Origin of the sequence: Paracoccus sp. Arc7-R13, from assembly GCF_004010775.1 — a bacterium.
In the GTDB taxonomy this organism is placed as follows: domain Bacteria; phylum Pseudomonadota; class Alphaproteobacteria; order Rhodobacterales; family Rhodobacteraceae; genus Paracoccus; species Paracoccus marcusii.
This window is the reverse complement of record NZ_CP034810.1, coordinates 1,737,638-1,793,139: the sequence shown is the minus strand read 5'-3', so window position 1 is coordinate 1,793,139 and position 55,502 is coordinate 1,737,638. Positions and strand designations below refer to the sequence as shown.

The following is a 55,502-nucleotide window of genomic DNA, read 5'->3' as shown; positions in this document are numbered from 1 at the left end:
ACAGGTTCAGCGCCAGCCCCGCCGCGCAGGACAGCACCATTGGGTTGCGGCCGATCTCGGCGCCGATGCGGGCCGTGGCCCCCGCGGGGCGCGGCCCGTCCGACAGCAGCGTCAGCGCCACGATGGCCGAGATGTTGAACGCCGGGATCAGGAACGCAAAGGCCACTGCCAGGTCGCCAAGCGCCTGCCCGCCCAGGCCCTGGGCCGCGACCGCCAGGATCAGCAGCGAATTGACCCGCAACGCGCCCTGGAACAGCGAACTGCTGCGCGGCCCGGTCTGATCCCGGCGCGCGGCCCAGATCAGAGCCAGCGCCCCGGTCGCCGCAAAGGCCAGCGCCATCGCGCCCAGATAGGGGCCAAGCCGCCCCAGGGACAGCTCTGACCGATAGATCGACGTCAGCAGGATCGCCGGGAACAGCACGCGGTATCCCAACTGCTCGATTCCCGGCCAGCTGGCGGCGGGAATCAGCCCGCCCCGCCGCGCCAGATGGCCCAGCAGGACAAGGGCTATGACGGGGATGACGGCCAGGGCTGCTTGCATGGGGACCTTTCGGCCGTGCGTCTTGCGGCCTTTCGCGCGGGGTTGTAGACCCGCGGCCAACGAAAGGAAACGTCATGTCGATCTCCGAGGATCAGGCCCGCAAGGTCGCCCATCTGGCGCGCATCGCGGTCGATGATGCCGCCCTGCCCGCCCTGGCGCGCGATCTGTCCGGCATCCTGCATTTCATGGACCAGCTGAACGAGGTCGATGTCGAGGGCGTGGAACCCATGACCGGCGTCACCCCCATGCGCCTGAAGCGGCGCGAGGATGTTGTGACCTCGGGCGGCATGGCCGACAAGATCCTGTCCAACGCCCCCGACGCCCGCGAGGGGTTCTTTGCCGTGCCGAAGGTGGTGGAATGACGAACGCGAACCGACTGACCATTGCCGACGCGCGCGACGCGCTGCGCGCAGGCGATCTGACCTCGGTCGAGCTGACCGATGCCTGCCTAGGCGCCATCGACGCCGCGGGCGCGCTGAACGCCTTCGTGCATCACACCCCCGACATGGCGCGCGACATGGCCCGCGCTGCCGATCAGCGCATCAAGGCGGGCGACGCCGCGCCGATGACCGGCATCCCGGTGGGCGTCAAGGACGTCTTCTGCGTCAAGGGCGTGCCGTCGCAGGCCGGCAGCCGCATCCTGCAGGGCTTCACCCCGGAATACGAATCGACCGTGACGCAGAACCTGTGGAACGCGGGCGCGGTGATGCTGGGCAAGCTGAACCAGGACGAATTCGCCATGGGTTCGACCAACGAATCCAGCTGCTATGGCCCGGCGGTGAACCCTTGGCGCGGGCCGGACGGCGCGCAGCTGACCCCGGGCGGCAGTTCCGGCGGTTCGGCCGCAGCCGTCGCGGCCGATCTGTGCCTGGGCGCGACCGGCACCGATACGGGCGGATCGATCCGCCAGCCCGCGGCCTTCACCGGCACGGTGGGGCTGAAGCCGACCTATGGCCGGGTCAGCCGGTGGGGCGTCATCGCCTACGCCTCCAGCCTGGACCAGGCGGGGCCGATGACGCGCACGGTGCGGGACGCCGCGATCATGCTGGGCGCGATGGCATCCGCCGATCCCCAGGACAGCACCTGCGCCGACCTGCCCGTCCCCGATTTCGAGGCCGCGCTGACCGGCGACATCCGTGGCAAGCGCATCGGCATCCCGCGTGAATACCGCGTGGATGGCATGCCCGACGCCATCGACGCCCTGTGGCGTCAGGGGGCCGAGATGCTGCGCGATGCGGGCGCCGAGGTCGTTGACATCAGCCTGCCGCACACGAAATACGCCCTGCCCGCCTATTACGTGATCGCGCCCGCCGAGGCATCGTCGAACCTGGCCCGCTATGACGGCGTGCGGTATGGCCACCGCGCCACCTTGGGCAAGGGCGACGGCATCACCGAGATGTACGAGAAGACCCGCGCCCAGGGCTTCGGCCCCGAGGTTCAGCGCCGGGTGATGATCGGCACCTATGTGCTGTCGGCGGGCTTCTATGACGCCTATTACAACCGCGCCCGCCGCGTGCGCGCGTTGATCAAGCGCGATTTCGACCAAGCCTTTGCGGCAGGCGTCGATTCGATCCTGGCGCCCGCGACGCCCTCGGCGGCCTTCCCGCTTGGCTCGGGCGACAAGGGCGATCCGGTGCAGATGTATCTGAACGACGTCTTCACGGTGACGCTGAACCTGGCGGGCCTGCCCGGCATCGCGGTGCCGGTGGGACAGGACGCGCAGGGCCTGCCCCTGGGCCTGCAGCTGATCGGTCGCCCCTTCGAGGAGGGCGGTCTGCTGAACCAGGCGCAGGTGCTGGAACGCGCTGCGGGATTTGTGGCCAAGCCGGATCGCTGGTGGTAACGTCCGCGAAACGGACCGATGGAGGCGTCATGCGCGGCTGGTGGATGATCGGGGTGCTGGCGCTGGCCGGATGCGGGGAACATCGGGGCTGGAACCCGAACTATCAGTTCGAGGCCGACCGGTACGGCCAGTACCGCACCGCACGCGAGGCGGCGCTGGTCACCGGCACGACCCCGGCCGCGACGATCCCCATCGCCCTTCCGGTCCAGGCGCCCACCGGCGCGCAGATCGCGGGCTCGGACCCCGTGCCGATCCCGCCCACGATGGGCCTGCGCATCCGCCGACCCGCGCCATAGGGCGACCGTGACAGCCTTTCCCAGCCCGAATCACGGCGACCGCCGCGGGCAGGTGCCGTCCCTGATCGTGATCCACTATACCGGCATGGCGGACAGCCCATCGGCACGAGCGCGGCTGTGCGATGCCGCGGCCGAGGTCAGCGCGCATTGGCTGATCGATGCGGACGGCACAACCGAACAACTGGTCTGCGAAACCCGCCGGGCATGGCATGCGGGGGCTGGACGGTGGCAGGAGCTGGACGACGTCAACAGCCGGTCCATCGGGATCGAGCTGGCCAATCCCGGCGACCGCCCCTATCCTGCGCCGCAGATGGCCGCGCTGCGCCGCCTGCTGCGCGACATCATGGACCGCTGGTCCATCGGGCCCGCTGGCGTGATCGGCCATTCCGACCTGGCGCCGGGCCGCAAGATCGACCCCGGCCCCCGCTTTGACTGGGAGGCCCTGGCGGCCGAGGGTCTGGCGACGTTCGCCCGCCCCGCGCCGACCGACCCTGACCCCGCTCTGGCGGAGGGCCTGTCCGCCCTGGGCTATCCCGACGTGCCAGCGCGTCTGGATGCGTTCCGCCTGCGCCACCGTCCCTGGGCCGCGGGCCCTGAGACGGCCGACGACCGCCGCACCGTCGCGCGGCTTCTTGGGGCGGCAGCCCCTTGACGCCCCGCGCGCCGCGTCCCATACGGGCGGCGCGCGGAGGGCTGGATGACCGCGGCAGGGCGACCTGTCGAGGAAAGTCCGGACTCCATGAGGCGATGGTGCCGGGTAACGCCCGGCGGGGGCAACCCCAGGGATAGCGCCACAGAGAACAGACCGCCCATCCCCGGATGGGTAAGGGTGAAACGGTGGGGTAAGAGCCCACCGGGGGGCTGGCAACAGCGCCCGCATGGCAAGCCCCACCAGGAGCAATGCCGAATAGGGATCGCGCGCGGAGCAATCCGCAGGGCCGCCTTGCCCCAGCAGATCCGGGTAGGCAGCTAGATCCGTCCGGTAACGGACGGACCAGAGGAATGGTCATCCAGCCGCGCAAGCGGTGGACAAAATCCGGCTTACAGGCCCTCCGCGCAACTCAGGCCTTCTTGCCGCCCTTGCCCCGCGCCTCGGTCGCGGTGGCGATCGCCTTGGCGGATTCGCCCTGCATCTTCTGGGTGAAGGCGACCATCTGCGCGGCATACGTCTCGGCCCAATCGGCGAATGCGCTGCCGCCGGTGCCGCCCGCGGCGGACATGGCCTTGGCGCGCATCTCCTCGCCCTGCTTCTGCATGGTGGCGAACTGGTCCTCCCAGGCCTTCTGCATCTGCTGCCACTGGCTCTGCATGGCCTCGCTGGCGCCTTCCATCTGGGCCATGACGCGGGCGTTGACCTCCTGCTGCTGCTGCATGGCCTGGGCCTGCCACTGGCGGGCCTGCTCCATCGCCTCCTCCTGGCCCTTGGCCATCGCGGCCTGCCATTCGGTCAGGCGTTCCTGAAACTGGCGGGCATTGTCGGTCAGCGTTTTCAGCATGTCGGGCAGTATCATCACGGCTCCTCCCAAGGCTATGGGGCCATGAGAAAGGCCCCCGGATGCAAGCCTGCGTCCGGGGGCCGTGTTTGTCAAACCTGCGCGATCAATCCGCGGTCTGGACCGGGCTGTCCGCGGGCAGGCCCTGCTGCCGTTCGATCTCGCGCCAGCGGGCGACGGCGGCGTTGTGTTCCTCCAGCGTGCGGCTGAAGGCGTGCCCGCCGGTGCCGTCCGCGACAAAGTACAGATAGTCCGTCTCGTCGGGGTTCAGCGCCGCGCGGATCGCAGCCCGGCCCGGATTGGCGATGGGCGTGGGCGGCAGTCCGTCGATCCGGTAGGTGTTGAAGGGCGTGGGCGTGTCCAGCTCCGACCGGCGCAGGCCGCGGTCCAGCACCGCCTGCCCGTTCGTGACGCCATAGATCACCGTGGGGTCGGTCTGCAGGCGCATCCCCTGGCGCAGGCGGTTCACGAAGACGCTCGCGACCTGCGGGCGTTCGTCCGCCTGCCCCGTCTCCTTCTCGACGATCGAGGCCATGATCAGCGCCTCCTCGGGCGTCTCATAGGGCATGCCGAAGGGACGCGCCTCCCATTCCTGCGCCAGGATGGCGGCCTGGCGGCTGGCCATCTGGGCCAGGATCGCGTTCCGGTCGCCGCCCTTCTCCAGCAGGTAGGTGTCGGGCGCCAGGCTTCCCTCGGCCGGGATCTCGGCCACCTCTCCGGTCAGGAAATCGGCGGCGCGCAGCGCCTCGACCACCTGCCAGCTGGTGACGCCCTCGGCCATGACCAGCGACAGGCGCACGTCGGCGCGGTCCTGGGCCTGGACCAGGGGCGCCGGACGGTCGCCGCTGCCGGGGGTCCAGCGCGCCATTTCCTCATAGGCGCCGGTTTCGGGGTTGGTGTCGCGCAGCAGGACAGTGTTCTCGCGCACGCCGACGCGCACCACGACCTCGGTCCCGCAGGTCGAGGGGCCGCCCGCCGTCACCGTCTCGACGATCTGCTCCATGCTGGCCTGCGGCGGCATCAGGAAGCTGCCGAACTTCAGGTCGCGCGCCTTGTCCATGTAGTCGGCCCCGGCGCGAAAGATGTAGGCGTTCGAGATCGCCCCCTGCGCCGCCAGCTGGTTGCTGACCGCGTTCAGGCTGGCGCCCGGAGAGATCTGGACGCATTGCGCGATGGCGCTCGGGCCCGGCCCGCTGAATTCGCGCTTGGCCCAGGCCACGGCCGCCGCCGCCGCGATCAGCAGCACGATGGCCAGCGTCAGGAAGTTCGAGGCGATGTTGCGCCAGATCATCCGGCGACCTTCCCCAGCACGAGGCTGGCGTTGGTCCCGCCAAAGCCGAAGCTGTTGGACAGCGCCACGTCAACCTTGCGGCGCACCGCGGCATTGGCCGCCAGATCCAGCTTCGGCGTCACGGCGGGGTTGTCCAGGTTGATCGTCGGCGGGCAGATCTGGTCGCGGATCGCCAGCACGCAGAAGATCGCCTCGACCGCGCCGGCCGCGCCCAGCAGGTGACCGATGCTGGATTTCGTCGACGACATGACCGCACCAGACGCGGCATCGCCCATCAGCCGTTCGACCGCGCCCAGTTCGATCGTGTCGGCCATGGTCGAGGTGCCGTGCGCGTTGATGTAATCGATGCGGTCCGGCGTCAGGTTCGCGCTGCGCAGCGCCGCCTCCATCGCGCGGTATCCGCCATCGCCGTCCTCGCTTGGCGCGGTGATATGATAGGCATCGCCCGACATGCCATAGCCCAGCACCTCGGCATAGATCTTGGCGCCCCGCGCCTTGGCGTGCTCGTATTCCTCCAGCACGACGACGCCCGCGCCCTCGCCCATCACAAACCCGTCGCGATCCGCGTCATAGGGGCGGCTGGCCGCCTGCGGGTCGTCCTCGCGCTTGGTCGACAGCGCCTTGCAGGCGTTGAAGCCCGCGATGCCGATCTCGCTGATCGGGCTTTCCGCGCCACCCGCGATCATCACGTCGGCATCGCCATAGCGGATCATCCGCGACGCATCGCCGATGGCGTGGGCGCCGGTCGAACAGGCCGTGACCACCGCGTGGTTCGGCCCCTTGAAGCCGTAGCGGATCGACACCTGCCCCGAGATCAGGTTGATCAGCGCGCCGGGAATGAAGAAGGGCGACACCCGCTTGGGCCCGCGCTCCTTGATCAGCACCGCCGTGTCCGCGATGGACGACAGCCCGCCGATCCCCGAGCCGATCATCACGCCCGTGCGCAGGCGGCTTTCCTCGTCCTCGGGCATCCAGCCCGCGTCGGTCACCGCCTGATGCGCGGCGGCGATGCCGTACAGGATGAAGTCGTCCACCTTGCGGCGGTCCTTGGGCTCCATCCAGTCGTTCGCGTTGAAGGTGCCGTCGCTGCCGTCGCCCAGGGGGATCTCGCAGGCGTATTTCGTCACCACGTCGGACGCGTCAAAGCGCGTGATCGGTCCCGCGCCGGATTTCCCGGCCAGCAGACGTTCCCACGTCGCCTCGACGCCGGACGCCAGTGGCGTGACCATCCCAAGCCCGGTGACAACAACCCTGCGCATCGGCAATTCCTTCAGCTGCTCGTAATTTCAGCCCTGATACACGCGCCCCCCCTGCCGCGCAACGCCACGAAATTGCGATGGGCGGGCCATGGCGGCGCGCCGCCGGGGGGTCCGGGGGGCTGGCCCCCCGGCACCTCGCGGGACGCAGATCAGCCCAGGCCCGCGGCCCGGAACCGGGCCCGGATGTCGGATTGCGGGCGCGCGCCCACATGGCCGATCACCTCGGAGGCCGCGATGATGCCCATGCGTCCCGCGACCTCCAGCGGATGCCCCGAGGCAAGGCCATAGATCAGCCCCGCCGCGAACTGATCGCCCGCCCCCGTCGCGTCCACCGGCACGACGCGCCGGACCGGCACCGTAACGCGCTCGCCACTCCGGATCAGGATCGCGTCGTCGCCCGACCGCGTGCAGATCACCGTGCCGCAATCCGCCTGTGCCAGGCGCAGCGCCTCTTCCAGATCCTCGACCTGGTACAGCGACTGCCATTCGTGGACGTTGCCGATCACGTAATCCATCGGACCCGCGACCAGGCGGCGGAAATCATCGCGGTGACGGTCCACGCAGAACGGGTCCGACAGCGCGATGCCCGCCTGTCCCCCCGCCGCGTGACAGCAGTCGGCGGCCTTCAGGAACGCGGCCTTCCCCTTGTCCTTGTCGAACAGATAGCCCTCCAGGAACAGCCAGCCCGCGCCGTCGAACACCTCGGGCGCGACATCCTCCGGCCCCAGCTCGGCCGAGATGCCCAGATAGGTGTTCATCGACCGCTCTCCGTCGGGCGTGACGAAGATGATCGTGCGCGAACTGGGAAGCCCCGCCCCCGCCACCGGCGCGTTCACAAAGCGCGTGCCCGCGGCCTCGGTCTGGCGGGCATAAAGCCGCCCGATCTCGTCATCGGCGACACTGCCGATGAAGGCCGTGCGCAAGCCCAGCCCGCCGATGCCCGCCAGCGTGTTCGCCACGCTGCCGCCCGCGACCATGCGCGCCTGGTCGCGGCGCGCCGAATGGTCGTCGGCCTGGGCGGCCATCAGGTATTCCGACCGCTCTCGGTCGACCAGCTGCATGATGCCCTTGGTGATGCCCAGGGCCTCCAGCCGCGCTTCCTCGGTCGGCGCGATGATGTCCATCACGGCATTGCCGATGCCGATGATATAGGGCCCAGTCCGGTCCGGGGTGGTCATGCGGTCTTCTCCTCATAGGGGCACAGGTCGCGGATCGGGCAGATGCCGCAGCGGGGTTTGCGCGCCTGGCAGACATAGCGCCCGTGCAGGATCAGCCAGTGATGCGCGTGCGTCTGGAACCGGACGGGGACGTTGTCCTCGATCGCGCGCTCGACCTCGTCGACGTCGCGGCCCGGGGCGATGCGGGTGCGGTTGCCCACCCGAAAGATATGCGTGTCGACCGCCTGCGCCGGATGGCCGAAGGCACAGGACAGCACGACATTGGCCGTCTTGCGCCCGACACCCGGCAGGCTGGTCAGGGCGGCGCGGCTGTCGGGCACCTGCCCGGCGTAATCGTCGACCAGGATGCGCGACAGGGCGATGACGTTCTTGGCCTTCTGACGATAAAGCCCGATGGTCCTGATATGCTCGGTCACGCCCTCGATGCCCAGTTCCAGCATCTTCTCGGGCGTGTCGGCCACCGCGAACAGGCCCCGCGTCGCGCGGTTCACGCTTACATCCGTCGCTTGCGCCGACAGCGCGACCGCCACGACCAGGGTGAAGGGGTTCACGAACAGCAGTTCGGTCTCGGGCGCCGGGTTCGCCTCGGCCAGGCGCGAAAAGATCGCAACCTGATCGGCAAAGGGCAACGGGGGCGGAATGCGACGCTGGATGGCCATGCCTGCTTGTGACCGCCGCCGCGCCCGTTTGCAAGCGCGCCCCGTCCCGGCGGGACACGGGCGGGTTTCTGCCGCGTTTCCAGTGGCCTCCACGAAACAGTGACTTTCCTTTGGCGCGGAACTGCGACAGCTTGCCACGCGTTGACGGCAGATCCCGGAATCGGTTCCACCAACCGCCGGGGCAGCCACGAACGCACCGGGTGCGGCACCAAGGCCCGCCCGCGACCCAAGGAAAGGGAGCCCGATGAACCTCCGCAAGACTTCGATCCTGGCCGTTTGTGGCCTGACCCTACTGGGCGCCTGCGCGCCCGCGATGACCGATACCGGCACCGGTGCCACCGGCCTCAGCCGCACCCAGCAGGGCGCGCTGGCCGGCGCCGCCGTGGGCGCGCTTTATGGCGGCACGCGTGACAGCGACAGCAACAACCAAGGCCGCGACGCCGCACGCGCCGCGATCATCGGTGCCGCCGCAGGTGCCGTGGCCGGCAACATCCTGGACCGCCAGGCAGCGGCGCTGGAACAGTCGATCAGCAACCCCAACGTGCAGATCGTCAACCGCGGCAGCTACCTGCAGGTCATCCTGCCGGAAGGCATCCTGTTCGCCACCGGATCGGCCGCCGTGTCCGGCCCGGCGCAGACCGACCTCTATGCCGTCGCGCGCAACCTGAACCAGTACCCGAACAGCCGGGTCGAGGTCGTGGGCCACACCGACAACACCGGCAGCGCCGCCCTGAACCAGGACCTGTCGCAGCGCCGCGCGCAATCGGTCGCGGGCATCCTGGCCGCCGCCGGCGTGGCATCGGGTCGCCTGTCGGCGCTTGGCGCCAGCTACAACCAGCCGATCGCATCGAACGATACCGCCGCGGGCCGCGCGCAGAACCGTCGCGTCGAGATCCTGATCCGCCCGACGCAGTAATCCTGCCGCATCGCGACCAGAGGCCGGGCCATTGCCCGGCCTCTTTGCATTGGCAGGGTCCGGTTCTAGGATGGCCTTCCAGAACCCCGGGATACCGCCATGTCCGACGCCGACAGCCCCTTCCAGCCCATCGACGCCGCCCGCCTGTCCGACGCCGTCGTGGCCCAGATCGAGGCCCTGATCCTGCAGGGCGTGCTGCGCCCCGGCGAACGCCTGCCGGGCGAACGCGAACTGGCCGAACGCATGGGCGTCAGCCGCCCTTCCCTGCGCGAGGCGCTGGCCACAATGCAGGCCGACGGGCTGCTGGTCACCCGACCGGGCGCGGGCGTCTTCGTGGCCGACGTGCTGGGCAGCGCGTTCTCTCCTGCCCTGGTCCGCCTGATCGCGCGCCATCCGCAGGCGGCCGACGACTATCTGACTTTCCGCAAGGACCTGGAAGGGCTGGCCGCCGAACGCGCCGCCATGGCCGCCGGAGAGACCGACCTGGCCGTGCTGGACCGCATCGTCCAGGCCATGCGCCATGCCCATGCCAGCCCCGATCCGCAGATCGAGGCCGCGCTGGACGCCGATCTTCATATGGCCATCGTGGAATCCAGCCACAACCTGATCGCGCTGCACCTGATGCGCGCGATGCAGGATCTGCTGCGCCAGGGCATGCTGTTCAACCGCCCGCGCATCTTTGCCAGCCCGGAACTGCGCGACCGCCTGCTGGACCAGCATATCGCGATCAACGATGCGCTGCAGGCCCGCGACGGCCCCCGCGCCCGTGCCGTACTGGAGGATCATCTGGACCTGGTCGCCCGCACCCTGACCGCGCAGCGGCGTGCCGACGATCACGCGGCCGTCGCACGGCTGCGCCTGCAGAACCGCCGCGCGCCATAGCAAAAAGGCCCCCGAAGGGGCCCTTTCGATCAGTCTTGGCCGGGTGTGGGACCGGGCGATCTCAGTTCAGGCGACGCGCCACGTCCTCGATGGCATCGTCGATGCCGGCCGAACGCTGTCCGGCGCGCACCTGGCCTGCCAGGATCTCGGCGGCGGCGGCGATGGACGCGGCGACCGCACGGTCGCGGACCGCACGCACGGCGTCGTTCTCGGCGCTGGCGATCTGGTCCTGGGCCGCCTGCAGGCGACGGTCGATCGACCGGGACAGATCCTCGCGTGCCGTGGCGGCCTGGGCCTCGGCCTCGCGCTTGGCGTTGGCGACGATCTGGTCGGCCTGCGTCTTGACCTCGCGCGAGCGACGCTCGTAGCTGGCATAGATCTCCTGCGCTTCCTCGCGCAGGCGACGGGCCTCGTCCAGGTCGTTGCGGATGCCCTCGGCGCGCTTGTCCAGCAGGCCGCCGATCAGGCCGGGGACCTTGAAGTAGACCAGCACCCCGATAAAGCCCAGGAAGGACAGCAGCACGATGAAGTCGGTGTTGCGCAGCGAGAAGAAACCGTAGTCGCCCGATGCGGCCATGGCGGGTCCGGCGCTGAACAAGATCAGCGTTGCGATCATGCGGTTCATTGCACGGCCCCTTTCATGCGCCCGTCCAGGGCTGCGCCCACGGTGGCGTCGTCGGCCTGGCCGCCGAAGGTGCGGACCAGTTCGGCGGTGACATCTTGTGCCACCTCGCGCGCGCTGACATCGGCGGATGCGCGGACCTCGCGGATGCGCGCCTCGGATTCGGCGGTGCGGGCGGCGATTTCGGCATCGGCCTTGGCGATCGCCTGGTCCAACTGCGCCTGGATCTCGGCACGGTTGCGGGCGACGATGGCCTGAGCCTCGGTGCGGGCATCGGCCAGCGCCTTGTCATAGGCAGCCTCGGCCTCGCGGGCCTTCAGCTTGAATTCTTCGGCGGCCATCAGATCGCCGGTGACGGCACCCTGACGGTCGGACAGAACGGCCGCGATCCGCGGCAGGGCCACGCGCGACAGGACCAGATAAAGGACCACCAGCGTGACGACCAGCCAGAAGATCTGGTTGCCGAACGTGGCGATATCCAGCTGCGGCAGGCCCGCGGCTTCGGCGGCGTGTCCGGCTGCATCGACCCCGTGGGTCGCGGCATCGGCGCCGTGGGTCGCGGCATCGTCGATGACGATCGCGCCCTCAGTGGTTTCGACCGCGGTGGTGGCGGCCTCTTGCAACAGGCTGAACATATCCTACCCCATGGCCTTGGAACGAACGAAGGGGCGGGGGACAGGCCCCCACCCCGCCGCAAGGATGGCCGTGGATCAGACCGCGAACATCAGCAGAAGCGCGACGAGGAACGAGAAGATCCCCAGTGCTTCGGCGAATGCCATGCCGATGAACAGCGTGGCGGTCTGGCCGGCAGCGGCCGACGGGTTGCGCAGGGCACCGGCCAGGAAGTTGCCGGCGACGTTGCCGACGCCCAGGGCGGCAAAGCCCATGCCGAACGCGGTCAGGCCGACGCCGATGTACTGGCCCAGTTCTGCGATATTGCCTTCCATGGTATTTCTCCTTGCGGTTGGAAGTTGGTCGATCTTGGTGGATGCGGACCCGATGCGGGACCGCGCAGGGGCTGCGAGGACCGTCGCGTCAGTGCGACGGGTGCAGCGCGTCCTTGAGGTAAACGCAGGTCAGGATGGTGAACACGTAGGCCTGGACGATGGCGACCAGCACCTCGAAGGCGTACATCCCGATGACCGCGATGATGGCGACAGGGGCGACGGCGGCGATGGCCGCGAAGCCCGCGAAAACCTTGATGACGGCGTGGCCGGCGATCATGTTGCCCGCAAGACGAATGGACAGCGACAGCGGACGCACGAAGTAGCTGATGACCTCGATCACGGCCAAGACCGGGCGCACGGCCAGCGGCGCCGAGCGCACCCAGAACAGGTCCAGGAAATGCGCGCCGTTCTTGACGAAGCCGATGATGGTGACGCCGAAGAACACCGCCAGCGCCAGAACGCCGGTGACGGCGATGTGCGAGGTCGTGGTGAAGGCCAGCGGCAGCAGGCCCAGCAGGTTCGCGAAAACCACGAACATGAACAGCGTCAGGATGTAGGGGAAATACCGCAGGCCATCCTTGCCGGCGATGTCCTCGATCATCTTGTGGACCAGGCCGTATGCCATCTCGGCGATGGACTGGGCGCGGTTCGGCACGATGGCGCGGCCGCGGGTGCCCAGCACCAGCAGCGCGATGGATGCCAGCGCCGTCAGCGCCAGCCACAGCGTCACGTTGGTGGGCGTGTACCACGCCACGGGCCCGTCACCGAACAGCGGCGAGACCACGAACTGGTCCATCGGGTGGAATTCAAGGCCGCCGCCAGTCGCTTCCGTCGCCACGATCAGTCCCTTTCGTCACGGTCCGGCCGTTCGCCGGATTTTTCGCCTTCCGGCGCGGGGCCGGATTTCCTGTCAAGCTCGGACGCGGTGCGCATCATGGATTTGACGCCAGCCGCAAGGCCGAGGAAGATGAACAGGACCATCAGGAAGGGCGTCGTGCCCATCAGATAGTCCAGCCCGTAACCGAACACGAAGCCCAGCCCCAGGCCGGTCACAAGTTCGATCACCATCCGCCAGGCAAGGTTTGCCTGTTCGTACTTTCCCATCGGGCCGGGGCCTTCGGGTTTTGGCGTCAGGGCGGCCAGCTTGGCCTCCAGTGCGCGCAGCCGGTCGGCATCCGCCGCCCTGTCCGCATCGCCCTGGGGTCTTTCGGCCATCTGTCACGCCCCTGACGTCGTTGGGCGCTGTCTAGGGGCAGACGCCCCCCAAGTCAAGCAACTGAGACCTGCCTGCAACGCATTGATCCACATTGTCTTTCTTCGATGACGGCAATCTTGCAATCCCGATCGCGCCGCGCCATCATTCAACCGCCCGGTTGACCATCGCCCTCCGCAGAAAGCCCCGCCATGACCCCGCCCACCCCGCCGGACCGGCTGGATCTGATCTTTGCGGCCCTGTCGGACCCGACGCGGCGTCGGGTGTTGTCGATGCTGCTGGAGGATGACATGGCGGTCAGCGACGTGGCCGATCCGTTCCAGGTCAGCCTTGCGGCGATCTCCAAGCATCTGGCGGTGCTTGCGGCCGCCGGCCTGATCCGGCAGGAGAGGCGCGGCCGGATCACCTGGTGCAAGCTGGACCCGGACGGGATGCGCCAGGCCTCGGTCTGGATGCAGGGGTTCGGGCAGTTCGACCCGGTGGACCTGGACGATTTCGAACGTTTTCTGAACGCCCAGCTGGGGGATGACGATGACCAAGACGCCTGACGTGCTGTGCATCGGCGCGATGCTGTGGGACGTGATCGGCCGCGCGCCGCGCCGCATGGCGCCGGGTGCCGACGTGCCGGGCCGCATTCGCCACCTGCCGGGCGGCGTGGCGCTGAACGTGGCTGTCGCATTGGCGCGGTGGGGCATGACACCGTCGGTCCTGTCCGCCGTGGGCCGCGATTCCGAGGGCGAGGGCCTGATCGCCGAGGCGCAGCGTCTTGGCGTGATGACCGAGCATCTGACGCGTGACGCGGGCCTGCCCACCGACTGCTATATGGCGATCGAGGACAGCGAGGGGCTGATCGCTGCCGTGGCCGACGCGTTGAGCCTGGAGCTGGCCGGCGCCGCGATCCTGGCGCCGCTGGACACCCTGCCCGCCTGGACCGGCCCCGTAGTCCTGGACGGCAACCTGACCGAGGAGCTGCTGGCCGCCATCGCGCGCGATCCGCGCCTGATGCGCGCCGACCTGCGCGTGGTGCCCGCCAGCCCCGGCAAGGCCGAACGCCTGGAGCCGCTGATCGCCGCGCGGCGCGGCTGCTTCTATCTGAACCGCCTTGAGGCCGAAATCCTGGCCGGACGCGCCTGCGCCAACGCGGCCCTGGCCGCCGAGGCGGTCGTGGCGCGCGGCGCCGCCCGCGTGTTGGTCACCGACGGCCCGAATCCCGCGGCCGAGGCGATCGCCGGAGGCCCCACGCTGACCCATCAGCCCCCCACCGTCACCGTGGAACGCGTGACCGGTGCGGGCGACTGCTTTCTTGCGGCCCATCTGGCCGCTGAACTCAAGGAAATGCCGCGCGACGCGGCGCTGCGGCAGGCCGTCAGGGCCTCGGCCGCGCATGTCTCCGGAAAGGACGTCCCGTGACCCACACTGCCCCCCTCACCTTCGCCCCCGAGGTTCGCGACGCGCTTGATCGCGGCCTGCCCGTGGTGGCGCTGGAATCGACGATCATCACCCATGGCATGCCATGGCCCCAGAACCTGGAGATGGCCGAGAAGGTCGAGGCCACCATCCGCGAGGGCGGCGCCGTCCCCGCGACCATCACCGTCATGGGCGGCCAGATCCATATCGGCCTGACGCCTGCGGCCCTGCGCGCCCTCGCGCAGACCCCGCCGGCGGACGCGATGAAGCTGAGCCGCGCCGACCTGGCCGTCTGCATCGCCAATGGCCGGACCGGCGCCACCACGGTCGCGGCCACCATGATCTGCGCGCAGCTGGCGGGCATCAAGGTCTTCGCCACCGGCGGAATCGGCGGCGTCCATCGCGGGGCCGAGGACAGCTTCGACATTTCGGCCGACCTGCAGGAGCTGGCGCAGACCGCCGTGACGGTCGTGGCCGCAGGCGCCAAGGCCATCCTGGACCTGCCCAAGACCTGGGAAGTGCTGGAGACCCTGGGTGTGCCGGTCATCGCCTATGGCCAGGACGAGCTGCCGGCCTTCTGGTCGCGCGCCTCGGGCATCCGCGCGCCGCTGCGCATGGACAGCCCCGAGGAGATTGCCGCCGCCGCCGCGATGCGCGCGGCCCTGGGCCTCAAGGGTGGCCAGCTGGTCGCGAACCCGATCCCGGTCGAGGCCGAGATCCCGCAGGACCAGATCATGCCCGTGATCGAACAGGCCTTGTCCGAGGCCGCGGCCCAAGGCATCGCCGCCAAGGCCGTGACGCCCTTCCTGTTGTCGCGCATCTTCGAACTGACCCAAGGTCGCTCGCTGGAAAGCAACATCGAACTGGTGCTGAACAACGCGCGGCTGGCGGCGCGCATCGCCGCCGCGATGGCCTAGACCACGCGCTGCGCCGGGAACAGGGCCGCCAGATCGAAGCTGTCGGCCCTGTTCAGCTTGTCGGCATGGTCGGACAGGAAGGTGTCGGCGGCCTGCTGGCCCGCCGCCTTCATCGCCGCCAGAAGGCCCGGGCGCGGCATCAGCTTGGAGCGCGCCGACAGGTCGGTCATTAGCTTGTCGTCGTCGATCAGGTGGATCAGCACGTTCTTCATCGCGTCGCCGTCCATCTTGCCCTGGGCGAACAGGCGCTTGACGAAATTGATGGCGCGCAGCTGATTCATCAGGCTGCTGTTGAAGCTGACCTCGTTCACGCGGTCCGATATCTCTACCGGGGTGCGGGGCAGCACCTCGCGCATCAGCGGGTTGATCGCCACGATCAGGATGTCGCGGGGCAGGCTTGCGCGATACAGCGGGAACAGCGCCGGGTTGCCCGCATAGCCGCCGTCCCAATAGGCCTCGATGCGCCCGGTGTCGCTGTCGTGGATCTCGACCGCGCGGAACAACGTCGGCAGGCAGGCCGAGGCCATCACCGCATCGACCGTCGCCTGGCCACCGGTGAAGACCTTGATGCGGCCCGTGCGGACGTTCGTGGCAGCGACATACAGGTCCGGCCCCCGATCGCAGGTGAAATCGGCCCAAGGCAGGTCGCGCAGCAGCGATTCCAGCGGGTTGACGTAGAACGGGCCGTAATCATAGGGGCTGAACAGCCGCGTCAGGTTGTCCATCCAGGCGGCCGGGGACACCATCTCGGTCCAGCGCTGCATGCCGCGGGACATGGGCATCACCGACTGCGTCCAGCGCACCACGCGGTTGTCGCTTTTCGATCCGACCTGCATCCACAGGGCATCCAGGTTCTCGCGCGCGGCACGCCGCCCGGCCAGGCCCTTGCCCGCCGCCAGCCCCGCCTTGAGCGCCGCGCCATTCAGCGCCCCGGCCGAAGTGCCGCTGATCGCCGCGAATTCCAGCCACTCCTCCTCCAGCAGGCGGTCGAGGACGCCCCAGGTAAAGGCCCCATGCGCGCCGCCGCCCTGCAGGGCCAGATTGATGCGTTTGATCTCCATGGCCCGCCCCTTGTTCATGATGCAGTCGCAGCATCATACAAAGGTCCGATATCATGGCAAGTTCCGCGCCGATGCCGCGCTGCGGCATCACGCCCAGCCTTCGGGCCCCTGCGCCATCGCGGTGCCATAGCGCGCGCCATGCGCCCACCCGGCGGGCAGGATCGCGTCGATCCGGGCCAGCTGGTCGGCGCTCAGCGACAGGCCCGCGCCGCGGGCGATCTGACGCCAATGCTCCAGGCTGCGCGATCCGGGCAGCGCGATGACATGCGGCGCGCGCGACAGCACCCATGCGATCGCCACGGCCGCCGGGCTTTCGCCCTGATCGCGCGCCCAGTCCGCAAAGGCCCGCAACCGCGGCAGGTTGCGCGCCCAGGTGTCGACCTGAAACCGCGGCATGCCGGCGCGCAGATCGCCCGGCGCAAAGCCCGCCGGGTCCGGCGGCACATCGGCAAAGACCCCCCGCCCAACCGGAGAGAACGCAACCAGCGCCGCCCCGTGACGCGCGCAGGCATCGACCATGCCCAGTTCGACCTGGCGCGACCACAGCGAATATTCCGACTGCACGGCGGCCACCGGACCGATGGCGCAGGCGCGTTCCAGCGTGGACGGCGCCACCTCGGACAGGCCGACGGCGCCGATCTTGCCCTCGTCGCGCAGGCGCATCAGCGTCTCCATCGCCTCCTCGACCGGGCGTGCGGCCTCGCGGCGGTGCAGATAGTAGAGGTCGATCCGCTCGACCCCCATGCGGTGCAGCGACCGCTCCAGCGCGGCGCGCAGATAGGCGGGCGAATTGTCGAAGGGATGGTCCGGATTGCGGGTGATGCCCGCCTTGCTGGCGATCGTCACGCGGCCCCGGTGGCGCGTCAGGACCGGGGCCAGCATCTCCTCGGCCCCGCCCGCGCCATAGACGTCGGAGGTGTCGATATGGTCGATCCCCATGTCGATGCAGGCGTCGAACACCCGCTGGCTCTCCGCCGCGTCAGCCGCGCCATAGGTGCCTTGAAAGTTCATCGTCCCCAGGGCCACGGCCCCGACCAGGGGACCGCCCTGCCCCAGCTGGCGCCGTGCGATCACTCGGCGTTGGCCTCGGCGCGGCTTTTCCCGGCCACGTCCAGGGCCAGGGTCGCGGCCATGAAGCGGTCCAAGTCGCCGTCCAGCACGCCCTGGGTGTCGCTGGTCTCCTCGCTGGTGCGCAGGTCCTTGACCATCTGATAGGGGTGCAGGACATAGCTGCGGATCTGGTTGCCCCAGCCCGCATCGCCCTTGGCGGCATGCTGGGCGTTCACCTCCGCGTTGCGGCGGTCCAGCTCCATCTGGTACAGGCGCGCCTTCAGCGCGGCCATGGCGTTGGCGCGGTTCTGGTGCTGGGATTTTTCCGACGACGTGACGACGATGTTGGTGGGCAGGTGGGTGATCCGCACGGCGGAATCCGTGGTGTTCACGTGCTGACCGCCAGCACCCGACGACCGATAGGTGTCGATGCGGATGTCCCGGTCGGGAATGTCGATCTCGATGTTGTCGTCGACCACCGGATAGACCCAGACGCTGCTGAACGAGGTGTGCCGCCGCGCCGCGCTGTCATAGGGGCTGATGCGCACCAGCCGGTGCACGCCCGATTCCGATTTCAGCCAGCCATAGGCGTTGTGCCCGCTGACCTTGTAGGCGGCGCTGCGGATACCGGTCTCCTCGCCCTGCGTCTCGGACAGCAGCTCGACCTCGTATCCCTTCTTCTCGGCCCAACGCACGTACATGCGCGCCAGCATCGACGCCCAGTCGCAGCTTTCCGTGCCGCCCGCGCCCGCGTTGATCTCCAGGAAGGTGTCGTTGCCGTCAGCCTCGCCGTTCAGAAGCGCCTCCAGTTCCTTCTGGGCGGCCATCTTGGCCAGCGCCTTGAGGTTGCCCTCGGCCTCGGACACCAGTTCGGCGTCGCCCTCCTCCTCGGCCAGCTCGATCATCTCGGCATTGGCCGACAGGTCGCCCTCGATCCGGCGATAGGTCTCAATGGCGTCCGACAGCGACTGCCGCTCGCGCATCAGCTTCTGCGCGCGGGCCGGGTCCGACCACAGGTCGCCATCCTCGATCATGGCGTTCATCTCTTCCAGGCGATGCGGCGCGGTGGTCCAGTCCAGGCGCTGGCCCAGCAGGGTCAGGGAACGGCGGATGGCCTCGATGGTGGACTGCGTCTCGGCGCGCATGGGCGGATTCCTTCGGTCAGGCGTCAGGTCCGGGGTGATACCGCGAAGGCCGCCCTTGGGCAAGACCGGCACGGCCCTACGCCACGCCCGCTGCGCCATGCACCCACCGGTCCCGCTCCGGACGCCCCCCGTGACACCTCATCGTCACCGCGATGGGCGGGGGGTGCGGGGGGCAGCAAGCCCCCCGCCCGTCGCGGGACGCAAACGGGCGCGCGGCCTCAGTACAGCCCGCCCGACGACATGGTGCCGAAATCGGTCCGCCCCGGAATGACCCGCCTCTCGCCGGTCGAGGTCGTGATCGCCTGCCCCCCACCGCTGGCCCCGGCTTCCCAGGGCAGGATCACCACCTCGTCGCCAAACCCCGACACGACATAGGGTGTCAGCCAGTCGGGATCGGTGCCGTCGCGGAAATACTCGGCGATGACGTTCGGGCCGCTGGCATCGTCCGGCAAGCGCTGGCCGGTGATGCGGTCGATCTTGACCCAATAGCCGCCCGGCGGGACGGTGAACTCCGTCCCGCCATACTCGGCCACGGCCTCGCGCATGAAGGCGTTGAAGACCGGAACGCACAGCGTCCCCCCATAGGCCCGTTCGCCCAGCGAACGCGGCTGGTCATAGCCCAGATAGCAACCCGCCACGATGTTGCTGGAATAGCCGATGAACCACACGTCCTTGGCATCGTTGGTCGTGCCGGTCTTGCCCGCGATCGGCACGGGCAGATCGACGCCCGACCCCGAACCGCGCTCGACCGCGCCCTCCAGCATCGAGGTCAGTTGATAGGCCGTGACCGCGTCCATCACGCGTTCGCGGTTGGTGTCGATCACCGGCGCCTGCCCGGCGGGCATGGCCTGCATCGCGCAGGTCTCGCAGACGCGCTGGTCGTGGCGATAGACGGTGCGCCCGCGGCGGTCCTGGACACGGTCGACCAGCGTGGGCTCAACCCGCTCGCCGCCGTTGGCGAACATCGCATAGGCGGCGACCATCTTGAACAGCGTCGTCTCCTGCGCGCCCAGGGCGTTGGCCAGGAACGGCGCAAGCGTGTCATAGACGCCGAAATCCTCGGCATACTTGGCGACCCGATCCATGCCGATGTCATCCGCGATGCGGATGGTCATCAGGTTGCGCGACTGCTCGATGCCCGTCCGCAGCGGCGTCGGCCCGTAATGGCGCCCCGACGAGTTCTGCGGTTCCCACAGGCCCTGGGGCGTGTTGATGCGGATCGGCTCGTCCACGACGATGGTTGCGGGGGTATAGTTGTTGTCCAGCGCCGCGGCGTAGACGAAGGGCTTGAAGGACGATCCCGGCTGGCGCTGCGCCTGCGTGGCACGGTTGAAGACGCTGCTCTCGTACGAGAACCCGCCCTGCATCGCCAGGACGCGGCCGGTATTGACGTCCATCGCCATGAAACCGCCCTGCACCTCGGGCACCTGGCGCAGGCTCCAGCGGTTGAAATCGGCACCATCCATCATGGCGCGGACCAGGACCACGTCGCCCACCTGCACCAGATCGCCCGCAACCTGCGCGCGCGGTCCCAGCGTGCGCGTCTCGCGGTCCAGGGGCCGGGCCCATTGCACGTCGGATGCGGGGATCCAGTGACCGTCGGTGTCCTCCTCGATCCCCTCGATGCCGATGCGGGCGTCGGATGCCCCGACCTCCAGCACCACGGCCGGGTGCCAGCCCGGAATGTCGCGCGGCAGGCGCAGGTCCCACAGCGCGCCGCGCCAGCTGGCCTCGTCGGTCAGCAGTCCGGCCTCGATCACCTCTCCGGTGCCGCGCCAGACGCCGCGGTTGCGGTCGTAATCCTCCAGCGCGGTCTGCAGCGCGCTTGCAGCCTCCGACTGTAGGTCGGGATCGACGGTCGCGCGGATGGTCAGCCCCCCGCCAAAGAATTCCTCCTGGCCGAACTCCAGGCTCAGCTGGCGGCGGATCTCGTCGGTGAAATAGTCGCGCGGTGGCAGCGCACGGCGGAACGACGGATAGTCCCCGTTCTGTACCGACCGCAGCGGCAGCTTGGCCTCGGCCTCATAGGTGGCCTCGTCGATGAAGCCGTTCTGCCACATCTCGCGCAGGACATAGTTGCGCCGTTCGGTCACGCGCTCCTTGGCGGTCACGGGGTGATAGCGGCCGGGCGCCTGCGGCATGGCGGCCAGCATCGCGGCCTCGTGCGGCGCCAGTTCGGACAGCGACTTGTTGAAATAGGTCTGGGCCGCGGCGGCCACGCCGAAGCTGTTCTGACCCAGAAAGATCTCGTTCAGGTACAGTTCTAGGATCTGGTCCTTGGACAGGCTGCGTTCCAGCCGCGCGGCCAGGATCAGCTCCTTGACCTTGCGTTCCACGCTGCGGTCGCTGGACAGAAGGAAGTTCTTCATCACCTGCTGGGTGATCGTGGACGCGCCGCGCACGCTGGACCCGCCAGAGACCGCGGCCTCGAAGGCGGCGGACAGGATGCCGCGCAGGTCATAGCCCGGATGGCTGTAGAAGTTCTTGTCCTCGGCGCTGACGAAGGCCTGCTTGATCAGGTCGGGCACCTCGTCGATGGGCACGAAGATGCGGCGCTCCTCGGCGAACTCGTCGATCAGCTGGCCTTCGGCGGAATAGATGCGGCTGATGGTCTTGGGCGAATACTGGGCCAGCGTCTCGTGGCTAGGCAGGTCGCGCGAATAGATCCAGAAGATGCCGCCGACGGTCAGGACCGCAAAGAACACCCCGGTGACCACCCAGGAAAAGATCGCACCGAAGAAAGACAGGATGGGTCGCAGCACGGGGTCAGCCTTTGTCGGGGTTTCGCCGCGTCTATAACGGCCACGGGTCCCCCGGTCAAAGCAACACTGGGTGTGTCAGTGACGAAGCAGTCCCGCGCGCGCCTGTTCGTCGCGCCACCAGCCGGTCGTGGCCTCGGCCACGGCCTCGACCATGCGGGCGCGCCATTCGGGGTCGGTCAGGTTCGCAAGGTCCGTCTGGTCCGAGATGAACCCCAGTTCCAGCAGGACCGACGCGATGTCGGGCGATTTCAGCACCGAAAACGCCGCCCCCTGCACCGGCCGCCCGTGCAGCCCGATCCCCCGCAGCGCCATGCGCGAGGTCAGCAGCCGCGCGAAGGCCTCGGACCGGGGCTGGGTGTCGGTGCGCGCGAAATCCATCAGCACCGTGGCCAGCGCGTCGTCCTGGCCGCGCAGGTCCATCCCCGCCAGCAGGTCATCGCGCTGATGGCGCATCGTCAGCTGCTGGCCCGCCCGCGTGTCGGACGAACTGTTCCAGACATAGACCGTGGCCCCCGCCGCCTGCCCCTGCGGCAGCGCATCGGCATGCAGCGACAGCAGTAGGTGGGACCCCGACTGCCGCGCCGCGGTCATCCGGTCCTCCAGCTTGACATAGACGTCGCTGTCGCGGGTCATCGTGACCGTCACGCCCCGCGCCTCCAGGGCGGTGCGCAGCTCCTGCGCGAATGTCAGGACCAGCGCGGCCTCGGTATCGGGGCCCGCCTGCGCGCCGGGGTCGAAGCCGCCGTGGCCGGGGTCCAGCGTCACCGCCAGCCCCGTCGCGGTGGCGGGCGGTGGCAGGTCCGCCGGATCGGGCAGGTTGCGCAGCGCCGCCGCGGCCGACGGGCGCGGCGCGAAATCCTCGGGCGCTACGGGGTTCAGGGCGATGCGCAGCCGCGCCTCGGCCCCCTGGGTGCGCATCCCGGCCTCGGCCACGCGGAACGGCCCCGGCAGTTCGATCACCATCCGCGACCAGCCGCGCCGAAAGCTGCCCCACCGGATCGCAGGCGCCAGGTCCTGTCCGAACAGGTCGGCAGGGCTGCGGCCGCTCAGGTCGACGCCCTGCAGATCGACGACCAGGCGTGCGGGATCGCCGACCAGGAATGTCCGCCACGGCACCGGGCGGTCCAGCGCCAGCGACAGCTCCAGCGGCTGCGGGCCAAAGGCGCGGTGCCACCAGCCCTGCGGCGCCTGCGTCAGGGACGACCCGCCCAGGATCAGCCGTGCCGGATCCTGGGCCTGGACCGGCCCCGCCAGCAGCAGCAGGATCAGCAGCAGAAGCCTCATCTGGCCGCCATGAAGGCCGTCAGCCGGGCCAGGCCCTCGGCGATGTCCGCCGTTGCGCGGGCATAGGAAAAGCGCAGCGTGCGCGCGCCGCGGTCGGGGTCGAAGTCCAGCCCCGGCGTCACGGCGACGCCCGCCTTGTCCAGGATCTCGGCCGCAAAGGCCACGGAATCGTCGGTCAGGTGCGACACGTCGGCATAGATGTAGAACGCGCCCTCGGGCGGGGCGATGCGGTCAAAGCCCGCGCGCGGCAGCCCCTCCAGCATCAGGCGGCGGTTCTCGGCATAGACGGCGCGGTTGGCCTCGGCCTCGGGGATGCAGTCCAGCGCGGCCAGGGCCGCCACCTGGCTGGCATGGGGCGGACAGATGAACAGGTTCTGGGCCAGACGCTCGACCGTGCGCACCATATCGGGCGGCACGACCATCCATCCGACCCGCCACCCTGTCATGGAAAAGTATTTGCTGAAGGAGTTTACGACCAGAACCTCATCCGTCACCTCAAGCGCGGAATGGCAGCGGTCGGCATAGGACAGCCCGTGATAGATCTCGTCCGATATCACCGCCATGCCCCGCGCGGCAGCGGCCTGGGTCAGGCCCGCCAGCTCCGGCACGGTCAGCACCGTCCCTGACGGATTGCCCGGAGAGGCAAGGATCAGCCCCTGCACGTCGTCGGGCAGATCGTCGGGCCGGGGCTGATAGCGGTCCTCGGGGCGGGTCGGGATGCCGACCGGGGTCAGCGACATCGCGCGCAGGATCTGGCGATAGCTGGGATAGCCCGGATAGCCCATCGCCACCCTGTCGCCCGCATCGAACAGCGCAGAAAAGGCCAGGATGAAGGCCCCGCTGCTGCCCGGCGTCACGACGACCCGCGCAGGGTCCAGATCGACCCCGTACCAGCGGCGATAGAGGTCCGCGATCCCCTGTCGCAGCGCGGGCAGGCCCAGGGCCACAGTATATCCCAAAGGCTGTTCCAGCGCCTGCGCCAGCGCCTGTCGCGCGCCCAGGGGGGCGGGGGTGCCGGGCTGGCCGACCTCCATGTGGATGACATGGCGACCTGCCGCCTCGGCCCGGGCGGCCGCCTCCATCACGTCCATCACGATGAACGGGTCAACCTGTCCGCGCAGGGAGTGTCGCATTCGCTCGGCCTCATTTTTGCCTTGTGATAGCGCGGGACGGCGGCACGCTCCAGCCTTTAGGCGGGGGCGTGCCGTCACGCAGCCGTGTCGGGGGCGTTCTTGCCATCGCGGACGCGGCGGTCCAAGCTGTCGCCCACATCAGACCAAGGGATGCCCCATGACACGCCTGACCGCCGCCTTTTTCCTGGGAACCAGCCTGGCCCTGTCCGCGCCCGCGACGGCCTTCGACATCTCGGCCATGACCGACGATGAAAAGGCCGCCTTCGGCGAGGCGGTGCGCGACTATCTGATGGAGAACCCGCAGGTGCTGATCGAATCGATCAACGTGCTGGAGAACCGCCAGGCCCAGGATGCGGCGCAGACCGACCTGCAGCTGGTCGAAGCCAACAGCGACGCGCTGTTCGACGATGGGCACAGCTGGGTGGGCGGTAATCCGGACGGCGACCTGACCATGGTCGAGTTCATCGACTATCGCTGCGGCGTCTGCCGCCAGTTCAACGCCGAGGTCCATGACGCGGTCGAGGAAGATGGCAACATTCGTTTGATCCTGAAGGAATTTCCGATTCTTGGAGAGGAAAGCGTACTGTCCAGCCGCTTTGCCATCTCGGTCCACCAGATCGCCGGGGACGAGGCCTATAAAAAGGCCCATGACGCGCTGATGGCCCTGCGCGCGCCCGCGACGGATGAATCGCTGCGCGGCATAGCCGAAGAGATCGGCGTCGATGCCGACGCGATCATGGCGCATATGGACACGGATGCGGTGAACATGGTGCTGCAGAAGAACCACGAGCTGGGCCAGACGATGGCGATCCAGGGGACGCCGACCTTCGTGATCGGCGACCAGATGCTGCGCGGCGTTCCGCGGGCGGGCGTGGCCCAGACCATCGCCCAGATCCGCGAAAGCATGTGATCAGTCGGCGCTGCTGCGCGAATAGACATCCTCGTAGCGGATGATGTCGTCCTCGCCCAGATAGCTGCCGGTCTGCACCTCGATCAGGACCATCGGCACCTTGCCGGGGTTCTCCATCCGGTGGACAGCGCCCAGGGGCACATAGATCGACTGGTTCTCGGTCACCAGGGTCACGCTGTCGTCGACGGTGACCCGCGCGGTGCCCGACACCACGATCCAGTGTTCCGACCGGTGGACATGGCTTTGCAGCGACAGGGCCGCACCGGGTTTCACCACGATGCGCTTGACCTGAAAGCGGTCGGCCAGGGCCAGCGTCTCGAACCAGCCCCAGGGGCGATGGTCGCGGGGGAACGCCTCGGCCTGCTTGGCGCGCTTGGCCTTCAAAGCGGACACGGCCAGCCGCACGTCCTGCGCCCGGCCCCGGTCGGCGACCAGCACCGCGTCCGAGGTCGCCACCACCATCACGTCGCGCAGCCCGATGCCCACGACCTTGAGATCGTCGCTGTCCGACCGCAGCAGCACGTCCTGACAGTCGATCGCGGTGGAATTGCCGTCGGTGACCACGCCGTGATCCGACGGCGCATGGTCCAGCGCCTCGCGCCAGACCGCGTCCCAGCCGCCCAGGTCCGACCAGCGGCCCGAAAACCGCACCACGGTCAGGTTGTCGGCCTTTTCCATCACGGCATAGTCGATCGACTGATCCTCGACCCCGGCCCAGGGCGCCTTGGCCAGCCGCAAGAAACCCAGGTCCAGATGCGCCTGGTCCAGCGCCTGCTGGACCGGCTCCAGATAGGCAGGGGCGTGGGCGCGGAACGCCTCGATCATGGTGCGGGCGCTGAACAGGAAGATGCCCGCGTTCCACAGATAGTTGCCCGCCGCCAGCATCTGGCCCGCCCGATCGGCGTCAGGCTTCTCGACAAACCGCGCCAGGGGCTGCGGCCCCTCTCCGGCACCGGCCAGTTCCAGATAGCCGTAACCCGTCTCCGGGCGGTCGGGGGTGATGCCAAAGGTCACGATGCGCCCCTGCGCCGCGGCCTGGGCGCCCTGGGCCACGGTCGCGGCAAAGGCCTGGGCGTCGGGGATCACGTGGTCGGACGGCGCGACCAGCACCAGCCCGTCGGGATCATCCGCCGCCACCATCAGCGCCGCCGCCAGGATCGCCGGCGCCGTGTTGCGGCCCGCGGGTTCGATCACGATGCGGCCCGGCGCGATGCCCGCCTGCTCCAGCTGTTCGGCCACGATGAAGCGGAAGTCGGAATTGGTCATCACCACCGGCGCCGCGAATCCCGCGCTCGACAGCCGCCGGGCCGAGGCCTGGAACAGCGTCTCGTCCCCGGTCAGGGCGGCGAACTGCTTGGGAAAGCTCTTGCGCGACACGGGCCACAGCCGCGTGCCCGAACCGCCCGCCATCAGCACCGGTGTAATCATCGTCATCGCAAACCCCTTGGGCGAACCCCGCCCTGTCATCATTCCTGCCGGTTGCAGCCGGTCGTTCCCGCAGTCAAGGGCCAAGCGCCGTCAGCGTCAAGTCACGCCCTGAAATCGCCGTGAAAAAGACCCCCGTGCACGGGGCCGCGCACGGGGGTCAGTCGTCGCGCGTCTGTGCGCGCTTGCTGCTGCGACGGGTCGGGCCTGTCGATAGGGAAACGGCACAGGGGGCCGACTTATTCCCCACCCATGCTCAGCTGCAGCCGCTGGTGCCGCCGCAGGTGTTGCATTTCATGCAGGTGCCGTTGCGCACCAGCGTGTAGTTGCCGCATTCGCCGCAGGGATCGCCTTCGTATCCCTGCATCCGGGCCTTGGCGCGCAGGTCCAGCCCCGTGGCCATGCCCGTCGTGACCGCCGTCACCGATACGCCGGCCTGCAGCGCCATCAGGTCCTGCGGCATCCGCTTGCGCAGATAGCCCGCGCTGCTGATCTGCTTCAGCATCGTCAGCGACTTCAGCTCGGACGGCTGGCTGGGGCGCCCCTCGTCCTCGCCGCCGCCCATCTCATCGAAACGCGCGCCCTCGGGGGCGACATGGGCCAGGTCGGTGCGGTCCAGATAGCTGACGGCCAGCTCGCGGAACACATAGTCCAGGATCGAGGTCGCGTTCTTGATGCTGTCATTCCCTTGCACCATCCCCGCCGGCTCGAACCGGGTGAAGGTGAAGGCGTCCACGAACTCCTCCAGCGGCACGCCGTATTGCAGGCCCACAGACACGGCGATGGCAAAGTTGTTCATCATCGCCCGGAAGCCTGCGCCTTCCTTGTGCATGTCGATGAAGATCTCGCCCAGCTTGCCGTCGTCATATTCGCCGGTGCGCAGATAGACCTTGTGACCGCCGACGATGGCCTTCTGGGTGTACCCCTTGCGGCGCTGCGGCAGCTTCTCGCGGTTCGACCGGACGATCTCCTTGACGATGACGCGCTCGACGATCTTCTCGGCCAGAACGCGGGCCTTTTCGTGGGTGGACCCGTGGGCCAGGATCTCCTCGGCCTCGTCGTCGTCGTCGATCAGGGCGCTGGCCAGCGGCTGGCTCAGCTTGGAGCCGTCGCGATAGAGGGCGTTGGCCTTGATCCCCAGGCTGTGCGACAGCTCGTACGCCGCCAGCGTGTCCGCGATGGTCGCGCTGGAGGGCATGTTGATCGTCTTGCTGATCGCCCCGGAAATGAAGCTCTGCGCCGCGGCCATCATGTGGATGTGGCTTTCCACCGACAGATAGCGCGTGCCGGTCTTGCCGCAGGGATTGGCGCAGTCGAACACCGGCAGATGCTCGGCCCGCAGATGCGGCGCGCCTTCCAGCGTCATCGTCCCGCAGACATGGTCGTTGGCCGCGTCGATCTGCGCCCGGCTGAAGCCCAGATGGCGCAGCAGGTCGAAGCTGGGGTCCGACAGCTTGTCCGCGGGGATGCCCAGGGTGCCGCGGCAGAAATCCTCTCCCAGCGTCCACTGGTTGAAGACGAAGCGGATGTCGAAGGCCGACGGCAGGGCCGCCTCGACCTTGGCGATCTCGGTCGCGCCGAAGCCGTGACCGGCCAGCGATGCATGGTTGATGGCGGGGCAGTTGCCCAAGGTGGCGTGGCCCACCGCGTGGCCCACGATCTCCTCGATCTGCGCGGGCGCATAGCCCAGCTTCTCCAGCGCCGCCGGGACCGACTGGTTGATGATCTTGAAATAGCCGCCGCCCGCCAGCTTCTTGAACTTGACCAGGGCAAAATCCGGCTCGATCCCGGTCGTGTCGCAATCCATCACCAGGCCGATCGTGCCGGTGGGCGCGATGACGGTGGTCTGGGCGTTGCGGAAGCCGTGCGCCTGGCCCAGGGCCAGCGCCTCGTCCCAGGCCGCGCGGGCCAGGTCGACCAGGCCAGCATCCGGGCAGTTCGCGGCGTCCAGCGCCACGGGGGCGACGTTCACGCCCTCGCACGCCGTGCCATGCGCCGCGGCGCGGTGGTTGCGGATCACGCGCAGCATGTGGTCGGCGTTGCGGGCATGGCCCGGGAACGCGCCCAGTTCGGCGGCCATCCGCGCGCTGGTCGCATAGGCCGTGCCGGTCATGATCGCCGACAGCGCCCCGCAGATCGCGCGGCCCTGGTCGCTGTCATAGCCCAGGCCCATGTTCATCAGCAGACCGCCGATATTGGCATAGCCCAGCCCCAACGTGCGGAAGTCATAGCTGCGCTGCGCGATCTCGCGCGAGGGGAACTGCGCCATCAGTACGCTGATCTCCAGCGTGACGGTCCACAACCGGCTGGCATGGACATAGGCGTCGGCGTCGAACCGGCCGTCGGTCCAGAAGGTCAGCAGGTTCATGGACGCCAGGTTGCAGGCGGTGTCGTCCAGGAACATGTATTCGCTGCACGGGTTCGATCCGCGGATCGGCCCGTCCTCGGGGCAGGTGTGCCAGGCGTTGACCGTGTCGTGAAACTGGATGCCCGGATCGGCGCAGGCCCAGGCCGCGTGGCCGATCTGATCCCACAGGTCGTGCGCAGACACGGTCTTGGCGACCGTCCCGTCGGTGCGGCGGATCAGCTCCCACGGCGCATCCTCGCGCACCGCGCGCAGGAAGGCATCCGTCACCCGGACCGAGTTGTTTGAGTTCTGGCCCGACACCGACACATAGGCCTCGGAATCCCAGTCCGTGTCATAGGTCGGGAACTCGATGCTGTCGAAGCCCTGGCGCGCGTATTGCAGCACGCGGTTCACATAGGTCTCGGGGATCATCGCGCGCTTGGCGCTGCGGATCGCGGCCTTCAGGGCGTCGTTGCGGGCCGGATCGACCTCTCCGCCGCCGATGCGGATCGCCGCGAAGATGCCGTTCAGCTCACGCTCGTGCAGCTTGGAGCCGGCGACCAGGGACGCAACCTTCTGCTCCTCGATCACCTTCCAGTTCACGAAGGCCTCGATGTCGGGATGGTCCATGTCGCAGATGACCATCTTTGCCGCGCGGCGCGTCGTGCCGCCCGACTTGATCGCACCCGCGGCCCGGTCGCCGATCTTCAGGAACCCCATCAGGCCCGACGACTTGCCGCCGCCGGACAGCCGCTCACCCTCGCCGCGCAATGACGAGAAGTTGGTGCCGGTGCCGCTGCCGTACTTGAACAGGCGCGCCTCGCGGACCCACAGGTCCATGACGCCGCCCTCGTTCACCAGATCGTCGCTGACCGACTGGATGAAGCAGGCATGCGGCTGCGGATGCTCATAGGCGCTGGTCGATGCGGTCAGCGTGGCCGTCTTGTGATCGACATAGAAATGTCCCTGCCCCGGCCCGTCGATGCCATAGGCCCAATGTAGGCCGGTATTGAACCATTGCGGGCTGTTGGGCGCACCCATCTGGCGGGCCAGCATGTGGCGCATCTCGTCCAGATAGGCACGGGCATCGGCCTCGGTCGTGAAATAGCCGCCCTTCCAGCCCCAATAGGTCCAGGCCCCCGCCAGGCGGTCAAAGACCTGCGCGGCGCTGGTCTCTCCGCCGAACCGGGCATCCTCGGGCAGATCGGCCATTGCGGCATGGTCGGGAACGTGGCGCCACAGGAATTCGGGCACGCCCTTTTCGCGGACGGGCTTCAGCCGCGCGGGAACGCCGGCGCGGCGAAAGTATTTCTGGGCGATGACGTCGCTTGCGACCTGGCTCCAGCCCTCGGGGACCTCGACCGCGTCGTTGCGAAAGACCACCGTCCCGTCCGGATTGCGGATCTCGCTGAGAGTGGTGGTGAACGCGATGCCGCCATAGGCCCCGCCGGTTTCCGTGGTAAAGCGCCGCTCGATCTTCATCCTGCTTGTCCTTCCGGTCCCCTGCGCGCAGCCGCGATCCGCCCGTGCAGGGCGCGTCCGCCCCAGGGGACGGCCGTCAGATCAGGACTGCTGCGACGTTCCTGTGGTCGCCCCCGATTAGAACCACCACATCTTGTGCCACACTGGCGATTGCCCACAAACTGCCGCCGCTTCGATGCTGTTTCAACCGAATTTTTTAGCAATCGGCCCCGCGAAAGCCGTTGACAGACAGCCCCATGGCTGCGTGCGGGATTCGCGCACAGAGACGTGCAGGACCAGGCGGTGCACGTGGCATACGGCGTCAAAAACCACGTCCGAACAGTCCCTTGCCGACCGCATTCCACGACTTGTCCACAGGCTTATCCGCAATTCATCCCCCGGTTGCGCACAGCCGATGCAGATCTGCCACGCCCGGCGGAAATCAGCGCATGGGCGTCAGGACACCATCATCGGTCACGATCAGGTCCAGCGGCTGGTCCGTCGGCTCGGCCGGGATCAGGTCAAGCTGCTGGCAGGCATAGGCCAGCCCGATCGCCGTCACCAAGCCAGATTTTCGCAATGATTCCAACGTCCTGTCATAGAACCCGCCGCCATAGCCAAGGCGATTTCCCTGCCGGTCGAACCCCGCCAGCGGAACGATCAGCACGCGGGGCGTCAGCACCTCGGCCGAATCGGCCGGGTGCGCCGTGCCGAAGGGTCCGGGCACCAGCGGCTCGTCGCGCCAGCGGCGAAAGACCAGCGGGCGCGCCTTGCCGGTCACCACCGGCAGCACCAGCGGCCCGTCATGCGCGGCCATCGCGGCACGGGGATCGGCCTCGTCGCGCATGGGCCAGTATCCGGCCAGAACCGTGCCCGCGTGTGATGCCAGCGTCGCGATCAGGTTGCGCGACAGGGCCTGCCCGTCGCCGCCCGCCCCGCGGGCTGCCAGCGCCTGCGCGCGCAGCAGGGCCTTGTCCGCGGTCACAGCAGCACCGCCGTGGCCAGCCCCAGGAAGGCCAGGAAACCGATCACGTCGGTCATCATGGTCACGAAGGTTCCCGACGCCAGCGCCGGGTCCGCGCCCAGCTTGTTCAGGCCAAGCGGGATCAGGATGCCCGCCAGCGCGGCGACCAGCAGATTGATGATCATCGCCGACCCGATCACCGCCGCCAGACCCGGATCGCGGAACCAGACCCAGGTGATCGCGGCCATGATGACCCCGAAGAACACCCCGTTGGTCAGCCCCACGATGACCTCGCGCCGGACGACGCGCAGGGCGTTGGCCCGGCTGAGGTCGCGCGTCGCAAGGCCGCGCACCGCGACGGTCAGCGTCTGCGTCCCCGCGTTGCCCCCCATGGACGCCACGATCGGCATCAGCACGGCCAAAGCCACCAGCTGGGCGATGGCGTCCTCGAAGAAGGCGATGACGCTGGCGGCGGCCAGGGCGGTGACGATGTTGGTGGCCAGCCACGGCACGCGCTGGCGCACCGTCTGCATCACGCTGTCCGAGATGCTGGATTCGTCGCCCACCCCGGCCAGGCGCAGGATGTCCTCCTCGTGCTCCTCGTCCAGGACCTGCATCGCGTCGTCTATGGTGATGACGCCCACCAAGCGGTCATCGCGGTCCACGACGGGGGCAGAGATCAGGTGATACTGGTTGAAGACATAGGCGACCTCGGCCTCCTCGGCAAAGGCGCTGATGGTGCGAAAGCTGTCCTCGGCCAGCTCGCGCAGCGTGGCGTCGCTGCGCGATGCCAGCAGGCGACCCAGCGTGACATAGCCCACCGGATGACGGCGCGGATCGACCAGGACGATGTGATAGAACTGTTCGGGCAGCCATTCCTCGGCGCGCAGGAACTGGATGGCGCGGGCCACGGTCCAATGCTCGGGCGCTGTGACGACCTCGGACTGCATCAGGCGGCCGGCGGAATATTCGGGATAGGCCAGCGACTGCTGGACCGCCGCGCGGTCGCCCGCATCCAGCGCGGCCAGGATCAGCGCCCGCTCGGCGTCGTCCAGGTCCTCGACCAGGTCGACGACGTCGTCGCTGTCCATCTCGCGGACGGCATCGTCCAGGACCGCGCGGGGCAGCTGCTCCAGCACCTCCTCGCGGATGGATTCGTCGATCTCGGACAGGACATCGCCGTCGATGCCGTCGGCATAAAGCGTCAGGAAGGCACGACGGTCGCCTGGGGTCAGCCGCTCGATCAGGTCGGCGATGTCGGCCGGGTGCATCGGCTCCAGGGCCGCGTCCAGTGCGGCGCGGTCGCCGGCCTCGACGGCCGCGTCGACGCGGTTCAGCAGATCGTCGGTTTCGGTCGCGCGGTTTTCGTCGGCCATGCTGCCCCCTGCGTTCTTGTCGTGTCAGCCGTTCAGCAGATCCAGCGCCGCGCGGTGCAGCGCCTCGGACGCGGCGGCGATCACCTGACCGCCTTGGGCGGCGGACCCGCCCTGCCAGTCGGTCACGATGCCGCCCGCGGCCTGCACCACCGCCAGCGGACCCGCGATGTCATAGGACTGCAGCCCCGCCTCGATCACCAGATCGACCTGGCCCAGGGCCAGCAGGCCATAGGCATAGCAGTCCAGCCCGTATCGCGTCAGCCGCGCCCGGTCGGCCACGCGGCGAAAGGCCGTGGCCTCGGCCGCCGTGCCGATTTCGGGAAAGGTCGTCAGCAGCGTCGCGCGCTCCAGCGGCGTGCCGCCGCGCACGCGCAGCGCCCGTTCGCCGGCGGCCGAGGTCAGCCGGGCATGGCCAAGCCCGCCCTCGAACCGCTCGCCGACATAGGGCTGGTCGATCAGGCCATAGATCACGTCCCGCCCGTCGGACAGGCCGATCAGCACGCCCCAGCTGGCCGCCCCGCACAGGAATGCGCGCGTGCCGTCGATCGGATCCAGGATCCAGGTCAGCCCGCTGGTGCCGGGGGTCGCGCCATATTCCTCGCCCAGGATGGCGTCATCGGGCCGCTCGCGCGCCAGCACGTCGCGCATCGCGCGTTCGGCATCGCGGTCGGCCTGGGTCACGGGGTCGAAATCGGCCGGCCGCTTGTTGTCGGCCGCCAGATCCGCGTGGCGGAACCACGGCAGGATCGCCCGACGGGCAGCGTCTGCCATCAAATGCGCGGTGCGGGTGATCTGGTCTGCGTCCTGCATGCGGCCCCCTGCGTGTCGTCACGCCGGGTGTAGCCTGTCATGCGCCGGGGGACCAGCGGTCAAAGGGGGCCGTCGTCCGGCGGTCAAGCGGCGCGGGACGGCGGCAGGGTCATCCGCCTTCTGGCGGTCAGGCCTTTCAGGCCGCGTCGGACAGGACGCGGGCCAGCTCGAAGATCTGGCGACGCTGCGCCTCGGGCATGGCGTAATAGGCGCGCACCAGCTGCAGCGCTTCCTTGTCGGCGAAGATGTCGCCTTCGACCACGCCGGGAACTTCGCCCTCGGACAGGCCTTCGAAGAAGAAGCTGACCGGAACGTCGACCGCCCGCGCGATGTCCCACAGACGCGAGGCCGAGACGCGGTTCATGCCGGTCTCGTACTTCTGGATCTGCTGGAACTTGATGCCGACTTTGTCGGCAAGTTGCTGTTGAGTCATGCCAATCATCCAGCGACGATGGCGGATACGCTTACCAACGTGAACATCTACACTATGCTTCATTGCCCCAACCTTTTGCAATCTCAGGATGCTCTAGCCCGGAAAGGCACAATTTTCGAGTGTCAACTTGGTTAATCGGGGCTTTCCTGACCATAAAGACAGGTCCAGGGGTGTCCTTGCGGCCATATCGGCATCGCGTTGACTTGGCCAGCGGGGATGCGAACGTGCAGACAACATCCGAGGGCCACAATACATGTCACAACTGATTCGCGCAGCCTTCATCTCGGCCCTGGGTCAGGACCCGGTGATCCGGGATGTTCCGCCCCCCGTGGCCGGTCCCGATCAGGTGCTTTTGCGCATAGGCGCGGCGGCATTGAATTTTGCCGACCTGCTCAAGGCCAAGGGACAGTACCAGGAACCGGCCGATCCGCCCTTCGTGCCGGGGCTGGAGGGGGCCGGCACCGTCCTCTCGGCGCCCGCCGGATCGGGCCTGGTTGCCGGCACACGCGTGGTCGTTTCGGCACCGGGCACGATGTCGCAGGTGATGGCGGTCGATCCGGGGGCCGTCCAGGCCATTCCGGACGCCATGACGCTGGAACAGGCGGCGGGCTTTCAGGTGGCTTATGGGACAAGTCACCTGGCCCTGGCCGGGCGCGGCGCGCTGCAGGCGGGACAGACGCTGGTCGTTCTGGGGGCCGCGGGCGGGGTCGGGCTGACCGCCGTGCAGATCGGCGCAGCGATGGGCGCGCGGGTGATCGGCATCGCGCGCGGCGCCGACAAGGTCGATGTGGTCCGCCAGGCGGGGGCATCCCACGTCATCGACAGCGCCACCTGCCCCGATCTGCGCGCAGCGCTGCGCGATCTTGGCGGCGCAGACGTGGTCTATGACCCCGTGGGCGCCGAACCTGGCGAGGCGGCGTTCCGCGCCCTGCGTCCCGGCGGGCGGTTCCTAGTCATCGGCTTTGCCGGCGGCCGCCCCCCGGTGCTGCCGCTGAACCACGCGCTGGTCAAGAACATCGCCATCCACGGCTTCTACTGGGGCGGCTATCGCGCGCTGGACCCGCAGGCGCTGCGGGACAGCATCGACGCGCTGTTCGATCTGTTCCGCGCGGGCCGGCTGGACCCTGTCGCTGGCGCCACCTTGCCCCTGGACGATCTGGCCCAGGGCTACGCCATGCTGAGAGAGCGGCGCAGCGTCGGCAAAGTGGTCATCACGCTGTGATCACGACGCATTTGAGCCAAGCGCGGCATTGAAAAATCCTGCCTTTCCACCGATATTGGACCCAAGCCGGCACTGCGTCGGCATGCCTTCCAAGGGAGACATCGATGGCAGATTACAACACGTACCGTACCGCGCAGGGCGTAGGCCACCGCACGGCGGCGGTCGACCAGGGCCTGCGGGCCTACATGAACAAGGTTTATGGGCTGATGGCGGTCGGCATGGGTGTAACCGCCGCGACCGCCTATGGCACCGCGACCGCCGCCATGACCAACCCGGCCGTGGCCAACACGCTGTACAACTCGCCGCTACGGTGGGTGATCATGTTCGCGCCGCTGCTGATGGTGTTCGCCTTTGGCGCGGCCCTGAACCGGCTGTCCGTCTCGGCGGCGACCGGCGTCTTCTACGCCTTCGCGGCGTTGATGGGCGTCTCGATCAGCTCGATCTTCCTGGTCTATACCGGGGTGTCGATCGTCCAGACCTTCCTGGTCACGGCCATCGCCTTCGCGGGCCTGTCCCTGTGGGGCTATACAACCAAGAAGGACCTGTCGGGCTGGGGCACGTTCCTGCTGATGGGCCTGATCGGCCTGATCGTTGCGTCGATCGTGAACATCTTCATCGCCTCCTCGGCCATGCAGTTCGCGATCTCGGTCATCGGCGTGCTGATCTTTGCGGGCCTGACCGCCTACGACACGCAGAACATCAAGAACACCTACCTGCAGATGCAGGGTTCGGGTGCGGATTTCCTGGGCAAGTCCGCCATCATGGGCGCGCTGAAGCTGTACCTGGACTTCCTGAACCTGTTCATGTTCCTGCTGTCCTTCATGGGCAACCGCGAATAATCCAACGCACCTGCGACATGAAAAAAGGCCCCCTTTCGGGGGCCTTTTGCTTTTGAATGGCGGGGGCTCAGGCGGCCTGCCGGACCGGCGGCAGGGACGATGCCGCCTCGGCCGCGATCTCGAAGCTGCGCAGCCGGGCCGTATGATCGTGGATCTGGCCGGTCAGGATCACCTCGTCGGGGCAATAGGTCTCGACCAGACGCGACAGCTGGTCGCGGACGCGCTCGCGGTCACCCACTGCACTGATGCGCAGCGCACCGTCGACGGCCTGGCGCATCTGCGCGCCGATCTCGGCGTCGATGTCGCGGACCGGGCGCGGCAGCTTGCCGGGCTGGCCGGTCCGCAGGCGCGCGAAGGCCAGCTGCATCGTCGTGCGCAGATAGGCGGCCTCTCCGGCGTCGTCGGCGGCAAAGACGTTCGCCGCCAGCACCGCATAGGGCTTCTGCCCCCAGGGCGAGGGGCGGAACCGTTCGCGATAGATGCTCAGCGCCTGTTCCAGCTGTTCGGGGGCGAAGTGGCTGGCAAAGGCATAGGGCAGGCCCAGATGCGCCGCCAGCTGCGCGCCGAACAGGCTGCTGCCCAGGATCCAGACGGGGATGTTCGTCCCCTCTCCGGGCAGCGCGCGGACGGCCGCGCCCGCGCGTTCAGGGCCCAGATAGTCCAGCAGCTCGACCACGTCCTGCGGAAAGCTGTCGGCCATCGGATCCCGGCGCAGGGCGCGGATCACCGCGCCGTCACCCCCGGGCGCGCGGCCCAGGCCCAGGTCGATGCGGTCGGGAAAGGCCGTGGCCAGGGTCCCAAAGGCCTCGGCCACGGTCAGCGGCGCGTGGTTGGGCAGCATGATGCCGCCCGCCCCCACGCGGATCGTCTTGGTCGCCTGTGCGACCAGTCCGATCAGGACCGCGGTCGCGGCGCTGGCGATGCCGGGCATGTTGTGATGCTCGGCCAACCAGAATCGGTGATAGCCCCAGCCCTCGGCATGTTGGGCAAGGTCGATCGTGTTGCGGATGGCGTCCTGCGCCGTGGACCCTTCGGGAACCGGCGACAGGTCGAGAACGGAATAGGGAAGATGCTGTGTCATTCCCCTGATCTAGGCCGCCTGCCCCGCTTTGCAATAACGGGACAGGACATATCAGGCAGTCGTTCAGACCATCTTGCGCAGATAGGTCCAGGTCGGCACCCGGCCGCCCCGCGCGACGGACCAGCTTTCGGCATCGCCCAGATAGACGAAGCCGCAATTGGTCAGCACCCGGGCCGATCCCGGATTGTCCTGAAACGCCTCGGCGAACAGGGTCCGTGCCCCGTGCGGGTTCGCCGCGACAAGGGCCGCCACGGCCTCGGTCGCGAAGCCGGTGTTCCAGAAGCCCGCGCCGATCCAGAAGCCCAGTTCCGACTGCGACCCCTCCATGCGGGTCAGCGACACGACGCCCAGCAGCTCGGCCAGCTTGTGGTCCGACCCGTCGATGGCCCAGACATCCTCGGACCGATCCGCGGCCAGGGAGCGGGCGACGAAACTTTCGGCGGCGCCGCGGGGCAAGGGATGGGGGATGGCGCGCGTGCCTTCGGCCACGCGTCGGTCGGCGGTGTAATGTTCGATCAGGCCGGCATCAGAGGCGCGCAGCGGTCGCAGCGTGAACCGCTCTGTCGCGATCACGGGCTGGGCCGGGCCATCGGCCAAGACGGGCGCAAGGTCGTCCAGACGACTCCCCTCGCGCATGGGTGCAGACATCACCATGTTTCCTCCCCAAGAAACCGATCAATAAATGTGACGATAAAACGGTTCGGGGGACCGGCTCTCGCCGATCCCCCTTAGCATCAGAATATTACGCTAAGGTTACTCGGCTGCTTCCAGCTCGGCGGGGACGATCGAAATGAACGTCCGGCCCTTCAGGCCCTTCTTGAAGCTCACATGGCCGTCGGTCAGCGCGAACAGGGTGTGATCCTTGCCCATGCCGACGTTCACGCCCGGCCACCAGGTGGTGCCGCGCTGACGTGCGATGATATTGCCCGCGATGGCGGCCTGGCCACCGAACAGCTTGACGCCAAGACGGCGTCCCGCGCTGTCGCGACCGTTGCGGGAAGAACCGCCTGCTTTCTTATGTGCCATGGGTCGTTCTCCTTAGGCTTCAGCGGCGTCTTTGGCCGGTTTCTTGGTCTTGGCGGGCGCATCGGCGGCCTCGACCTTCGTGCGGGCGCCGACGGCGGACTTGACGCCGGTCTTGTCCGCACCCTTGTCCAGCACGTCGGTGACGCGCAGCAGCGTCAGCTGCTGGCGGTGACCGCGGGTCCGCTGCGAGCTGTGCTTGCGGCGGCGCTTGACATAGGTGATGACCTTGTCGGCCTTGATCTGCTCGATCACGGTGGCCTGCACGCAGGCACCGGCGACCAGGGGCGCACCCAGGGTCGAGCCGACCATCAGCACATCGTTGAACTGGACCGTATCGCCAGCCGCGGCATTCAGCTTTTCAACGCGCAGGACGTCGCCCGCCTGCACCTTGTACTGCTTGCCGCCAGTTTTCAGAACCGCGAACATCGCTTTCTTCCTTCATCACCGCGTCCTGCGGCCCCGACAATGTCGGCGTTGGGGGGCGAACCCCGCCTTCGGACGGCGCACCCTTGTGCGGGTGTCGTTAAAAACAATCGACCGGCCAAGGGCGGATGCCCTGCCGGTGCGCTGCATTTGCCCGATCCGGGCCTGCCTGTCAAGGCCGGTGCGATGGTGCGGAACCCTGCGGCACCGCGGGGCTTGTACCCTGCCACTGACAGGACCGGACCCCAGCTGATGCAACGCTTCTCCTGCCCGCATTGCGGCACGCGCGCCTATTTCCACAACCTGATCTGTCTGTGCGGAGAGCCGCTGGTCTATGCGCCGGTCGTGCGGCGGATGGTAGCGGACGCCCCCCATTGCGCCAACCGCCCGCGCATCGCCTGCAACTGGGCGGCCGAGGTTCCGGGCGGCTTCTGCGCGTCCTGCGCCATGTCGCATGTTGTGCCGGTGATGAACATCGGCGACAACCAGCGCCTGCTGGCCAGCGCCGAACGCGCCAAGCGGTGGGTTTTGGCCAACCTTGCGGAATGGGACTGGTTCACCCCGGCCGATCCCGGGCGGCGTCCGCGGTTCCTGATGCTGTCCGAACATACCGGCGGGCGCGATCAGCAGATCATCATGGGCCATGCCAACGGAGAGATCACCATCAACGTGACCGAGGCGGACGAGCTGATCCGCCTGAAACGCCAGCTGAAGCTGGGAGAGCAGTACCGCTCGATGGTCGGCCATTTCCGCCACGAGATCGCGCATTTCCTGTTCGACCGCCTGAAGGTGCTGCCCGATTTCCTGCCCGCCTTCCGCGCCGTCTTCGGCGACGAGCGGGCCGATTACGCCCAGGCCCTCAAGAACCACTATGCCGATCCGCGCGACCCGGCAGGCGATTTCATCACCAGCTATGCCACCTCGCACCCGCACGAGGACTGGGCGGAGACGGTCGCCCACCTGCTGCACCTGACGGACGTGGCCGACAGCTTCTGCAGCACGCATCTGGACATGCCGGGCGTGCCGCCGGACTATCACCCCTATTCCGAGACCGATCCGTATCGCCTGCTGAACATCGCGGCCGAGATCACCATCGCGGTCAACGACATCAATCGCGCGCTGGACAACAGCGACCTCTACCCGTTCGTGCTGACCGTGCCGGTCCGGCACAAGATCGCCTTCGCCCATGGCTGGCTGCAGAACCACCTTGCCCGCGGCGAGGGGAAGGCCGCCTAGACGGCGGCCTTTTCCTCCAGCGACATCCATTCCTCCTCGGCATCGGCCAGGGCAGCCTGGCGTTCGGACAGGGCCAGGCTGGCCTTTTCGAACTTGGCCGGGGCGGTCTGGAACAGCGTCGGGTCGGACATGAATTCCGACAGCTTGGCGATCTCTGCCTCCAGCTTGGCGATGACGCCGGGCAGTGCCTCCAGGCGGTGGCGTTCGGTGAAGCTCAGGCCATCGCGCGCGGCCTTGGGCTTGTCCGTCACGGGCGCGGCCTTGGCGACCGCGACGGGTTCCTCGACCATGGTCTCGCCGCGCTGCGCCTGGTAATCGCTCCACCCGCCGGCATAGACGGTGGCGCGGCCGTCACCCTCCATCGCCACGGTGGTGTCGGCCACCCGGTCGATGAAATCGCGGTCGTGGCTGACCAGCAGCACGGTGCCGTCATATTCGCCCAGCAGGTCCTGCAGCAGGTCCAACGTCTCGACGTCCAGATCGTTGGTAGGTTCGTCCATGACCAGCAGGTTCGACGGCCGCGCCATCAGCCGCGCCAACAGCAGACGCGCCTTCTCGCCGCCCGACAGGCTGCGCACGGGTGCGCGGGCCTGGGCGTCGTCGAACAGGAAATCCTTCAGATAGGCCACGACATGCTTGGGCTGGCCCCGCACCATCACTTGATCGGCGCGGCCCGACACGCGCATCTCGGGGTCGCCGGTCAGCGATTCCCACAGCGTCTGGTCGGGGTTCAACGCGGCGCGGCCTTGGTCGAAGACCGCGATCTCCAGGTTGGTGCCCATCGTGACCGTGCCCTGGTCGGGGGCGATCTCTCCGGTCAGCATCTTGATCAGCGTGGTCTTGCCCGCGCCGTTCGGCCCGACAAAGGCGATGCGATCGCCGCGCTGGATGCGCAGGTCGAAGGGCCGCAGGATGGTCTTGTCGCCGAAGGCCTTGGCGATGCCGGTGGCCTCGACCACCTTCTTGCCGCTGGTGGTGCCGCTGTCGAACGCCATCGCGGCGGTGCCCTGACGGCGGATCTGGCTGCTGCGCTCGGCCCGCAGGGCGGCCAGGGCGCGGACGCGGCCTTGGTTGCGCTTCCTGCGCGCGCTGATGCCCTCGACGGCCCACCGGGCCTCGGCCTTGATCTTGCGGTCCAGCTTGTGGCGGGCGTCATCCTCGGCGGCCCAGGTCGCCTCGCGCCAATCCTCGAAGCCTTCGAAGCCCCGTTCCTGCCGGCGGACCTGGCCGCGGTCGATCCACAGCGTCGCCTTGGTCAGGCGGCGCAGAAAGGCGCGGTCGTGGCTGATCAGCACGAAGCCCGCACGGGTCTGGGACAGATGATCCTCCAGCCAGCCGATGGCCTCGATGTCCAGGTGGTTGGTCGGCTCGTCCAGCAGCATCAGTTCGGGCGCCTGCGCCAGCAGGCGGGCCAGCGCGGCGCGGCGACGCTCGCCGCCCGATGCGGTGGCCACGGGGCGGTCTGGGTCGAACTTCAGCCCCTCGGCGGCCATGTCGACGCGGTAATCCTCGCCCGGCTCCAACCCGTCGCGGGCAAACTCGCCAAGCGTCTCGAAGCCCGACAGGTCCGGGTCCTGCTCCATGTAGCCGGTCGAGACGCCGGCCGCCAGGACCACCTCGCCCCGGTCGGGTTCGACGAAACCGGCCATCACCTTCATCAGGGTGGACTTGCCCGACCCGTTCCGACCGACCAGCGCGACGCGGTCGCCCGGCTGGACGTTCAGGGACAGGCCCTCGAAATTGGGATCGCCGCCATAGGTCAGCGAGATCTCGGAGAGTTGCAAAAGGGGTGCGCGTGCCATGACCGCGCCCTAGCCCGGCGCCGCGCCGGGGTCAATCCACCGCATTGCTTGACAGGTTCGGTCGGAATTGCCACAAGACGCGGGAATTCTGACCAAAGGAGTCAACATGCGTCCCCTGATCATCGCCACGCTGCTGGGTGCCACCGCCATGCCGGCCCTGGCGCAGGAAGTGAACGTCTATTCGCACCGCCAGCCCGAGCTGATCCAGCCGCTGATCGACGCCTTCACCGCCGAGACGGGCATTCCGGTCAACGTGGCTTTCGTCGACAAGGGCATGGTCGAGCGCCTGCAGGCCGAGGGCGACCGTTCGCCCGCCGACCTGGTGCTGACCGTCGACGTGGCCCGCCTGGGCGAGGTCAAGGACGCGGGCGTCCTGCAGCCGGTCGAGGACCCGGCGCTGGAGGCGATCCCCGCCGGCCTGCGCGACGACGAGAACCAGTGGTTCGCCCTGACCACCCGCGCCCGCATCGTCTATGCCAGCAAGGAGCGCGTGGCCGACGGAGAGGTCACCACCTACGAGGACCTGGCCGATCCGAAATGGGAAGGCCGCATCTGCACCCGCAGCTTCACCAACGACTATAACGTCGCGCTGACCGCGGCCTATCTGGCCCATCACGGCGAGGAGGAGACCGTCGCCTGGCTGGAGGGCGTCAAGTCGAACCTGGCCAAGCGTCCCGAGGGCGGCGACCGCGACCAGGTCAAGGCGATCTGGGCCGGCGAATGCGACATCAGCCTGGGCAACACCTATTACATGGGCGCGATGCTGAAGGATGACGAGCAGAAGGAATGGGCCGAATCGGTCCGTATCGTCTTCCCGACCTTCGAGGATGGCGGCACGCATGTGAACGTGTCCGGCGTTGCGATGACCAAGTCCGCGCCGAACCGCGACGCGGCGCTGCAGCTGATGCAGTTCCTGGCCGGCGAAGAGGCACAGCGCATCTATGCCGAAACCAACAACGAGTTCCCCGTGACCGAAGGTGTCGAGCGGTCCGAGCTGGTGGCCAGCTGGGGCGACTTCACCGCCGACGACCTGACGCTGACCGAGATCTCGGACCTGCGCCCGCAGGCGCTGGACCTGATCGAGCGCGTCAACTTCGACGGGTGACGGCTTCTTGCGTCGGGGCCCCACCCCCCCGACGCAAGGAAACTTACAGATGTCCGCAAAAGGCGCAGGCGCGGGCTTGCGCCTTTTTCGTTGCTGACGCAATCATCGCCGCTTGTGAGCCTTGGAGACGCGGTTTGGCACAGAAGATCATCATCGACACGGACCCCGGTCAGGACGACGCGGTGGCCATCCTGCTGGCGCTGGCCTCTCCGGAACTGCATGTCCTGGGCATCGTCGCGGTGGCCGGCAACGTGCCGCTGGCCCTGACGGAGGTGAACGCCCGCAAGGTGGTCGAACTGTCGGGCCGGACCGACGTGCCGGTCTTTGCGGGCCGCGACCGGCCCCTGTCGCGCGATCTGGTGACGGCCGAACACGTGCATGGCAAGACCGGGCTGGACGGAATCGAGCTGCCCGCGCCCACCTTACCCCTGCAGGCGCAGGACGGCGTCGATTTCATCGTCGAGACCCTGCGCACCCATGATGCGGGCACCGTGACGCTGGTGCCCATCGGCCCGCTGACCAACATCGCCGAGGCATTCCGCCGCGCCCCCGACATCATCGGACGCGTGCAGCAGATCGTGCTGATGGGCGGCGCCTATTTCGAGGTGGGCAACATCACCCCCGCGGCCGAATTCAACATCTATGTCGATCCAGAGGCCGCGGCCGAGGTGTTCGCCGCCGGCGTGCCGCTGGTCGTCATGCCGCTGGACGTGACGCACAAGGCGCTGACCGACCGGGCCTGGGTCGAGGCGATGCGCGCCCTGCCCGGCCGCTGCGGCCCGGCCGTCGCGGGCTGGACCGACTTCTTCGAACGCTTCGATACCGCGAAATACGGCAGCCTCGGCGCGCCGCTGCATGATCCCTGCACCATCGCCTGGCTGCTGGACCCCGACCTGTTCCAGGGCCGCCACATCAACGTCGAGATCGAGATCGAGGGCCGCTGGACCACCGGCATGACCGTCGCCGACTGGTGGCGCGTCAGCGGGCGGACGCCCAACGCGCTGTTCCTCAAGGACGTGGACCGCGACGCGCTGTTCGACATGATCCACGACCGCATCGCGCGGCTGCCCTAGGGCGCATCCTCGGACGGGGGCGGTTCGGGCAGCGGCACGACCCCCTCTCCGTCGCCGATGCGATCGTCCAGCGCCGCGACCAGCTGTTCGGTGACGTCGATCGCGTCCAGCGACACGAAGATCGTGCGCCGGTCCAGAACCGCCACGGCGCCCCGGTCCTGCATCACCTGACCCATCACCGGCAGCGCGGCCCGAAAGAAGGCCGCCCGGTCGGCCTCGGCCCAGGCATTCAGGTCCTGGACCGCCTGCGCGCGCTCCCGGCGGATGCGCGTCGCGCGGATGTCGAAGCTTTCGGCCAGCTCGCGGAATTCGGCCGCGGGCAGCGTGCTACGCTGCTCAGTCAGGCGCGCCTCCTCCGACGACAGCAGCTGCGTCAGGCGGTCGTTCTCGGCAGTGACCTCCTCGCCCTTGGCCTCCAGCCGGGCCTGCGCACGCAGACCCCAGGCCGAGGACAGGTACAGAACCTCCTGGTCCAGCGTCAGGATCGGCGCGCTTTCGGCCGCCTCCTCGGGGCTGGGAATGGTGCTGTTGGGCAGGACGGGCGGCGTGGCGATCGGCGGGATCTCGGGCGCCGGGATGTCGGGCACCGTCGCATCCTGCGCGGCGGCGGGCAGCGCCATCAACGCCGCCGCCACCAGCCCCAGTCCCGTCCGAAGGACCGGCATCAGAAGTTCGTCTGGATCGTCAGGTCGAAATTCTGCTCCAGGTCATAGTCTTCCTTCTGCAGCGCCTGCGAGAAGTTGAAGCGCAGCGGACCGATCGGCGTGGTCCAGAAGATCGACGCGCCGACCGCGGCGCGCGTGTACATGTCGTCATCGACCGGGACGCCGCCGGTGCCGATGGTCCGGTCCAGACCCCATAGCGAGCCGACATCGACGAAAAGACCGCCCTGGATGCCGTATTCCTCGGGCAGGCCGATGGGAAACTGCGCCTCGCCGCGCGCCGCCCAGTAGAAGTTGCCGCCCAGGCCGTCCTCGTTCACCGCAGCCAGGTCGCGCGGCCCGATGCCGTTCGGCTCGAACCCGCGGACGCGGTTGCCGGTGCGGAAGCGGTCCAGGATCCAGGTCGAATAATCGCCGTAGGTATAGATCGCCCCGGCCTCCACCTCGCCGCGCAGGGTCACGCTCTCGCGCCAAGCGGTGCTCTCGACGCCGGCCAGCGCGGTCGTGGTGATCGTCTTGGTGTCGCCCCCCGCACCCGCGAAATCCTGCGAGAAGCGGAACCGGTACGCGGTCAGCGGGTCCAGCCCAGTGCGGCGCGAATCCCAGTTGTAGGTATAGCCAAGCGACGAGGTCAGGCGCGTGCCCTCCTCGGCGATCAGCAGGGCCGAGCTGTCCTCGGTCACGTTGGACAGCTTGTCCTCCGAGATGCGGTAGCGCAGCTCGATCCGCGCATTGGCCGAGATCGGGAATTCCAGCGACGGCTGGATGCGGATCTGACGGGTGTCGAAATCCGAATTCAGGCCCTCGGTCTCGGTATAGTTGGCCGAGAAACCAAAGCGCAGGTCGCGGCCCAGGAAGAACGGCTCGATGAAGGTGACCCCGGCGGCGCGGTCGTCGGTCGCGGTCTGCAACTGCAGGCCCAGGGTCTGGCCGCGGCCCAGGAAGTTCTGCTCGGTCAGGCCGATGTTGAAGCCCACGCCCGAATTGACGCCATAGCTGGCGCCCAGGGACAGCGACCCGGTCGGCTGTTCCTCGACATTGACGCCGACGATGACCTGGTCGGGGCTGCTGCCCTCGCGGGTCTGGACCTGCGCATCCGCGAAATAGCCAAGCGCGCGCACGCGTTCGGCCGAATTGCGGATCTCGCGCGGGTTGAAGGGGTCGCCCTCGACGGTGGTGAACTGGCGGCGGATCACCTGGTCCAGCGTCGTGGTGTTGCCCTCGATGTCGATGCGCTCGACGAAGACGCGCTGGCCGCGGGTCAGCGCAAAGGTCAAGTCCAGCGTCTGGTTTTCCGGGTTGCGCGTGACGCGAGGCTCGATGTTGACGAAGTTCAGGCCCTGCTGGATGGCGATCGTCTCCATCCGGCGGATCGACGTGTCGATGACCGACGGGTTGTAGAACGACCCGCGCCGGACGCGGCTCTGCTCGGCGAACAGCGACGCATCGACGCCCGGGATCTCCGAGATGGTCTCGACCCGGCCAAAGCGATAGCGCGGCCCTTCCGAGATGTTGAAGGTGATGAAGAACGCGTCGCGTTCACGCGCGATTTCGGGCGCCACGCCCTGCACGCGAAAATCGGCGTAACCCTGCGAACGATAGAAATCGGTCAGCAGCTGTTCGTCCAGCGGGATGCGCTCGGGCGCAAAGGTGTCGCGGCGGATGAAGGTCCGCAGCAGGCCCGCCTGCTTGGTCTCCAGCACGTTGCGCAGGCGGCGGTCCGAATAGGCGCGGTTGCCGACAAAGCTGACGCGTTCGATCTCGGTGACGTTGCCTTCGCGGATCTCGAAGACCAGATCGACGCGGTTGCCGCTGCGGCGGATGATGCGCGGATCGACGCGGGCGGCCAGGCGTCCCTCGGCGGCATAGGTCTGGGCGATGGCCTGGGCATCCTGGATGGCCTGGCTGGGCTGATAGACGCGGCGCGACTGGCTGCGCACGATCTCGGCCAGACGCTCGTCGTTCAGGCGGCGGTTGCCCTCGAAGGTGATCTGGTTGACGATCGGATATTCGCTGACGCGCACGACCAGGGTGGACCCCTGCGGGATCAGTTCGACCGTCTCGAACAGGCCGGAATTCTGCAGGCGCTGCAGACCGTCGTTGATCTGGCCGGGGCTCAAGTCTTGGCCCTGCGGCAGGGCCAGCGTGGACAGCACGGCGCCCGTCTCGATCTGCTGGTTGCCCTGAACCTGGATGCTGCCGAAGACCACGGCGGCGGCCTGCTGCGGGATCATTCCGATTGGCGCCGCGATCGCCAGGGACGTCACCAGCGCCAATGCGCCCTTGCCCAGTTTCCGTTCCATGATGGCCCCTCTTGTATCCGCCTGCACGCGCCCGGTTCGGGCTGTCGTTTTGCCTATGGTCTGTAGCCCCATCGGGGCAGGGCTGTCAAAACCGCAAGCGCATCAAGGGCAGAAAAGATCGTTCGTGAGCCCGAAAATCATCAATGACAGGACTGCCGCCATGCCGATCGCGGTCAGCAGGTTCAGCGCCTTGTCCGAAGGCGGGCGTCCGCGGACGGCCTCGTAGGCGTAGAACATCAGGTGACCGCCATCCAGCACGGGGATCGGCAGCAGGTTCAGGAACCCGATCGCCGCCGACAGGACCGCAATCCACCACAGGAAGTTGGCGCCGCCCGCGCTGGCTGCCTGACCGGTGCTTTCGGCAATGCTGATCGCGCCGCCCAGGTTGCAGGTGCCGATCTGCCCCGAGATCATCGCCCACATCCCCGTCAGCGACGACGTGATGATCCCCCAGGTCTGCCCGACGCCCAGGCCAAGCGCCTCCAGCGGCCCGGCACTGCGCGTCTGGGGCGAGAAGAAGCTTTCGCCGCCCGTCACCCCGATCAGCCAGCGCTGCTCGAACCCGCCGCCATCGGCGGGCAGGTCCGACAGCTTGGGCGACAGGGTCACGTCCAGCTCTCCGGTGCCGGGGCGCCACAGGCGCAGGGCCAGGGGCCGGCCCTCGGCAGCCTCGACCGCCTCGCGCATCTGGGTAAAGCGGGTGACCGGCTGGCCGTCGATGGCCAGCACCACGTCACCCGCGCGCATGCCGGCATCGGCCGCGGCACTGCGCGGCGCCACGCCGCCGATGCGCGCCGGCATCGGGTCGGGGCCGGTCACGGTCAGCGTCCGGCCGTCGCGTTCGACCTGCCAGTCCTGCTGCCCGGCCACCGGCAGCGTTTCTGTCAGCGCGCCGATGTCGCGCCAGGTGGCGACCGGCTGGCCGCCAAGGGCCAGGATGCGGTCGCCGGGCTGCAGGTCGTTGACGATGGCGGGCGGCGCCTCGCTGACGGCGCCCACGCGCACCTCGTCCACCGGCAGGCCCTGGACGATCGCAAAGCCCGCAAACACCAGGATCGACAGCACGAAATTGAACACCGGCCCCGCCAGCAGCGTCGCGAACCGCGCCCACAGCGGCGCGCCCTGCAAGGTCTGGCGGCGCAGGGCGGGATCGACGGCGCGCCCCGGCCCGGCACTGGCCGCGTTGTCGTCGCCCAGGAACCGCACATAGCCGCCAAGCGGCAGCGCCGCGACCTGCCACAGCGTCCCGCGACGATCACGGCGAGAGAACAGGCGCGGGCCAAAGCCCACGCTGAACACCTCGGCCCGGATGCCCGACCAGCGGGCGACGATGTAATGGCCGTATTCGTGGACGGTCACGATGACCGCCAGGGCGGTGACGAAGGCCAGCAGCGTGCCGGCGGTCTGGGCAAAGGCGTCGATCACTGGGCGGCCTTTCGTCGGGCCAGGCCATCCCAATGCAGGACGGCGGGCAGGTCTTCGGGGTCGCGGGCAAAGCCGGGCTGGGCGGACAGCGCCTCCAGCGTGGCCTCGACCCGGGGGGCCATGTCGGTAAAGCGGATGCGCCCGGCGATGAAATCGTCCAGCGCCTGCTCCTTGGCGGCGTTGAAGACCGCGCCGGCGGCCCCGCCCGCGGCCATCACCTCGCGCGCCAGGCGCAGGGCGGGCCAGCGCGTCTCGTCGGGGGCGCGGAAGGTCAGGCTGCCAAGCGCGGCCAGATCCAGCGCGGCCACGGGCAGCGGCCGCCGTTCGGGCCAGTGCAGCGCATAGCCGATCGCGTGGCGCATGTCGGGGGCGCCCAGATGGGCTATGGTGCCGCCGTCATGATGGGTGACCATCGCGTGAATGATCGATTCCGGGTGGACCAGAACCTTGATGCGATCGGCGGTCAGGCCGAAGAACTCCTTGGCCTCGATGACCTCCATCGCCTTGTTGAACATCGAGGCGCTGTCGATGGTGATCCGCTGACCCATTGCCCAGTTCGGATGGGTCGATGCCTCGGCCACCGTCGCGGCAGCCAGCCGCTCCAGCGGCCAATCGCGGAACGCGCCGCCCGATGCGGTGATGGTCACATCCTTGACGGATTCTAGCTTATCAGTCCCAAGCGCCTGAAACAAAGCGGAATGTTCACTGTCGACGGGCAGGATCGTGGCACCCGACCGCGCGCCGGTATCCCGCAGCAGCGCGCCCGCGCAGACCAGCGATTCCTTGTTGGCCAAGGCCAGCACACCGCCCTGCGACAGCGCCGCAAGACCCGGCGCCACGCCCGCGGCGCCGACGATGGCCGACAGGATCCAGTCGGCGGGCCGATGCGCGGCCTCGATCAGCGCGGCCTCGCCGGCGGCGGCCTGAACGTCGGTGCCGGCAAGAGCGGTCCGCAGGTCCTCCAGCAGTTCGGGATGCGCGGTGACAGCGATCTGGGCGCGCAGATCGCGCGCCATCTGCGCCAGCCGTGCGATGTTGCGCCCGCCGGTCAGGGCCACGACCTGATAGGATTGCGGATCGCGGCGGATCAGATCCACGCCGTTCGCGCCGACCGACCCGGTCGCGCCGAAGATGGAAATGCGTCGCATCGGTCAGTTCACCACGGGCAGTTTCGTCAGAAACCCGATCAGCATGGTCGCCAGGACCGCCCCGGTCACTGCGTCAAAACGATCCATGAAGCCGCCATGCCCCGGTATCAGGTTCGAGCTGTCCTTGACCCCCGCGCGCCGTTTCAGCCAGCTTTCGGCCAGATCGCCCATCTGTCCGGCAAGGCAGACGATGGGGGACACCCAGATCAGCGTCGCGTCGCCCTGCCCCGCCATCCACAGGATCGCGCCGAACAGGCAGGTGCCGATCCAGCCCGCGATGGTGCCCGACCAGGTCTTCTTGGGGCTGAGCGCGGGCCAGAATTTGGGCCCGCCCAGGATGCGGCCGAAGAAATACCCCGCCGTGTCCGAGATGATGATGACCCCCATCAGCCACAGGACAAAGTTCAGGCCGTAATTCTCACGAAACCCAACAAGGCCGAAGGCCACGATCAGGATCGCGATGCCGAAGAGGGTATAGGTGGCGCGGTCGCGCCGTGCCGCGCCCGGCAGGCCCAGCAGGATCGGAACGGCCAGCGCCATCCACGCCCAGGGCATCCCGGTCAGCGCAAAGGCCTGCGACACGCCCGCGATCGCGGCTAGCGCGATGGGGCGCGACCGTCCGAACAGCGTCACGTGCCGCGCCGGATTGCGCCAGCCGGTCATGGCCGCCAGTTCCCAGAACGTGATCGCGGAGATGACCGCCATGCCCAGGCGCAGCCACGGTCCCTGCGCCACCGCCAGCATCACGCCGATGCCCAGCAGGACCAGGGTCGAGGCCACGCGACGCGACAGGTCGCCCCATTTGCCGCCCGACTTGCCGGGACCGCCAGCGCCGGGCACGGACCCGGCGGAATGCCGTGCTGAGGTCATGCGCCCCCAAAGCGCCGGTCGCGCAGGCCGAAGCGGTCCAGGATCGTCGCCAGGTGATCGGGGGTGAAGTCGGGCCACAGGGTCGGCGTGAATTCGTATTCCGAATAGGCCGCCTGCCAGGGCAGGAAGTTCGAGGTCCGCGTCTCCCCGGAGGTGCGGATCACCAGGTCGGGATCGGGATGCCCGGCGGTGTCCATGCAATCGGCCAGGTCGGCCTCGGTCGGGTTGATCACGTCGCCGCGGGCGATGCGTTCGGCCAGACGCCCGGTGGCGCGGACCAACTCGTCCCGGCCGCCATAGTTGATGGCGACAGTCAGGTTCAGCCGCGTGTTGCCCGCCGTCCGCGCCTCGATCGACGCCATCAGGTCCTGCAGCTTGCGGTCCAGGCGGCCGCGTTCGCCGATGAAGCGCATCCGCACGCCCTCGGCCGACATGTCCTCGGCCTCGCGCTGGATATAGCGGCGAAAGATCTTCATCAGGCCCAGGACCTCTTCGGTCGAGCGCTTCCAGTTCTCGGTCGAGAAGGCATAGATGGTCAGCCAGTCCACCCCCAGGTCGGGGCAGGCGCGGACGATCTGCTTGACCCGCTCGGCCCCGCGACGGTGACCGACCAGACGCGGCCAGCCGCGTTCGGTGGCCCACCGGCCATTGCCATCCATGATGACCGCGACATGGCGGGGACGGGTCGTCCCCCCAGTTTCGGCAGCTCTCGACAAGCCCCACGCCATCGTCGGATCAGACCTGCATGATTTCGGCCTGCTTGGCCGTCAGCGCCTCGTCGACCGATGCGATCATGCGGTCGGTCAGGGACTGGATTTCGGTCTCGTACAGCTTCTGGTCGTCCTCGGGCATGCCGTTGGCCTTGCCCTTCTTGACCTGGTCCATGCCGTCGCGGCGGACGTTGCGGATCGAGACGCGGGCGCTCTCGGCGTATTGCGCGGCGACCTTGGTCAGCTCGCGGCGACGCTCCTCGTTCAGTTCCGGGATCGGCAGCATGATGATCGTGCCGTTGGTCTGCGGATTGATCCCCAGGCCGCTTTCGCGCAGGGCCTTTTCGACCTTGTTGACCATGCCCTTGTCCCAGATGTTGATCGTGACCATGCGCGGTTCGGGCACGTTGACGGTGCCCAGCTGGTTGATCGGGGTCATCTGGCCATAGGCCTCGACCTGCACCGGCTCGATCATCGAGGCCGAGGCCCGGCCGGTCCGCAGGCTGGCGAATTCGCCCCGCAGGCTTTCCATCGCGCCCTTCATGCGGCGCTCCAGGTCGTCAATATCGATCTCGATGTCCTCAGCCATTGTCGGACTGCCTCTGCTTTGAATTTTTTTCGCTTGTAACGGGAATGCCGCAGCTTGGCAAAGCCTTTGCCCGCCTTTCGGCCCCGTCAGGGATCGTTCCGCGGGGGTTCGCCCGCGGACAGCCGCGCCTCGATCTGGGCCAGCCGGGCCAGGACCTCGTCGCGATAGGCCTCGGTCGCAGCGGTGCCTTCCTCCTGGTGGGCCTCCTGCATCGAATTCACGATCAGACCCACCACAAGGTTCATCACCGCAAAGGTGGTGACCAGGATAAAAGGCAGGAAAAACAGCCAGGCGTTCGGGTGAACCTCCATTACCGGGCGCACGATGCCCATCGACCAGCTTTCCAGCGTCATGATCTGGAACAGCGAATAGGCCGAATTGCCCATGTCCCCGAACCAGTCCGGAAAGGTCGGCCCGAACAGCTTGGTCGCCATGACCGAGAAAATGTAGAAAATGATACCCATCAGCAGGAAGACCGACGCCATGCCGGGCAGCGCGGACAGGAATCCCTCGACCACGCGGCGCAGGCGGGGCGTGACCGACACGATGCGCAGCAGCCGCAGGATGCGCATGGCGCGCAGGACGGACAGACCCTCGGTCGCGGGCAGCACGGCGATTCCCACGACGATGAAGTCGAACACGTTCCAGCCGTCGCGGAAGAACCGCAGCCCGCGGGCATAGAGCTTCAGCCCGATCTCGATCACGAAGATCGCAAGGCACACCCGGTCCAGCGCGATCAGCACGGGGCCGGCCGCCGCCATCACCCGCGGCCAGGTCTCCAGCCCCAGGATCAGCGCGTTGAACAGGATCACGGCCGTGATCACGCCCTGGGCCCGGGGCCCGTGGATGAAGCCGTCGATGCGGCTCCGCAGGCTGGTGGTCATGTCAGTTGTGGACCCGCGTATAGGTGCCGCGGCCTTCCAGGATCGACCGGAACCCGCCCGGCGCGTCCAGAGAGAAGACGATGATCGGCAGCTTGTTGTCGCGGGCCAGCGCGATGGCTGATGCGTCCATCACGCCCAGATGCTTCTGCAAGACCTCGTCATAGCTGACATTGCCGTACCGCTTCGCGTCGGCATGCTTGACCGGGTCCTTGTCATAGACGCCGTCGACCTTGGTGCCCTTGAAGATCGCCTCGCAGTTCATCTCCGACGCGCGCAGGGTGGCTGCGGTGTCGGTGGTGAAATACGGGTTGCCGGTGCCGGCGGCAAAGATCACGATCCGCTTCTTCTCCAGGTGGCGGATGGCGCGGCGACGGATGTAGGGCTCGCAGACCTCGTCCATGCGGATCGCGCTGATGACGCGGCAATGCAGGCCGCGGCTTTCCAGCGACGACTGCATGGCCAGCGCGTTCATGACCGTCGCCAGCATGCCCATATAGTCGGCGGTGGTCCGCTCCATCCCCTGCGCACTGCCCTGCAGGCCGCGGAAGATGTTGCCGCCGCCGATGACCATGCAGACCTCGACGCCCATTGCCTGGACGGCCTCGACCTCGCTGGCGATGCGGGCGACGGTGGGGGGATGCAGGCCGTATCCCTGATCCCCCATCAGCGCCTCGCCCGAGATTTTCAGCATCACGCGGCCATATTGCTTGGGGACTTCGGTGGTCATCGGGGGCTCCTGTCGCCGGCTGCTTTCATCGCGCCGTTAAATGTCGCAAAAGGGCTGCCGGATCAACTGCCCGGATCGGCCATGCGTGACCCTGACCTGACACAGATCGACGCCGCCCGCCACCTGCTGATCGCCGGACCCACCGCCAGCGGCAAATCTGCGCTGGCACTGGCGGTCGCGCGGGCACAGGGCGGCACGGTGGTCAATGCGGATGCCCTGCAGGTCTGGTCCTGCTGGCAGGTGCTGACCGCCCGCCCGTCCGCCGCCGACCTGGCACAGGCGCCCCACGCCCTTTACGGCCATGTCGCGCCGGGCACCGCCTGGTCGGTCGGCGACTGGCTGCGCCAGGTCGCGGCGCTGCGGGGGCGGCTGATCGTGGTGGGCGGCACGGGGCTGTACCTGACCGCGCTGACCCGCGGGCTGGCGCAGATTCCGCCGACGCCCCCCGCCATCCGCGCCACGGCCGATGCGCGCATCGCAAGCGGTGGTCTGGCCGCGATGGTGGCCGAACTGGACCCCCGCACACGCGCGCAGATCGATCTTGCGAACCCGGTCCGCGTCCAGCGCGCGTGGGAGGTTCTGACCGCCACCGGCCGCGGCATCGCCGATTGGCAGGACGACACGCCCCCGCCCCTGCTGGCCCCAGACGACTGTCAGCGCGTGCTGATCACCAGTGACCGCGACTGGCTGGCGGACCGGATCGCCGGGCGATTTCACGCGATGCTGGACCAGGGCGCCCTGGAGGAGGTGCGCGCGATGCTGCCCCTGTGGGACCCGGCCGCGCAATGGGCCAAGGCCATCGGCGCGCCCGATCTGGTCGCCCACCTGCAGGGTCGTGCGACCCTGGCCGAGGCCACCGAACGCGCCATCATCGCCTCACGGCAATATGCCAAGGCGCAGCGGGTCTGGTTCCGCGGCCGGATGCGCGACTGGCAGATGTGGCAGGCGGGCAACGCCGGGCTGATCACGGTTTAATTCCCGGAAACCCATACGGCGTTCATTGAGTTTTCCCACAGATCGGCGATAATCCGCCGATAGGATCCGTGATGTGGGAGGGTGTCATGTCGGTATGGGATCGCTCTGACTGGACCAAGGGGTTTCCGTTCACACCGACCCGGCTGGCGCCGCTTGGTCGGGGCATCCGCGGGCAAGGCGGCCAGATCGACGTCAACGGCCCCCACCTGCAGACCGAAGGCACCGCCCCTATGCCCGTGCAGCGGGCAAGGGCCGCGGACCGCGTGGCCGTTCCGCAGGCGCTGTCCGTCCGCGTGGCGCCCGCCTCGCACCGGTTCGGGCCGCGGCAGGCCAGCCTTCGCCTGCTGCCTGCAGGCGCCTTCACCTGGGGCGGGCGTGCCGTGCCCGTCCAGCCGCGCACGCGCCCCGACCATGTGCTGATCTGGGTGACCGAAGGGCGCATGCGCATCGACTTTCCGCGCAGTGGCGGCATTCTGGCCGCAGGCGACGTCCGCTTCGTCCCCGCCGGAACCGCCTTCGCCGCCCGGCCGCTGGACGGGGCAGAGGGTCAGGTGCTGCTGATCGCGCCCGAACTGACCGCGCAGGTCGATCCGCCCCTGCCCCGTTCGGTGGTTGCGGGATGCCCGGGCAGCGGTGCCACGCTGCTGTCGGCCACCTTGGCCGAACTGATGGCCGAGGCCGCCCGTAGCCCCGATCACCGCACCCTAGGCTGCTATCTGAACATGCTGTCGCTGCGCCTGTCGCGTCTGGACCCGCCGCGGGATCACCGGACCGATCCCGGCGCGGTCCACACGGATCGCCCGCTAGTCGACCGCTTCCTGGCCCTGGCCGCGGTCGAGATGGGGTCGTGCCGGACCCTGGCGGATCTGGCGCAGGACTTGGGCACCACGCTGACCCATCTGGACCACGCCTGCATCGAGGCGCGGGGCCATCGCGCCATCGACCTGCTGCATGAATTGCGGGTGGACCGCGCGGGCGAACTGCTGCGCCATACCGACCGACCCGTTCCGCGCCTGGCTCAGGAGCTGGGCTATGCCAGCCACGCCCATTTCACCCGCGCCTTTGCCGCCGCGACCGGCCGCACGCCCGAGGCGTACCGCAGCCAGATGCGAAACGCCCCACCCCACGATTAGGCTGGGCGCCCAGCAGGGGGTCCGGGGGACGGCCAGTCCCCCGGCGTCGCGGGACGCAAGGGTGCTCAGTCTTCGGCGGGGGTCTCCCGGCCCCTGAACCCGGTGGCCACCACGAATTTCTCGGACGAATCGCTGCGGCTGGCGGGGGGCTTCACGTTCGCGACCTTGATGAAGTTCTTCTTCAGCATGGTCTGCATGTCGGTCTCGGCACCGCCCGCCAGGACCTTGGCGACGAAAGTACCGCCCGGCTCCAGCACGTCGAAGGCCAGCTGCGCCGCCGCCTCGACCAGCGCCACGATCCGGTTGTGGTCGGTGTTCTTGTGCCCCGACGACGCCGCCGCCATGTCGGACATCACCACATCCGCAGGTCCGCCTAGCCAGGCCTTGACCTTGTCGTCGGCCCCGTCCTCCAGAAAGTCCAGCACGTGGATCTCGGCCCCCGCGATCGGATCGACCTCCTGCAGGTCCAGACCCAGCACCCGCCCGACCTTCTTGCCCGATTTCGTGCCCAAGGCGTTCACGCGGGCCACCGCCACCTGGCACCAGCCACCGGGCGCGCAGCCCAGGTCAAGCACCCGCGCGCCGGGCACCAGGAAGCGGTACTTGTCGTCCAGCTCCAGGATCTTGTAGGCCGCGCGCCCACG

Annotated in this window: 55 protein-coding genes and 1 other RNA gene (2 of these 56 running past the window's edge); 18 read left to right on the top strand and 38 right to left on the bottom strand. The window is 68.4% G+C overall.

Annotation, left to right across the window (positions count from 1 at the left end; genetic code table 11):
* Positions 1-541, bottom strand: the 5' portion of a protein-coding gene (locus tag EOJ32_RS08905) for an AEC family transporter (protein ID WP_127898312.1). 389 nt of this gene lie to the left of the window's left edge; only the first 541 of its 930 coding nucleotides appear in the window; it begins with the start codon at positions 539-541; its stop codon lies off the left edge, out of view.
* Between the two features lie 74 nt (positions 542-615).
* Here EOJ32_RS08905 and gatC point away from each other — a divergent pair, with 74 nt between their 5' ends.
* From gatC to rnpB, 5 genes are all read left to right on the top strand, one after another.
* A complete protein-coding gene (gene gatC, locus EOJ32_RS08900; protein WP_127898311.1) occupies positions 616-903 on the top strand; it encodes an Asp-tRNA(Asn)/Glu-tRNA(Gln) amidotransferase subunit GatC in 288 nt (95 codons plus the stop codon).
* Complete coding sequence (gatA, locus tag EOJ32_RS08895; RefSeq protein WP_127898310.1) at positions 900-2,384, top strand: Asp-tRNA(Asn)/Glu-tRNA(Gln) amidotransferase subunit GatA; 1,485 nt, start codon at positions 900-902, stop codon at positions 2,382-2,384. The genes gatC and gatA overlap by 4 nt, the downstream gene beginning before the upstream one ends.
* 29 nt (positions 2,385-2,413) lie before the next feature.
* Positions 2,414-2,680, top strand: a complete 267-nt coding sequence (locus tag EOJ32_RS08890; RefSeq protein ID WP_127898309.1) for a hypothetical protein — start codon at positions 2,414-2,416, stop codon at positions 2,678-2,680.
* A gap of 7 nt (positions 2,681-2,687) precedes the next feature.
* Complete coding sequence (locus EOJ32_RS08885; protein ID WP_240542388.1) at positions 2,688-3,332, top strand: N-acetylmuramoyl-L-alanine amidase; 645 nt, start codon at positions 2,688-2,690, stop codon at positions 3,330-3,332.
* A 33-nt stretch (positions 3,333-3,365) separates the two neighbouring features.
* Positions 3,366-3,740, top strand: an RNA gene (rnpB, locus tag EOJ32_RS08880) — RNase P RNA component class A.
* Between the two features lies 1 nt (position 3,741).
* On the opposite strand, the gene EOJ32_RS08875 is transcribed toward rnpB, so the two are convergent.
* From EOJ32_RS08875 to nth, 5 genes are all read right to left on the bottom strand, one after another.
* Entirely contained in the window at positions 3,742-4,191 is a 450-nt protein-coding gene (locus tag EOJ32_RS08875) for a hypothetical protein (RefSeq protein ID WP_127898308.1), read from the bottom strand.
* Positions 4,192-4,279: 88 nt separating this feature from the next.
* Positions 4,280-5,461, bottom strand: a complete 1,182-nt coding sequence (gene mltG, locus EOJ32_RS08870) for an endolytic transglycosylase MltG (protein WP_176695014.1) — start codon at positions 5,459-5,461, stop codon at positions 4,280-4,282.
* Positions 5,461-6,723 (bottom strand): beta-ketoacyl-ACP synthase II, encoded by a 1,263-nt coding sequence (gene fabF / locus EOJ32_RS08865; RefSeq protein ID WP_045999383.1) that lies wholly within the window; start codon positions 6,721-6,723, stop codon positions 5,461-5,463. Before fabF ends, mltG begins: the two co-directional genes overlap by 1 nt.
* A gap of 149 nt (positions 6,724-6,872) precedes the next feature.
* Positions 6,873-7,901 carry an adenosine kinase gene (locus EOJ32_RS08860; protein ID WP_127898307.1) on the bottom strand — a complete coding sequence of 343 codons (1,029 nt, stop codon included), beginning with the start codon at positions 7,899-7,901 and terminating at the stop codon, positions 6,873-6,875.
* Complete coding sequence (nth, locus tag EOJ32_RS08855; RefSeq protein ID WP_127898306.1) at positions 7,898-8,560, bottom strand: endonuclease III; 663 nt, start codon at positions 8,558-8,560, stop codon at positions 7,898-7,900. Before nth ends, EOJ32_RS08860 begins: the two co-directional genes overlap by 4 nt.
* Positions 8,561-8,804: 244 nt before the next feature.
* Here nth and EOJ32_RS08850 point away from each other — a divergent pair, with 244 nt between their 5' ends.
* Entirely contained in the window at positions 8,805-9,476 is a 672-nt protein-coding gene (locus tag EOJ32_RS08850) for an OmpA family protein (protein ID WP_127898305.1), read from the top strand.
* A 99-nt stretch (positions 9,477-9,575) separates the two neighbouring features.
* Entirely contained in the window at positions 9,576-10,358 is a 783-nt protein-coding gene (locus EOJ32_RS08845; RefSeq protein ID WP_127898304.1) for a FadR/GntR family transcriptional regulator, read from the top strand.
* A 61-nt stretch (positions 10,359-10,419) separates the two neighbouring features.
* Here the strand turns inward: EOJ32_RS08845 and EOJ32_RS08840 are convergent, their stop codons facing one another.
* From EOJ32_RS08840 to EOJ32_RS08820, 5 genes are all read right to left on the bottom strand, one after another.
* A complete protein-coding gene (locus tag EOJ32_RS08840; protein ID WP_045999388.1) occupies positions 10,420-10,983 on the bottom strand; it encodes a F0F1 ATP synthase subunit B in 564 nt (187 codons plus the stop codon).
* Positions 10,980-11,615, bottom strand: a complete 636-nt coding sequence (locus tag EOJ32_RS08835; RefSeq protein WP_084693672.1) for a F0F1 ATP synthase subunit B' — start codon at positions 11,613-11,615, stop codon at positions 10,980-10,982. Before EOJ32_RS08835 ends, EOJ32_RS08840 begins: the two co-directional genes overlap by 4 nt.
* Before the next feature lie 75 nt (positions 11,616-11,690).
* Positions 11,691-11,927, bottom strand: a complete 237-nt coding sequence (locus tag EOJ32_RS08830) for a F0F1 ATP synthase subunit C (RefSeq protein ID WP_022707390.1) — start codon at positions 11,925-11,927, stop codon at positions 11,691-11,693.
* Positions 11,928-12,015: 88 nt separating this feature from the next.
* The gene (locus tag EOJ32_RS08825) at positions 12,016-12,765 is read right to left on the bottom strand and encodes a F0F1 ATP synthase subunit A (RefSeq protein WP_045999389.1); all 750 of its coding nucleotides are present in this window, start codon (positions 12,763-12,765) and stop codon (positions 12,016-12,018) included.
* A 2-nt stretch (positions 12,766-12,767) separates the two neighbouring features.
* On the bottom strand, positions 12,768-13,142 hold the full coding sequence (locus EOJ32_RS08820; RefSeq protein ID WP_045999390.1) for an AtpZ/AtpI family protein: 375 nt from the start codon (positions 13,140-13,142) through the stop codon (positions 12,768-12,770).
* Between the two features lie 189 nt (positions 13,143-13,331).
* On the opposite strand from EOJ32_RS08820, the gene EOJ32_RS08815 reads away from it, so the two are divergent.
* The 3 genes from EOJ32_RS08815 to EOJ32_RS08805 are packed head-to-tail and all read left to right on the top strand — an operon-like array spanning position 13,332 to position 15,464.
* Positions 13,332-13,688 carry a helix-turn-helix transcriptional regulator gene (locus EOJ32_RS08815; RefSeq protein WP_045999391.1) on the top strand — a complete coding sequence of 119 codons (357 nt, stop codon included), beginning with the start codon at positions 13,332-13,334 and terminating at the stop codon, positions 13,686-13,688.
* On the top strand, positions 13,672-14,550 hold the full coding sequence (locus EOJ32_RS08810) for a PfkB family carbohydrate kinase (protein ID WP_127898303.1): 879 nt from the start codon (positions 13,672-13,674) through the stop codon (positions 14,548-14,550). Before EOJ32_RS08815 ends, EOJ32_RS08810 begins: the two co-directional genes overlap by 17 nt.
* Positions 14,547-15,464 carry a pseudouridine-5'-phosphate glycosidase gene (locus tag EOJ32_RS08805; RefSeq protein ID WP_127898302.1) on the top strand — a complete coding sequence of 306 codons (918 nt, stop codon included), beginning with the start codon at positions 14,547-14,549 and terminating at the stop codon, positions 15,462-15,464. Before EOJ32_RS08810 ends, EOJ32_RS08805 begins: the two co-directional genes overlap by 4 nt.
* On the opposite strand, the gene EOJ32_RS08800 is transcribed toward EOJ32_RS08805, so the two are convergent.
* The 6 genes from EOJ32_RS08800 to EOJ32_RS08775 form a co-directional block, all read right to left on the bottom strand.
* The gene (locus tag EOJ32_RS08800) at positions 15,461-16,525 is read right to left on the bottom strand and encodes a patatin-like phospholipase family protein (protein ID WP_045999393.1); all 1,065 of its coding nucleotides are present in this window, start codon (positions 16,523-16,525) and stop codon (positions 15,461-15,463) included. The two genes, EOJ32_RS08805 and EOJ32_RS08800, sit on opposite strands and share 4 nt — an antisense overlap.
* An 87-nt stretch (positions 16,526-16,612) precedes the next feature.
* Positions 16,613-17,599 carry an aldo/keto reductase gene (locus tag EOJ32_RS08795; protein ID WP_127898301.1) on the bottom strand — a complete coding sequence of 329 codons (987 nt, stop codon included), beginning with the start codon at positions 17,597-17,599 and terminating at the stop codon, positions 16,613-16,615.
* On the bottom strand, positions 17,596-18,720 hold the full coding sequence (gene prfB / locus EOJ32_RS08790) for a peptide chain release factor 2 (RefSeq protein WP_045999394.1): 1,125 nt from the start codon (positions 18,718-18,720) through the stop codon (positions 17,596-17,598). The genes EOJ32_RS08795 and prfB overlap by 4 nt, the downstream gene beginning before the upstream one ends.
* Before the next feature lie 218 nt (positions 18,721-18,938).
* Positions 18,939-21,482 (bottom strand): penicillin-binding protein 1A, encoded by a 2,544-nt coding sequence (locus EOJ32_RS08785; RefSeq protein ID WP_127898300.1) that lies wholly within the window; start codon positions 21,480-21,482, stop codon positions 18,939-18,941.
* 75 nt (positions 21,483-21,557) lie between these two features.
* Positions 21,558-22,766 (bottom strand): N-acetylmuramoyl-L-alanine amidase, encoded by a 1,209-nt coding sequence (locus tag EOJ32_RS08780; protein ID WP_127898299.1) that lies wholly within the window; start codon positions 22,764-22,766, stop codon positions 21,558-21,560.
* Positions 22,763-23,899, bottom strand: coding sequence for a pyridoxal phosphate-dependent aminotransferase (locus EOJ32_RS08775; RefSeq protein WP_127898298.1), 1,137 nt, complete (start codon positions 23,897-23,899; stop codon positions 22,763-22,765). Before EOJ32_RS08775 ends, EOJ32_RS08780 begins: the two co-directional genes overlap by 4 nt.
* Before the next feature lie 157 nt (positions 23,900-24,056).
* Between EOJ32_RS08775 and EOJ32_RS08770 the strand changes: the two genes are divergently transcribed.
* Positions 24,057-24,809, top strand: a complete 753-nt coding sequence (locus tag EOJ32_RS08770) for a DsbA family protein (RefSeq protein WP_127898297.1) — start codon at positions 24,057-24,059, stop codon at positions 24,807-24,809.
* On the opposite strand, the gene EOJ32_RS08765 is transcribed toward EOJ32_RS08770, so the two are convergent.
* The 6 genes from EOJ32_RS08765 to EOJ32_RS08740 form a co-directional block, all read right to left on the bottom strand.
* A complete protein-coding gene (locus EOJ32_RS08765; RefSeq protein WP_127898296.1) occupies positions 24,810-26,243 on the bottom strand; it encodes a mannose-1-phosphate guanylyltransferase/mannose-6-phosphate isomerase in 1,434 nt (477 codons plus the stop codon). It abuts the gene before it with no gap.
* A gap of 247 nt (positions 26,244-26,490) precedes the next feature.
* The gene (locus EOJ32_RS08760; protein ID WP_127898295.1) at positions 26,491-30,063 is read right to left on the bottom strand and encodes a vitamin B12-dependent ribonucleotide reductase; all 3,573 of its coding nucleotides are present in this window, start codon (positions 30,061-30,063) and stop codon (positions 26,491-26,493) included.
* Between the two features lie 421 nt (positions 30,064-30,484).
* Positions 30,485-31,027, bottom strand: a complete 543-nt coding sequence (locus EOJ32_RS08755; RefSeq protein ID WP_205963142.1) for a 5-formyltetrahydrofolate cyclo-ligase — start codon at positions 31,025-31,027, stop codon at positions 30,485-30,487.
* Positions 31,024-32,382, bottom strand: coding sequence for a magnesium transporter (gene mgtE, locus EOJ32_RS08750; protein WP_127898294.1), 1,359 nt, complete (start codon positions 32,380-32,382; stop codon positions 31,024-31,026). The genes EOJ32_RS08755 and mgtE overlap by 4 nt, the downstream gene beginning before the upstream one ends.
* Before the next feature lie 24 nt (positions 32,383-32,406).
* Positions 32,407-33,192, bottom strand: a complete 786-nt coding sequence (locus EOJ32_RS08745; RefSeq protein ID WP_127898293.1) for an inositol monophosphatase family protein — start codon at positions 33,190-33,192, stop codon at positions 32,407-32,409.
* A gap of 136 nt (positions 33,193-33,328) precedes the next feature.
* Positions 33,329-33,688 (bottom strand): helix-turn-helix domain-containing protein, encoded by a 360-nt coding sequence (locus tag EOJ32_RS08740; RefSeq protein ID WP_042244532.1) that lies wholly within the window; start codon positions 33,686-33,688, stop codon positions 33,329-33,331.
* A gap of 190 nt (positions 33,689-33,878) precedes the next feature.
* Between EOJ32_RS08740 and EOJ32_RS08735 the strand changes: the two genes are divergently transcribed.
* A complete protein-coding gene (locus EOJ32_RS08735) occupies positions 33,879-34,847 on the top strand; it encodes an NADPH:quinone oxidoreductase family protein (RefSeq protein ID WP_127898292.1) in 969 nt (322 codons plus the stop codon).
* Positions 34,848-34,951: 104 nt separating this feature from the next.
* Complete coding sequence (locus EOJ32_RS08730; RefSeq protein WP_045999403.1) at positions 34,952-35,686, top strand: Bax inhibitor-1/YccA family protein; 735 nt, start codon at positions 34,952-34,954, stop codon at positions 35,684-35,686.
* A 67-nt stretch (positions 35,687-35,753) separates the two neighbouring features.
* Here the strand turns inward: EOJ32_RS08730 and EOJ32_RS08725 are convergent, their stop codons facing one another.
* The 4 genes from EOJ32_RS08725 to rplU form a co-directional block, all read right to left on the bottom strand.
* The gene (locus EOJ32_RS08725; protein ID WP_127898291.1) at positions 35,754-36,767 is read right to left on the bottom strand and encodes an LLM class flavin-dependent oxidoreductase; all 1,014 of its coding nucleotides are present in this window, start codon (positions 36,765-36,767) and stop codon (positions 35,754-35,756) included.
* Positions 36,768-36,830: 63 nt separating this feature from the next.
* Positions 36,831-37,415: a GNAT family N-acetyltransferase gene (locus EOJ32_RS08720; RefSeq protein ID WP_240542387.1), complete on the bottom strand. Its 585-nt coding sequence runs from the start codon at positions 37,413-37,415 to the stop codon at positions 36,831-36,833.
* Positions 37,416-37,520: 105 nt separating this feature from the next.
* Positions 37,521-37,793 (bottom strand): 50S ribosomal protein L27, encoded by a 273-nt coding sequence (rpmA, locus tag EOJ32_RS08715; RefSeq protein WP_045999405.1) that lies wholly within the window; start codon positions 37,791-37,793, stop codon positions 37,521-37,523.
* A 12-nt stretch (positions 37,794-37,805) separates the two neighbouring features.
* Positions 37,806-38,219: a 50S ribosomal protein L21 gene (gene rplU, locus EOJ32_RS08710; protein ID WP_127898290.1), complete on the bottom strand. Its 414-nt coding sequence runs from the start codon at positions 38,217-38,219 to the stop codon at positions 37,806-37,808.
* 249 nt (positions 38,220-38,468) lie between these two features.
* On the opposite strand from rplU, the gene EOJ32_RS08705 reads away from it, so the two are divergent.
* A complete protein-coding gene (locus tag EOJ32_RS08705; RefSeq protein WP_127898289.1) occupies positions 38,469-39,452 on the top strand; it encodes a putative zinc-binding metallopeptidase in 984 nt (327 codons plus the stop codon).
* Here EOJ32_RS08705 and EOJ32_RS08700 read toward each other — a convergent pair.
* Positions 39,449-41,254, bottom strand: coding sequence for an ABC-F family ATP-binding cassette domain-containing protein (locus EOJ32_RS08700; protein ID WP_127898288.1), 1,806 nt, complete (start codon positions 41,252-41,254; stop codon positions 39,449-39,451). The genes EOJ32_RS08705 and EOJ32_RS08700 overlap by 4 nt on opposite strands.
* 106 nt (positions 41,255-41,360) lie before the next feature.
* Here EOJ32_RS08700 and EOJ32_RS08695 point away from each other — a divergent pair, with 106 nt between their 5' ends.
* Together EOJ32_RS08695 and EOJ32_RS08690 are read left to right on the top strand one after the other, a co-directional pair.
* Positions 41,361-42,359 (top strand): Fe(3+) ABC transporter substrate-binding protein, encoded by a 999-nt coding sequence (locus EOJ32_RS08695; RefSeq protein WP_045999409.1) that lies wholly within the window; start codon positions 41,361-41,363, stop codon positions 42,357-42,359.
* A gap of 134 nt (positions 42,360-42,493) precedes the next feature.
* Complete coding sequence (locus EOJ32_RS08690) at positions 42,494-43,432, top strand: nucleoside hydrolase (protein ID WP_127898287.1); 939 nt, start codon at positions 42,494-42,496, stop codon at positions 43,430-43,432.
* Here EOJ32_RS08690 and EOJ32_RS08685 read toward each other — a convergent pair.
* From EOJ32_RS08685 to pyrH, 9 genes are all read right to left on the bottom strand, one after another.
* Positions 43,429-44,097 carry an OmpH family outer membrane protein gene (locus EOJ32_RS08685; RefSeq protein ID WP_045999411.1) on the bottom strand — a complete coding sequence of 223 codons (669 nt, stop codon included), beginning with the start codon at positions 44,095-44,097 and terminating at the stop codon, positions 43,429-43,431. The two genes, EOJ32_RS08690 and EOJ32_RS08685, sit on opposite strands and share 4 nt — an antisense overlap.
* Positions 44,097-46,397 carry an outer membrane protein assembly factor BamA gene (bamA, locus tag EOJ32_RS08680; RefSeq protein WP_052715117.1) on the bottom strand — a complete coding sequence of 767 codons (2,301 nt, stop codon included), beginning with the start codon at positions 46,395-46,397 and terminating at the stop codon, positions 44,097-44,099. Before bamA ends, EOJ32_RS08685 begins: the two co-directional genes overlap by 1 nt.
* 102 nt (positions 46,398-46,499) lie before the next feature.
* Positions 46,500-47,822 (bottom strand): RIP metalloprotease RseP, encoded by a 1,323-nt coding sequence (rseP, locus tag EOJ32_RS08675; protein ID WP_127898286.1) that lies wholly within the window; start codon positions 47,820-47,822, stop codon positions 46,500-46,502.
* Complete coding sequence (dxr, locus tag EOJ32_RS08670; RefSeq protein ID WP_127898285.1) at positions 47,819-48,970, bottom strand: 1-deoxy-D-xylulose-5-phosphate reductoisomerase; 1,152 nt, start codon at positions 48,968-48,970, stop codon at positions 47,819-47,821. The genes rseP and dxr overlap by 4 nt, the downstream gene beginning before the upstream one ends.
* Before the next feature lie 3 nt (positions 48,971-48,973).
* Entirely contained in the window at positions 48,974-49,840 is an 867-nt protein-coding gene (locus EOJ32_RS08665) for a phosphatidate cytidylyltransferase (RefSeq protein WP_127898284.1), read from the bottom strand.
* Complete coding sequence (uppS, locus tag EOJ32_RS08660) at positions 49,837-50,568, bottom strand: polyprenyl diphosphate synthase (RefSeq protein WP_045999415.1); 732 nt, start codon at positions 50,566-50,568, stop codon at positions 49,837-49,839. Before uppS ends, EOJ32_RS08665 begins: the two co-directional genes overlap by 4 nt.
* Positions 50,569-50,575: 7 nt before the next feature.
* Complete coding sequence (gene frr / locus EOJ32_RS08655) at positions 50,576-51,139, bottom strand: ribosome recycling factor (protein ID WP_045999416.1); 564 nt, start codon at positions 51,137-51,139, stop codon at positions 50,576-50,578.
* 86 nt (positions 51,140-51,225) lie between these two features.
* Complete coding sequence (locus EOJ32_RS08650) at positions 51,226-52,023, bottom strand: ion transporter (protein WP_127898283.1); 798 nt, start codon at positions 52,021-52,023, stop codon at positions 51,226-51,228.
* A 1-nt stretch (position 52,024) separates the two neighbouring features.
* Positions 52,025-52,750 (bottom strand): UMP kinase, encoded by a 726-nt coding sequence (gene pyrH / locus EOJ32_RS08645; protein ID WP_045999418.1) that lies wholly within the window; start codon positions 52,748-52,750, stop codon positions 52,025-52,027.
* Between the two features lie 81 nt (positions 52,751-52,831).
* Here pyrH and miaA point away from each other — a divergent pair, with 81 nt between their 5' ends.
* Together miaA and EOJ32_RS08635 are read left to right on the top strand one after the other, a co-directional pair.
* Positions 52,832-53,725: a tRNA (adenosine(37)-N6)-dimethylallyltransferase MiaA gene (gene miaA / locus EOJ32_RS08640; protein WP_127898282.1), complete on the top strand. Its 894-nt coding sequence runs from the start codon at positions 52,832-52,834 to the stop codon at positions 53,723-53,725.
* 86 nt (positions 53,726-53,811) lie between these two features.
* Positions 53,812-54,858, top strand: coding sequence for an AraC family transcriptional regulator (locus EOJ32_RS08635; protein WP_164871415.1), 1,047 nt, complete (start codon positions 53,812-53,814; stop codon positions 54,856-54,858).
* A gap of 65 nt (positions 54,859-54,923) precedes the next feature.
* Here EOJ32_RS08635 and EOJ32_RS08630 read toward each other — a convergent pair whose 3' ends face one another.
* On the bottom strand, positions 54,924-55,502 hold the 3' portion of the coding sequence (locus EOJ32_RS08630; protein WP_127898280.1) for an RlmE family RNA methyltransferase. The gene runs 165 nt beyond the window's last position; the window shows 579 of its 744 coding nt (coding positions 166-744); its start codon lies off the right edge, out of view; its stop codon occupies positions 54,924-54,926.

Coding starts and splice junctions, on each gene's coding strand:
- gatC (WP_127898311.1), top strand. CDS start 616: ATGTCGATCTCCGAGGATCAGGCCCGCAAGGTCGCCCATCTGGCGCGC.
- gatA (WP_127898310.1), top strand. CDS start 900: ATGACGAACGCGAACCGACTGACCATTGCCGACGCGCGCGACGCGCTG.
- EOJ32_RS08890 (WP_127898309.1), top strand. CDS start 2,414: ATGCGCGGCTGGTGGATGATCGGGGTGCTGGCGCTGGCCGGATGCGGG.
- EOJ32_RS08875 (WP_127898308.1), bottom strand. CDS start 4,191: ATGATACTGCCCGACATGCTGAAAACGCTGACCGACAATGCCCGCCAG.
- fabF (WP_045999383.1), bottom strand. CDS start 6,723: ATGCGCAGGGTTGTTGTCACCGGGCTTGGGATGGTCACGCCACTGGCG.
- EOJ32_RS08860 (WP_127898307.1), bottom strand. CDS start 7,901: ATGACCACCCCGGACCGGACTGGGCCCTATATCATCGGCATCGGCAAT.
- nth (WP_127898306.1), bottom strand. CDS start 8,560: ATGGCCATCCAGCGTCGCATTCCGCCCCCGTTGCCCTTTGCCGATCAG.
- EOJ32_RS08850 (WP_127898305.1), top strand. CDS start 8,805: ATGAACCTCCGCAAGACTTCGATCCTGGCCGTTTGTGGCCTGACCCTA.
- EOJ32_RS08845 (WP_127898304.1), top strand. CDS start 9,576: ATGTCCGACGCCGACAGCCCCTTCCAGCCCATCGACGCCGCCCGCCTG.
- EOJ32_RS08840 (WP_045999388.1), bottom strand. CDS start 10,983: ATGAACCGCATGATCGCAACGCTGATCTTGTTCAGCGCCGGACCCGCC.
- EOJ32_RS08835 (WP_084693672.1), bottom strand. CDS start 11,615: ATGTTCAGCCTGTTGCAAGAGGCCGCCACCACCGCGGTCGAAACCACT.
- EOJ32_RS08830 (WP_022707390.1), bottom strand. CDS start 11,927: ATGGAAGGCAATATCGCAGAACTGGGCCAGTACATCGGCGTCGGCCTG.
- EOJ32_RS08820 (WP_045999390.1), bottom strand. CDS start 13,142: ATGGCCGAAAGACCCCAGGGCGATGCGGACAGGGCGGCGGATGCCGAC.
- EOJ32_RS08815 (WP_045999391.1), top strand. CDS start 13,332: ATGACCCCGCCCACCCCGCCGGACCGGCTGGATCTGATCTTTGCGGCC.
- EOJ32_RS08810 (WP_127898303.1), top strand. CDS start 13,672: ATGACCAAGACGCCTGACGTGCTGTGCATCGGCGCGATGCTGTGGGAC.
- EOJ32_RS08800 (WP_045999393.1), bottom strand. CDS start 16,525: ATGGAGATCAAACGCATCAATCTGGCCCTGCAGGGCGGCGGCGCGCAT.
- prfB (WP_045999394.1), bottom strand. CDS start 18,720: ATGCGCGCCGAGACGCAGTCCACCATCGAGGCCATCCGCCGTTCCCTG.
- EOJ32_RS08780 (WP_127898299.1), bottom strand. CDS start 22,766: ATGAGGCTTCTGCTGCTGATCCTGCTGCTGCTGGCGGGGCCGGTCCAG.
- EOJ32_RS08775 (WP_127898298.1), bottom strand. CDS start 23,899: ATGCGACACTCCCTGCGCGGACAGGTTGACCCGTTCATCGTGATGGAC.
- EOJ32_RS08770 (WP_127898297.1), top strand. CDS start 24,057: ATGACACGCCTGACCGCCGCCTTTTTCCTGGGAACCAGCCTGGCCCTG.
- EOJ32_RS08765 (WP_127898296.1), bottom strand. CDS start 26,243: ATGACGATGATTACACCGGTGCTGATGGCGGGCGGTTCGGGCACGCGG.
- EOJ32_RS08760 (WP_127898295.1), bottom strand. CDS start 30,063: ATGAAGATCGAGCGGCGCTTTACCACGGAAACCGGCGGGGCCTATGGC.
- mgtE (WP_127898294.1), bottom strand. CDS start 32,382: ATGGCCGACGAAAACCGCGCGACCGAAACCGACGATCTGCTGAACCGC.
- EOJ32_RS08745 (WP_127898293.1), bottom strand. CDS start 33,192: ATGCAGGACGCAGACCAGATCACCCGCACCGCGCATTTGATGGCAGAC.
- EOJ32_RS08740 (WP_042244532.1), bottom strand. CDS start 33,688: ATGAAGCATAGTGTAGATGTTCACGTTGGTAAGCGTATCCGCCATCGT.
- EOJ32_RS08735 (WP_127898292.1), top strand. CDS start 33,879: ATGTCACAACTGATTCGCGCAGCCTTCATCTCGGCCCTGGGTCAGGAC.
- EOJ32_RS08730 (WP_045999403.1), top strand. CDS start 34,952: ATGGCAGATTACAACACGTACCGTACCGCGCAGGGCGTAGGCCACCGC.
- EOJ32_RS08725 (WP_127898291.1), bottom strand. CDS start 36,767: ATGACACAGCATCTTCCCTATTCCGTTCTCGACCTGTCGCCGGTTCCC.
- EOJ32_RS08720 (WP_240542387.1), bottom strand. CDS start 37,415: ATGTCTGCACCCATGCGCGAGGGGAGTCGTCTGGACGACCTTGCGCCC.
- rpmA (WP_045999405.1), bottom strand. CDS start 37,793: ATGGCACATAAGAAAGCAGGCGGTTCTTCCCGCAACGGTCGCGACAGC.
- rplU (WP_127898290.1), bottom strand. CDS start 38,219: ATGTTCGCGGTTCTGAAAACTGGCGGCAAGCAGTACAAGGTGCAGGCG.
- EOJ32_RS08705 (WP_127898289.1), top strand. CDS start 38,469: ATGCAACGCTTCTCCTGCCCGCATTGCGGCACGCGCGCCTATTTCCAC.
- EOJ32_RS08700 (WP_127898288.1), bottom strand. CDS start 41,254: ATGGCACGCGCACCCCTTTTGCAACTCTCCGAGATCTCGCTGACCTAT.
- EOJ32_RS08695 (WP_045999409.1), top strand. CDS start 41,361: ATGCGTCCCCTGATCATCGCCACGCTGCTGGGTGCCACCGCCATGCCG.
- EOJ32_RS08685 (WP_045999411.1), bottom strand. CDS start 44,097: ATGCCGGTCCTTCGGACGGGACTGGGGCTGGTGGCGGCGGCGTTGATG.
- bamA (WP_052715117.1), bottom strand. CDS start 46,397: ATGGAACGGAAACTGGGCAAGGGCGCATTGGCGCTGGTGACGTCCCTG.
- dxr (WP_127898285.1), bottom strand. CDS start 48,970: ATGCGACGCATTTCCATCTTCGGCGCGACCGGGTCGGTCGGCGCGAAC.
- EOJ32_RS08665 (WP_127898284.1), bottom strand. CDS start 49,840: ATGACCTCAGCACGGCATTCCGCCGGGTCCGTGCCCGGCGCTGGCGGT.
- uppS (WP_045999415.1), bottom strand. CDS start 50,568: ATGGCGTGGGGCTTGTCGAGAGCTGCCGAAACTGGGGGGACGACCCGT.
- frr (WP_045999416.1), bottom strand. CDS start 51,139: ATGGCTGAGGACATCGAGATCGATATTGACGACCTGGAGCGCCGCATG.
- EOJ32_RS08650 (WP_127898283.1), bottom strand. CDS start 52,023: ATGACCACCAGCCTGCGGAGCCGCATCGACGGCTTCATCCACGGGCCC.
- pyrH (WP_045999418.1), bottom strand. CDS start 52,750: ATGACCACCGAAGTCCCCAAGCAATATGGCCGCGTGATGCTGAAAATC.
- miaA (WP_127898282.1), top strand. CDS start 52,832: ATGCGTGACCCTGACCTGACACAGATCGACGCCGCCCGCCACCTGCTG.
- EOJ32_RS08635 (WP_164871415.1), top strand. CDS start 53,812: ATGTCGGTATGGGATCGCTCTGACTGGACCAAGGGGTTTCCGTTCACA.